At 40.7% G+C, this 56,441-nt stretch carries 57 protein-coding genes and 2 riboswitches (2 of these 59 cut by a window edge); of the genes, 34 read left to right on the forward strand and 23 right to left on the reverse strand.

Annotation, left to right across the window (positions count from 1 at the left end; translation table 11 throughout):
- The 4 genes from QLQ22_RS08745 to QLQ22_RS08760 all read left to right on the forward strand — a co-directional run.
- Positions 1-924: the 3' portion of a LacI family DNA-binding transcriptional regulator gene (locus QLQ22_RS08745; protein ID WP_284016467.1), read on the forward strand. 81 nt of this gene lie to the left of the window's left edge; 924 of the gene's 1,005 nt are visible here — the last part of the coding sequence; the start codon falls outside the window, past its left edge; its stop codon occupies positions 922-924.
- Between the two features lie 137 nt (positions 925-1,061).
- Positions 1,062-1,394 (forward strand): AbrB/MazE/SpoVT family DNA-binding domain-containing protein, encoded by a 333-nt coding sequence (locus tag QLQ22_RS08750; RefSeq protein WP_223441316.1) that lies wholly within the window; start codon positions 1,062-1,064, stop codon positions 1,392-1,394.
- Positions 1,395-1,442: 48 nt separating this feature from the next.
- Entirely contained in the window at positions 1,443-1,844 is a 402-nt protein-coding gene (locus tag QLQ22_RS08755) for a hypothetical protein (protein WP_252208507.1), read from the forward strand.
- A 488-nt stretch (positions 1,845-2,332) separates the two neighbouring features.
- On the forward strand, positions 2,333-2,698 hold the full coding sequence (locus QLQ22_RS08760; protein ID WP_284016469.1) for a hypothetical protein: 366 nt from the start codon (positions 2,333-2,335) through the stop codon (positions 2,696-2,698).
- Positions 2,699-2,939: 241 nt separating this feature from the next.
- On the opposite strand, the gene QLQ22_RS08765 is transcribed toward QLQ22_RS08760, so the two are convergent.
- The 4 genes from QLQ22_RS08765 to QLQ22_RS08780 all read right to left on the reverse strand — a co-directional run bounded on the left by QLQ22_RS08765 (position 2,940) and on the right by QLQ22_RS08780 (position 5,744).
- Complete coding sequence (locus QLQ22_RS08765) at positions 2,940-3,425, reverse strand: tetratricopeptide repeat protein (RefSeq protein WP_223441324.1); 486 nt, start codon at positions 3,423-3,425, stop codon at positions 2,940-2,942.
- A gap of 215 nt (positions 3,426-3,640) precedes the next feature.
- Positions 3,641-4,441, reverse strand: coding sequence for a nucleotidyltransferase domain-containing protein (locus QLQ22_RS08770; protein WP_223441326.1), 801 nt, complete (start codon positions 4,439-4,441; stop codon positions 3,641-3,643).
- Positions 4,442-5,024: 583 nt separating this feature from the next.
- Positions 5,025-5,228 (reverse strand): aspartyl-phosphate phosphatase Spo0E family protein, encoded by a 204-nt coding sequence (locus QLQ22_RS08775; RefSeq protein ID WP_223441329.1) that lies wholly within the window; start codon positions 5,226-5,228, stop codon positions 5,025-5,027.
- A gap of 75 nt (positions 5,229-5,303) precedes the next feature.
- Positions 5,304-5,744: a MarR family winged helix-turn-helix transcriptional regulator gene (locus tag QLQ22_RS08780; RefSeq protein WP_223441333.1), complete on the reverse strand. Its 441-nt coding sequence runs from the start codon at positions 5,742-5,744 to the stop codon at positions 5,304-5,306.
- 117 nt (positions 5,745-5,861) lie between these two features.
- On the opposite strand from QLQ22_RS08780, the gene QLQ22_RS08785 reads away from it, so the two are divergent.
- A complete protein-coding gene (locus QLQ22_RS08785) occupies positions 5,862-6,275 on the forward strand; it encodes an organic hydroperoxide resistance protein (RefSeq protein ID WP_223441335.1) in 414 nt (137 codons plus the stop codon).
- Positions 6,276-6,319: 44 nt separating this feature from the next.
- On the opposite strand, the gene QLQ22_RS08790 is transcribed toward QLQ22_RS08785, so the two are convergent.
- Positions 6,320-7,447 carry a S8 family peptidase gene (locus tag QLQ22_RS08790; protein ID WP_223441337.1) on the reverse strand — a complete coding sequence of 376 codons (1,128 nt, stop codon included), beginning with the start codon at positions 7,445-7,447 and terminating at the stop codon, positions 6,320-6,322.
- 300 nt (positions 7,448-7,747) lie between these two features.
- Here QLQ22_RS08790 and QLQ22_RS08795 point away from each other — a divergent pair, with 300 nt between their 5' ends.
- From QLQ22_RS08795 to QLQ22_RS08805, 3 genes are all read left to right on the forward strand, one after another.
- Positions 7,748-9,001 (forward strand): helix-turn-helix transcriptional regulator, encoded by a 1,254-nt coding sequence (locus QLQ22_RS08795; protein WP_223441340.1) that lies wholly within the window; start codon positions 7,748-7,750, stop codon positions 8,999-9,001.
- A gap of 20 nt (positions 9,002-9,021) precedes the next feature.
- Complete coding sequence (locus tag QLQ22_RS08800) at positions 9,022-9,177, forward strand: hypothetical protein (RefSeq protein WP_223441341.1); 156 nt, start codon at positions 9,022-9,024, stop codon at positions 9,175-9,177.
- Positions 9,178-9,569: 392 nt separating this feature from the next.
- Entirely contained in the window at positions 9,570-11,297 is a 1,728-nt protein-coding gene (locus QLQ22_RS08805; RefSeq protein ID WP_284016472.1) for a methyl-accepting chemotaxis protein, read from the forward strand.
- Between the two features lie 33 nt (positions 11,298-11,330).
- Here QLQ22_RS08805 and QLQ22_RS08810 read toward each other — a convergent pair whose 3' ends face one another.
- On the reverse strand, positions 11,331-11,660 hold the full coding sequence (locus QLQ22_RS08810; RefSeq protein WP_223443279.1) for a MerR family transcriptional regulator: 330 nt from the start codon (positions 11,658-11,660) through the stop codon (positions 11,331-11,333).
- Between the two features lie 191 nt (positions 11,661-11,851).
- Between QLQ22_RS08810 and QLQ22_RS08815 the strand changes: the two genes are divergently transcribed.
- Positions 11,852-12,007: a hypothetical protein gene (locus tag QLQ22_RS08815; protein WP_223441346.1), complete on the forward strand. Its 156-nt coding sequence runs from the start codon at positions 11,852-11,854 to the stop codon at positions 12,005-12,007.
- Here QLQ22_RS08815 and QLQ22_RS08820 read toward each other — a convergent pair.
- On the reverse strand, positions 11,999-12,265 hold the full coding sequence (locus QLQ22_RS08820; protein WP_223441348.1) for a hypothetical protein: 267 nt from the start codon (positions 12,263-12,265) through the stop codon (positions 11,999-12,001). The genes QLQ22_RS08815 and QLQ22_RS08820 overlap by 9 nt on opposite strands.
- A gap of 152 nt (positions 12,266-12,417) precedes the next feature.
- Between QLQ22_RS08820 and fbpA the strand changes: the two genes are divergently transcribed.
- From fbpA to QLQ22_RS08835, 3 genes are all read left to right on the forward strand, one after another.
- Positions 12,418-12,603 (forward strand): Fur-regulated basic protein FbpA, encoded by a 186-nt coding sequence (gene fbpA / locus QLQ22_RS08825; protein ID WP_223441351.1) that lies wholly within the window; start codon positions 12,418-12,420, stop codon positions 12,601-12,603.
- Positions 12,604-13,125: 522 nt separating this feature from the next.
- A complete protein-coding gene (gene mobA / locus QLQ22_RS08830; RefSeq protein ID WP_223441354.1) occupies positions 13,126-13,725 on the forward strand; it encodes a molybdenum cofactor guanylyltransferase in 600 nt (199 codons plus the stop codon).
- A 194-nt stretch (positions 13,726-13,919) separates the two neighbouring features.
- Positions 13,920-14,378 (forward strand): MarR family winged helix-turn-helix transcriptional regulator, encoded by a 459-nt coding sequence (locus tag QLQ22_RS08835; protein WP_420828839.1) that lies wholly within the window; start codon positions 13,920-13,922, stop codon positions 14,376-14,378.
- Positions 14,379-14,542: 164 nt separating this feature from the next.
- Here the strand turns inward: QLQ22_RS08835 and QLQ22_RS08840 are convergent, their stop codons facing one another.
- A complete protein-coding gene (locus QLQ22_RS08840; protein ID WP_223441360.1) occupies positions 14,543-15,388 on the reverse strand; it encodes a hypothetical protein in 846 nt (281 codons plus the stop codon).
- Between the two features lie 139 nt (positions 15,389-15,527).
- Between QLQ22_RS08840 and QLQ22_RS08845 the strand changes: the two genes are divergently transcribed.
- Complete coding sequence (locus tag QLQ22_RS08845) at positions 15,528-15,755, forward strand: hypothetical protein (RefSeq protein WP_284016475.1); 228 nt, start codon at positions 15,528-15,530, stop codon at positions 15,753-15,755.
- Here QLQ22_RS08845 and QLQ22_RS08850 read toward each other — a convergent pair.
- Positions 15,726-17,564 carry a DNA ligase D gene (locus tag QLQ22_RS08850; RefSeq protein ID WP_284016476.1) on the reverse strand — a complete coding sequence of 613 codons (1,839 nt, stop codon included), beginning with the start codon at positions 17,562-17,564 and terminating at the stop codon, positions 15,726-15,728. The two genes, QLQ22_RS08845 and QLQ22_RS08850, sit on opposite strands and share 30 nt — an antisense overlap.
- A gap of 76 nt (positions 17,565-17,640) precedes the next feature.
- Between QLQ22_RS08850 and QLQ22_RS08855 the strand changes: the two genes are divergently transcribed.
- Positions 17,641-18,174, forward strand: a complete 534-nt coding sequence (locus tag QLQ22_RS08855) for a D-glycero-alpha-D-manno-heptose-1,7-bisphosphate 7-phosphatase (protein WP_223441368.1) — start codon at positions 17,641-17,643, stop codon at positions 18,172-18,174.
- Positions 18,175-18,196: 22 nt separating this feature from the next.
- Here QLQ22_RS08855 and ku read toward each other — a convergent pair whose 3' ends face one another.
- Complete coding sequence (gene ku / locus QLQ22_RS08860) at positions 18,197-19,054, reverse strand: non-homologous end joining protein Ku (protein ID WP_223441371.1); 858 nt, start codon at positions 19,052-19,054, stop codon at positions 18,197-18,199.
- Positions 19,055-19,264: 210 nt separating this feature from the next.
- Between ku and QLQ22_RS08865 the strand changes: the two genes are divergently transcribed.
- Positions 19,265-20,779, forward strand: coding sequence for an aldehyde dehydrogenase family protein (locus QLQ22_RS08865; protein WP_284016477.1), 1,515 nt, complete (start codon positions 19,265-19,267; stop codon positions 20,777-20,779).
- A 23-nt stretch (positions 20,780-20,802) separates the two neighbouring features.
- On the opposite strand, the gene QLQ22_RS08870 is transcribed toward QLQ22_RS08865, so the two are convergent.
- Positions 20,803-21,573 (reverse strand): undecaprenyl-diphosphate phosphatase, encoded by a 771-nt coding sequence (locus QLQ22_RS08870; protein WP_223441378.1) that lies wholly within the window; start codon positions 21,571-21,573, stop codon positions 20,803-20,805.
- Between the two features lie 156 nt (positions 21,574-21,729).
- Here QLQ22_RS08870 and QLQ22_RS08875 point away from each other — a divergent pair, with 156 nt between their 5' ends.
- The 3 genes from QLQ22_RS08875 to QLQ22_RS08885 all read left to right on the forward strand — a co-directional run bounded on the left by QLQ22_RS08875 (position 21,730) and on the right by QLQ22_RS08885 (position 25,165).
- On the forward strand, positions 21,730-22,341 hold the full coding sequence (locus QLQ22_RS08875; RefSeq protein ID WP_223441381.1) for a DedA family protein: 612 nt from the start codon (positions 21,730-21,732) through the stop codon (positions 22,339-22,341).
- 941 nt (positions 22,342-23,282) lie between these two features.
- On the forward strand, positions 23,283-24,029 hold the full coding sequence (sigI, locus tag QLQ22_RS08880) for an RNA polymerase sigma factor SigI (RefSeq protein ID WP_223441384.1): 747 nt from the start codon (positions 23,283-23,285) through the stop codon (positions 24,027-24,029).
- A complete protein-coding gene (locus tag QLQ22_RS08885; protein WP_284016478.1) occupies positions 24,026-25,165 on the forward strand; it encodes an anti-sigma factor domain-containing protein in 1,140 nt (379 codons plus the stop codon). Before sigI ends, QLQ22_RS08885 begins: the two co-directional genes overlap by 4 nt.
- A 116-nt stretch (positions 25,166-25,281) precedes the next feature.
- On the opposite strand, the gene QLQ22_RS08890 is transcribed toward QLQ22_RS08885, so the two are convergent.
- Positions 25,282-25,488, reverse strand: a complete 207-nt coding sequence (locus QLQ22_RS08890; RefSeq protein ID WP_223441390.1) for an alpha/beta-type small acid-soluble spore protein — start codon at positions 25,486-25,488, stop codon at positions 25,282-25,284.
- Between the two features lie 173 nt (positions 25,489-25,661).
- On the opposite strand from QLQ22_RS08890, the gene QLQ22_RS08895 reads away from it, so the two are divergent.
- Complete coding sequence (locus QLQ22_RS08895; RefSeq protein WP_223441394.1) at positions 25,662-26,858, forward strand: NAD(P)/FAD-dependent oxidoreductase; 1,197 nt, start codon at positions 25,662-25,664, stop codon at positions 26,856-26,858.
- Positions 26,859-26,861: 3 nt separating this feature from the next.
- Here the strand turns inward: QLQ22_RS08895 and QLQ22_RS08900 are convergent, their stop codons facing one another.
- Positions 26,862-27,551, reverse strand: a complete 690-nt coding sequence (locus QLQ22_RS08900; protein ID WP_223441397.1) for a DUF1836 domain-containing protein — start codon at positions 27,549-27,551, stop codon at positions 26,862-26,864.
- A 153-nt stretch (positions 27,552-27,704) separates the two neighbouring features.
- Here QLQ22_RS08900 and htpX point away from each other — a divergent pair, with 153 nt between their 5' ends.
- From htpX to QLQ22_RS08915, 3 genes are all read left to right on the forward strand, one after another.
- A complete protein-coding gene (gene htpX / locus QLQ22_RS08905) occupies positions 27,705-28,583 on the forward strand; it encodes a protease HtpX (protein WP_223441399.1) in 879 nt (292 codons plus the stop codon).
- A gap of 373 nt (positions 28,584-28,956) precedes the next feature.
- Complete coding sequence (locus QLQ22_RS08910; protein ID WP_284016480.1) at positions 28,957-30,303, forward strand: TrkH family potassium uptake protein; 1,347 nt, start codon at positions 28,957-28,959, stop codon at positions 30,301-30,303.
- A gap of 129 nt (positions 30,304-30,432) precedes the next feature.
- A complete protein-coding gene (locus QLQ22_RS08915; protein WP_223441403.1) occupies positions 30,433-32,445 on the forward strand; it encodes a penicillin-binding transpeptidase domain-containing protein in 2,013 nt (670 codons plus the stop codon).
- 128 nt (positions 32,446-32,573) lie between these two features.
- On the opposite strand, the gene QLQ22_RS08920 is transcribed toward QLQ22_RS08915, so the two are convergent.
- Positions 32,574-33,509, reverse strand: coding sequence for an LCP family protein (locus tag QLQ22_RS08920; protein WP_223441406.1), 936 nt, complete (start codon positions 33,507-33,509; stop codon positions 32,574-32,576).
- Positions 33,510-33,785: 276 nt separating this feature from the next.
- Between QLQ22_RS08920 and QLQ22_RS08925 the strand changes: the two genes are divergently transcribed.
- Entirely contained in the window at positions 33,786-35,342 is a 1,557-nt protein-coding gene (locus tag QLQ22_RS08925; protein ID WP_284016482.1) for a bifunctional metallophosphatase/5'-nucleotidase, read from the forward strand.
- Between the two features lie 163 nt (positions 35,343-35,505).
- Here QLQ22_RS08925 and QLQ22_RS08930 read toward each other — a convergent pair whose 3' ends face one another.
- Positions 35,506-35,841 carry a DUF3905 domain-containing protein gene (locus QLQ22_RS08930; protein ID WP_284016483.1) on the reverse strand — a complete coding sequence of 112 codons (336 nt, stop codon included), beginning with the start codon at positions 35,839-35,841 and terminating at the stop codon, positions 35,506-35,508.
- Between the two features lie 96 nt (positions 35,842-35,937).
- On the opposite strand from QLQ22_RS08930, the gene QLQ22_RS08935 reads away from it, so the two are divergent.
- The 3 genes from QLQ22_RS08935 to QLQ22_RS08945 all read left to right on the forward strand — a co-directional run bounded on the left by QLQ22_RS08935 (position 35,938) and on the right by QLQ22_RS08945 (position 36,513).
- Positions 35,938-36,075, forward strand: coding sequence for a hypothetical protein (locus QLQ22_RS08935; RefSeq protein ID WP_284016484.1), 138 nt, complete (start codon positions 35,938-35,940; stop codon positions 36,073-36,075).
- Positions 36,076-36,160: 85 nt separating this feature from the next.
- A complete protein-coding gene (locus QLQ22_RS08940) occupies positions 36,161-36,337 on the forward strand; it encodes a hypothetical protein (RefSeq protein ID WP_223441415.1) in 177 nt (58 codons plus the stop codon).
- Positions 36,334-36,513, forward strand: a complete 180-nt coding sequence (locus QLQ22_RS08945; RefSeq protein ID WP_223441417.1) for a hypothetical protein — start codon at positions 36,334-36,336, stop codon at positions 36,511-36,513. The genes QLQ22_RS08940 and QLQ22_RS08945 overlap by 4 nt, the downstream gene beginning before the upstream one ends.
- Positions 36,514-36,535: 22 nt before the next feature.
- Here the strand turns inward: QLQ22_RS08945 and QLQ22_RS08950 are convergent, their stop codons facing one another.
- Both QLQ22_RS08950 and QLQ22_RS08955 read right to left on the reverse strand, forming a co-directional pair.
- Positions 36,536-38,302, reverse strand: coding sequence for a B12-binding domain-containing radical SAM protein (locus QLQ22_RS08950; protein ID WP_223441419.1), 1,767 nt, complete (start codon positions 38,300-38,302; stop codon positions 36,536-36,538).
- Between the two features lie 195 nt (positions 38,303-38,497).
- Positions 38,498-39,517: an acyltransferase family protein gene (locus tag QLQ22_RS08955; protein ID WP_223441421.1), complete on the reverse strand. Its 1,020-nt coding sequence runs from the start codon at positions 39,515-39,517 to the stop codon at positions 38,498-38,500.
- A 321-nt stretch (positions 39,518-39,838) separates the two neighbouring features.
- Between QLQ22_RS08955 and QLQ22_RS08960 the strand changes: the two genes are divergently transcribed.
- From QLQ22_RS08960 to QLQ22_RS08980, 5 genes are all read left to right on the forward strand, one after another.
- Entirely contained in the window at positions 39,839-42,025 is a 2,187-nt protein-coding gene (locus QLQ22_RS08960; protein WP_223441424.1) for a PAS domain-containing sensor histidine kinase, read from the forward strand.
- Positions 42,026-42,036: 11 nt separating this feature from the next.
- Positions 42,037-42,534, forward strand: coding sequence for a methylated-DNA--[protein]-cysteine S-methyltransferase (locus QLQ22_RS08965; protein WP_284016486.1), 498 nt, complete (start codon positions 42,037-42,039; stop codon positions 42,532-42,534).
- Positions 42,535-42,777: 243 nt separating this feature from the next.
- Positions 42,778-43,608 carry a tryptophan 2,3-dioxygenase gene (gene kynA, locus QLQ22_RS08970; protein WP_223441431.1) on the forward strand — a complete coding sequence of 277 codons (831 nt, stop codon included), beginning with the start codon at positions 42,778-42,780 and terminating at the stop codon, positions 43,606-43,608.
- 1,708 nt (positions 43,609-45,316) lie between these two features.
- Positions 45,317-45,898: a DUF2087 domain-containing protein gene (locus tag QLQ22_RS08975; protein WP_223441434.1), complete on the forward strand. Its 582-nt coding sequence runs from the start codon at positions 45,317-45,319 to the stop codon at positions 45,896-45,898.
- Between the two features lie 10 nt (positions 45,899-45,908).
- Positions 45,909-46,379 (forward strand): GNAT family N-acetyltransferase, encoded by a 471-nt coding sequence (locus QLQ22_RS08980; RefSeq protein ID WP_223441437.1) that lies wholly within the window; start codon positions 45,909-45,911, stop codon positions 46,377-46,379.
- A gap of 13 nt (positions 46,380-46,392) precedes the next feature.
- On the opposite strand, the gene QLQ22_RS08985 is transcribed toward QLQ22_RS08980, so the two are convergent.
- From QLQ22_RS08985 to QLQ22_RS09010, 6 genes are all read right to left on the reverse strand, one after another.
- Positions 46,393-47,400, reverse strand: a complete 1,008-nt coding sequence (locus QLQ22_RS08985; RefSeq protein WP_223441441.1) for an ABC transporter permease — start codon at positions 47,398-47,400, stop codon at positions 46,393-46,395.
- A complete protein-coding gene (locus tag QLQ22_RS08990; RefSeq protein ID WP_284016489.1) occupies positions 47,336-48,880 on the reverse strand; it encodes a sugar ABC transporter ATP-binding protein in 1,545 nt (514 codons plus the stop codon). The genes QLQ22_RS08985 and QLQ22_RS08990 overlap by 65 nt, the downstream gene beginning before the upstream one ends.
- Positions 48,881-48,882: 2 nt before the next feature.
- Positions 48,883-50,004, reverse strand: coding sequence for a sugar ABC transporter substrate-binding protein (locus QLQ22_RS08995; RefSeq protein ID WP_284016490.1), 1,122 nt, complete (start codon positions 50,002-50,004; stop codon positions 48,883-48,885).
- A 1-nt stretch (position 50,005) separates the two neighbouring features.
- Positions 50,006-51,064, reverse strand: a complete 1,059-nt coding sequence (mtnA, locus tag QLQ22_RS09000; protein WP_223441451.1) for an S-methyl-5-thioribose-1-phosphate isomerase — start codon at positions 51,062-51,064, stop codon at positions 50,006-50,008.
- Between the two features lie 12 nt (positions 51,065-51,076).
- A complete protein-coding gene (gene mtnK / locus QLQ22_RS09005; RefSeq protein WP_252208525.1) occupies positions 51,077-52,267 on the reverse strand; it encodes an S-methyl-5-thioribose kinase in 1,191 nt (396 codons plus the stop codon).
- Between the two features lie 96 nt (positions 52,268-52,363).
- Positions 52,364-52,524, reverse strand: a riboswitch (SAM riboswitch).
- A gap of 108 nt (positions 52,525-52,632) precedes the next feature.
- Positions 52,633-53,421, reverse strand: a complete 789-nt coding sequence (locus tag QLQ22_RS09010) for a carbon-nitrogen family hydrolase (protein WP_223441457.1) — start codon at positions 53,419-53,421, stop codon at positions 52,633-52,635.
- A gap of 101 nt (positions 53,422-53,522) precedes the next feature.
- On the opposite strand from QLQ22_RS09010, the gene QLQ22_RS09015 reads away from it, so the two are divergent.
- From QLQ22_RS09015 to QLQ22_RS09025, 3 genes are all read left to right on the forward strand, one after another.
- Positions 53,523-54,695, forward strand: coding sequence for a pyridoxal phosphate-dependent aminotransferase (locus QLQ22_RS09015; RefSeq protein WP_284016492.1), 1,173 nt, complete (start codon positions 53,523-53,525; stop codon positions 54,693-54,695).
- 81 nt (positions 54,696-54,776) lie between these two features.
- Positions 54,777-54,886, forward strand: a riboswitch (SAM riboswitch).
- A 220-nt stretch (positions 54,887-55,106) separates the two neighbouring features.
- Positions 55,107-56,345, forward strand: coding sequence for a 2,3-diketo-5-methylthiopentyl-1-phosphate enolase (gene mtnW / locus QLQ22_RS09020; protein ID WP_284016493.1), 1,239 nt, complete (start codon positions 55,107-55,109; stop codon positions 56,343-56,345).
- Positions 56,342-56,441, forward strand: partial view of a 2-hydroxy-3-keto-5-methylthiopentenyl-1-phosphate phosphatase gene (locus QLQ22_RS09025; RefSeq protein WP_284016495.1) — the start only. Its footprint extends 563 nt past the window's final position; only the first 100 of its 663 coding nucleotides appear in the window; its start codon is at positions 56,342-56,344; the stop codon falls past the right edge of the window. Before mtnW ends, QLQ22_RS09025 begins: the two co-directional genes overlap by 4 nt.

A 56,441-nucleotide genomic window follows, 5' to 3' on the forward strand; every position in this document is an offset into this window, starting at 1 on the left:
GTGAATGCAGAAACCGCTAAGCGTGTATTAGAAGCTGCAAAAACGTTAAACTACCAAAAGAACGGAATTGCGAGAGACTTAAAACGAAGCAAAACCGAAACAATCGGGATTATCGTTCAGGATCTTTCCGGCCCTTTTTATTCTGAATTGATGCGCGGTGTTCAGGATACCCTGCTTACTCATCAATATGGCCTTATCGCCTGCAGTTCCATTGGAGGCAATGTGACAACAGCTTCAAAGTTTTTGCAGGAACGCCGTGTTGATGGCGTCATTATATTAGCTGAAAGCCTTCCGGATGAATTGATTCTTCAATCAGTAAGAGAGGATTTTCCGATCATCGTCCTTGACCGAAAGCTTGACAGCGATTCGATTATCCATGTGCTTGTCGATAACTTCTCGGGAGGCTATCAGGCAACACAGCATTTAATTGACCTTGGCCACAAGGAGCTCGCATACATTGGAGGCCCCTCTCACAATCGGGATAATCAGCTTCGATTTGAAGGGTATAAACAGGCCCTTAAGGATTCCGGAATTACACTGCATCCAAGCTGGATCCTCCAGGGGCAATATACGAGGGAAGGCGGCTATTCCGCTGCTAAAATCCTCATGATGCAGGGAAATGCGCCGTCTGCTGTCTTTTGTGCAAATGATGAAATGGCTGTAGGGGCTTTAAAAGCCTTTAAAGAATCCGGTTTGCATATCCCGAATGATCTTTCCATCATCGGATTTGACGATATTGAAATATCCCAATATATTTCGCCTCCGCTCTCGACGGTAAAGCAATCGAATTATGAAATCGGATCTCTTGCAGCTCACCTGATCTATCAGGCTTTAAATGAAGGGATTGAAGGGAAGGATTACATTCTGCCGACAGAGCTTGTCCTAAGAAAATCGACCAGCGCGACCAAAAAGATGGAGGCATGAAAGCAATCAGAATGCTCTGATTGTTTTTTTGATTTTTGCACTGTTTGCCAAATGGCCTTATTAATGCGTCTAACAATGAAATTCCCGCCTTTCATGATATAATAGAAGGTATCTTTAGAAGGAATGGAGTGATATCTTTGAAAAAAGGTCCATTTTTCGTGAAAATCTGGTCAAATGGTCAAGTGATGATTCCTTCCTACATTCGAAAAAAACTAAACATACAAACAGGTGAGCGGGTCGTCGTTCAAACCGATGGGAAAACGATCGATTTGATCGTGGATGATAACAATGCCTTTGAAAACGAAACAACCTTAAGCAGCAAGGGAACTATAACGATACCGAGTGAAATAAGAAATATATGCGAAATTGATGTGGGAGAAAAATTGAAAATTGAATGGAATGAACAGGGGCAAAAAGTTACTTTTGTTCCTCCTGATGACATGAGAGGTTCAAATAAATTATCCAGCTGATCAGCCGGCCGAAACTGGGCCGGTTTCAGTTTGTACGGGGGGAAACCAGTGAAAAACATACATAAGATTTTCATTCTCTGTCTTTTTTCTCTTTTCCTGTCTGCATGCAAGGATGAAGACGAGGGGAGAGACAGGAGACTCGTTGTGGTAGAAGATATGCTTGAGGCAATTCTTGAGGAAGATAAAAGAGATATGAGAGGCATTTACTTAGAAGGAGCCTACCGCTCACCGCAAGAGCTGATCTCCTTAAAAAAAGAATGGAAGATAGATAACCTGGAACTCGAAGATTTTGAGATAAAGGAAGAAAGCTTTTATGTCTTCCGCGCCTATTATGATCAGGATGATCAAAAGAAAAGCAAAGCCATTGCCTTTCGTGTTAGGGAGACAGATGAAGATGAACTGATCGTGGATTATGTGGATCAGGTGGTTGAAGAAAAAAAGAATCAGTAAAAAGCTTTATGATTTCATAAATGTAATTCCATCTGATATTCGCTCTATGAGCAATACAGTTGAGTTTTCTATATGATGTTAAACATTTATACTTGTATACAAAGTGGATAGAAATCTATCCCTTTTTGTAATTTAGGTAGAATGCTAAATACTCTTTAATACCACAACATTTTATAATAAATGTTGTGGTAAAACTGACTTTTTAGTGGGGATTGTCAAATAAAGTGTGTAAGTTAGTTTGATAGTCCAAAATTAGAGATAGGATTATGACGCCAGACCCAGCACGTTTGAGAGAGAAATGCTAATCCTAGGTGTGCACTAGTGATTTTTTTCTTTTTGACAGCGGATAAAAACCTGGTCAATCCTTCTAAGTAACATAAAATGATATTCATGATTGAGGGGTTACAGAGCGAGTGAAATCAGGTTCTTAACGATTTTATCAAGTATCAAGCAAAATAATTCAGAGACGAAGAGAGGACAGCATGAACATGGAAAACGTATCAAATGCAGATAAATTGGAATCAATAAAATCCTTCCAATCGACAATCAGTAAATCCGAAAAGGCCTTGGCTCAGATGACTCAGAAAGGCGCAAATACTGCCTTATTAAAGAAACGGCTCAAAGCTCTTTACATTGGCTTAGCCATGCTAGAAAACGTTTGGAATCAAAGACCCCATCATTACACCCAGGAAGATTTAGCAGAAGCCCGCAATGTTCTTACCGGTTTATTCCCATCAATTGAGAACGTTTTTGCTAAGTCAAAGGCAGGTAGTCCTCAAAGAACGCTTTTAGAAAGAAGAATTAAAGCATTGGAACTAGCTGTTCAAGCGATTGACGATCTTTCCAATGAATAACTTATCTAACTGATACTTGTATTCATCATATTCCCACCGTTCGAGATATTCTTTAAGGTTTAATTTCGTACTATGTAGACTGCTCCCAAACCTTAAAGAAAGAGTGTTCACACTGTGCTGCAATCGCCACCGATTGTTTAGTAAATGCCTACATCACATAGTGAAGAGTGCAAAACATATTGCTCTCTCCCATCTTTTATGTCTTTATATTGAATAAATGCTTCCGTTTGCTTAGAACCATTTATCCCCAAACTTTTTCTAATTTATTGGAATAGAATTCGATTGCTCTTTTGTAATTTAATATTTCATTGTCTGATGTCGTATCTATCAAGCATTTTAAGAGTATTTCCATTGCATCATTATGCTTGTTTAAATTATATAAGGTCATTGAATAGAACACTTGGATCGCTCTATTATTTGGAAATGCTTCAATTCCCCTCTGAAATGTATTCTTTGATTTTTCATATTCTCCTAACGTTCTATATGTACTTCCCAACCCTAGTAATGCTCCTTCTAACTCTTTGGAAGACAATCCTAAATTGATTGCCTTTTCATAAAATGGAACTGCTTTTGATTCTTCACCTAATAAATCAAAACTCCACGCACATTGATAGTTAATTGAAGCTTCTTCGGGAAAATCTTGTGCAAGTTTTAGTAGTAATTGGTTAGATTCTTTGTTCTTTCCACTTTTTCGTAATTCAATTGCTTTATATAATTCTTCTTTCATTAATTTCATCCCCTTCGTTCAAAAGATTGTTCCACAATCCTGCCCTTTTACCTTAATAAGAAGAGGCGACACTTCGTTAAGCAATCGCCTCCGATAATGGAATAACTATGAAGCTTCTATTAGGTGCCTTTAAACTCAATCGATTCTCGGTTTTAACAGCCAGGTTTTTTTCTTTGTATTGATTATTTAAGGACTGGAACTTCAGCTGGATAAGGTTATGAGTTATTCTTTTTTAACAAATCATCTAAATTATCAACCAGATCATTTATATCGCTTAATAGTGTTATGGTATTGTTGCTAAGAATCATGATTATGTTTTCTTCCATCTTGTCTGGAAGATATTTGCATGTTTTTTGAGCGATTTTCATTAACTTCTTTTCTCCAGGGTGAGGCAGCTCGTTAATCGCAAATAAGATATCAAAGTAACTTGCAAGTAACGCAGCAACCCTATGATTGACACTTATGTAGTCTTTTCTTTTTAGGGCTTTCTCGATTTGACAATAGTAGGATGCAACACTGTCTCGTAATAAAGGGTAATTTTTATTAAGGATATTCTCTTTTAATTCTTTTGGAAAGGCTACGTTAATTTTATCCTGCAGCTTCTTTAATTGACCATTTTGATCATATAGTATTTTTGAATTTAAATAATTACTCCATAAGCATGTAGTGTAACCGACTTGAGCCTGGAAATTCACTACCGTTTTCATAAGTTCGTTTTCAATCCAAGCATAATTTCTATATATAATTTCTATACCAATATTGGGTTCAATTAGCGTTCCATCATCTTCTGTTTCCCAATACTGGTTATTAATCTCCATATAATCCGAAAATGGCTGTAACAATTTTTTGCGAGTGCCGGCAGGGATTTCTTGATCACTATAAATATACAAATCTATATCAGAATGTTCATCTTGGGTATTTGTTGAAAGAGAACCAGAGAGTACAACACCTTCCACTTCTTCTAACTGAGAAAATACAGATGAAATCTTCATAATCATGTCATTAATTGTATTCATTTTGGATTTCTTCCCATCTTTTTTTATTTTTCTTATTGCCCCAAATAAAGTGTATTTTTGGGATGTAAACCATTTTTATATTGGTAAATTGCTGGTCTTAAAACAAAAAATGAGGAGATTAAAATTGCATAACCCTTATTCAAGAATACTGCTCTTTAAGTGAATAACCGACATTTCCATTTTATCACAAAAAAATCGGTGAACTCGTTATTTAACAACAACAAAACACACCGATTAGGCTGCTAATCAGTGTGCTGAATGGTGTATTACTTACTATGCTGATTTTATACGATGGACCAGTAAAGGAAATTATTTATATGTTCAGGCAGCCAGCCTAACCTTAAGTCGTTTATTCAACTTAACGCAACATTACCATGTAGCGGTAATCGCTTTAGTTTGTTGCAGTAAAGTGTCTTTGTAAGTAGTCTTTTACATAAAGAAAATAGGGATAAATCCCTGTTAAAGATTCAACCCTATAGATATAATGTGGAACACCATATTTTAACCTATTCTTTTCGTATGTTAATTAGACTAAACAAGGATTAATGTTTACTGATTCATACAAGCTTTTTTACATATTCGATTAATTCAATACTTGATTCTTTCTTTCCAGCCACTTTGATGGTTCTGCTTGCATTCCGATATTCAGAATACGGTCCAGCTGCTGGCTTGCTTTTATGGTAGTGATGGAACTAAGTCCGTCTTTTTTTGCGCTTTCAAACATTTCCTGCCGATATTTCTCAATAAGAACATCCATCATGTTCAAGAGAATCACCTCGCATTTCATTGCAAAATATCCCTGAATCGTTTATATATCGTAATTTTTTTCTGTTTTAAACGCTTTGATCATTTAAAAAAACATTTATAGAGAAGTCAGTTTTTTAAGCAGACTTCGAAATTCTTGATTCAATCTCTCGAAATCTTCCCGTGAAAGCCCGCTTGTTTTCAGCATGAATTCTGGGACACGCTGCGCTTCTTCTTTCAGGTTTTGACCCTGGGCCGTTAAACTGATCTCTACTTTGCGCTCATCTGCTTTAGAACGAATGCGCTCAACCAAACCAGCTTCTTCAAGTCTTTTCAGCAAGGGGGTGAGTGTGCCTGAATCTAAAAAAAGTTCCTTGCCTAAATCCTTCACGTTCATTTTTTCATGCTCCCATAAAACGAGCATGACTAAATATTGCGGGTATGTCAGCTCAAGCTCCTGCAAAATGGGTCTGTACATTTTTGTCATTTCCCTGGAACACGCGTAAATGGAAAAACAAAGCTGCTGTTCCAGACTGAGAGGGTGTTTATCTGAAGGCATTGGTTATTTACTCCCGACATTTATTTATTGACAAACCCATTATACGCTTGCTATATTAGTTTTGCAAAAACAAATTGTGCACAATTTAATTTTATAAAATGAAATGGGGATGCTATCATGCAAAAACTTTACACAGCAACTGCAACAGCGACAGGCGGAAGAGAAGGAAGAGTCCAAACGAAAGACAAAGAACTAGATTTAGCTATTGATATGCCAAAAGCTCTTGGCGGAAGAGGCGGAGAAGGAACGAATCCAGAGCAATTGTTTGCAGCGGGTTATTCCGCTTGCTTTGATAGCGCATTAAATTTGGTGGCAAGAACAGAACGTGAAAAAATCGGCCAAACAATGGTTACATCACATGTATCAATTGGAAAGGATGATACAGGCTTCGGATTATCTGTTATCCTTGAAGTTCACATTCCGGATGTAACAAAAGAAAGAGCTGAAGAGCTTGTTCAAAAGGCTCATAACGTTTGTCCATATTCAAAAGCAACAAAAGGAAATATCGAGGTTGAATTGAAAGTTGTCTAATACATGGAAAAAGAGCTCATGTCCAAAAGGACTGAGCTCTTTTTTTATTGAATGGCAGCCTGAACATTGATGACTCCGGCACCATAATAAAATGGATCACCAAGTGGAACAGCTGTATTTTTTAAGCGGTTAATCACTTCGATATTTGACATGCCCGGATATTTACTAAGAATTAAAGCGGCTGCACCGGCTACGTGCGGCGATGCCATGGAAGTACCATTAAAAGCAGCATATTTATTGCCCGGAACGGTGCTTAATGTATTGACACCCGGAGCCATGACGTCAAGCTCTGAGCCGACACTTGAAAAAGATGCCCGATTGTTCGAGGAATCAACTGCACCTACCGCAATAACAGAACTGTATTTGGCCGGATAGCCGATTGTGTTCCGCTTGCCTTTTGACCCGCTGTTGCCTGCAGCTGCTACAACAACAATGCCTTTATTATAAGCTTGATCGACAGCCTGCTGGAGGGCGGTAGAACCCTGGCTGCCGCCAAGACTCATATTAATAACATCCATTCCATTGTCAACAGCCCACTCAATGCCTTGAGCAATTCCGCTATAGGTGCCGCTTCCTGAGGAATCAAGTACTTTTACAGCATAAAGAGTGACATCCGGAGCAACTCCCAGAACACCGATGGTATTATTTAATGCAGCAACAGTCCCGGCTACGTGAGTTCCATGGCTGTTACCATCTATGAATGGATTCGGTTCAGCCGCCACGAAGCTTGCTCCTCCTGTCACATTCAAATCTTCATGAGAGGAGTCAATTCCTGAATCAAGTACAGCAACTTTTACACCGTTCCCTCTAATGCCTGAGGATTGAACAGCATCTGCTTTAATTTGAGGAATACCGTATGGAACGGTCTGGCTGGTGGCTTTCGCTTCGAAATCTTCTTCAATAAATGTGACATTCGGATTTTTTTGAAGAGCCGCTGCTGCATGATCCGGCAGAGAGGCGTGCACCACGTTCATATATTTATATTGATGCTTGACCTTACCGCCGGCACTCGAGATTAGATTCGCTTTCACTTTAAAATCTTTGACAGATGCTTTAATCCCTATTAAATAATCTTTCTTTCCCGAAATAGCCTCAGCAGACGGAGAGGTGAAAATCATGGAGAAAAACAGGACAAAAGCAAATAAAATACTCAGAGCCTTCCACTTTTTCATGAATAAACCCCCTAAAATAGTATAGAATAATCATAGAGTCAAAAAGTTTGACTATTCTATCAATTATGCTACCATTTTAATAGAGTCATTGGTATTGGGAAAGATGGGGCCTTTTTTCCGAATAATAGGGAGAAATAGGAGGGATGTTTCCTGGGGATTTTTGCAGATTGGGAAATATGGGTCTTTATTTTATGTATTATTCAGAAAAATTGAGGCTATTTTCCCAATACGAACGCAAAAGGATTCGGCATAATAAAGAGAGAACTAAACATACAGATTAGTATAGATGAGGTGCTGCATATGGAAATAGGAAGTCGAATAAGGTTCTATCGCATTCAGCAAAATAAGACGCAGGAGGAACTTTCACGAGGCATCATTTCCACTTCTTACTTATCGAAAATCGAAAACAATCAGACGACTGCAAGCATCGAAGTCCTTGATTACTTATGCAACAGGCTTGATATCAACCTCATCGAAGAAGAAGAAATTCCTCTGATGAAATCCTTATTTGACTGGTATCATGATATCGTTCACCGCAAGCACGATCATCTGAAAAAAAGGTACATTGACCTGCAGAAAGAAATCCTTTCATCAAGCGATACAACGGCCATGATCTACTTTGTTCTGTTTGAATTCAGGTATTTGCTGACAGAAAGAGAGTTTGCAGAAGCGGATTCGAAGCTTAAAAAAATCAATTTGTACAAAGACATCTTTGAAGAAAAGATGACCTACTATTACGAGAAATTTGTCGGCCTTCATCACTATCTTCAAAGCAAATATTCTACAGCGCTTCTGCACCTCAAAGGAGCGGAGCGGTTTTTGACAAAACACCTCCCATTTGAAAAGTGGGAAGAAGCGGATCTCTATTATTCAATTGCCCTGACTCTGAGTCAATTAAGAAAAGCGGCACTGGTTATCCAGTACACTCACTTTGCTTTAAATATATATCAATCAAGATACGATTTAATGAGATGCGCAGAGTGTCAGATTCTGCTTGGGATTAATTATTTGCGGTGTGAGGAGCATACCCGGTCAGAAGAAAGCTATTTGCTGGCAAGGAAGATTGCTGAGCAGCTGAATGATAAAAGTCTGCTTGGAATGATCTATCATAATATGGGGTACCTCAGTTCAATTACAAAAAAATATGAACAGGCAATCGATCGATACAATGAGGCTCTGCAATTTAAAGATAAGAATGAATCGTTAAGCACTATTTTTTCTATCCTGTATGCCTATTATCAATTAGAAAATAAAGAAGAAGCTGGGAAGTGGATAATAGAAGGCAAACACATTTTAGAAAATAACCCTAATCAGGAATATCATTATCATTTTAAAATCTATGAATATTTGCTGCAGGATAATCTATCATCTGAATTTGAATATTTTATGATGGAGGTCGTTATCCCTTACTTTATCGAGCACGAAAAACAGCAGTATATTATCGAGTATTCAGAACTTATGGCATCATACTTCGAAGATCGCCACAAATACAAATCAGCCGTTCAATATTATCAAATCGTTTGTAGCGCTTTGAAAAAAACATATGCAAATTAATTAACAAGGGAGAGCTAGTCATGAAAAAAATAGTTATGGGCATCACTGCAGGGATTTTTTCATTAGCATTTGCAGCGGGAGTTGGATTGTTTTCTGAGCCGGATCATCCGAAGATTGTATCAGAGCCAGACCATCCGAAAATCGTTTCAGAACCAGATCATCCGAAAATTGTATAAATAAAATTTTGAAGGCAGTGCATCTGACAAGGTGCATTGCTTTTTTTTGCAGATGTTTTGCAAGATAATTCCGAAACATTCCGGATTAATTCCGGTACTTTGCAAGATAATTCCGAGACATTCCGGATTAATTCCGATACTTTGAACAATAATTCCGAGACATTCCGGATTAATTCCGGGACTTTGAACAATAATTCCGAGACTTTCAAAATTATTTCCGCACAACTGTGAACAAAACACTTTTCCTCTTTGGGTAAACAGTCGATTCAACTTTTCGCTAAATATTCAGTCAAAATAGCCGATGAACAATATATGAGCCTTATTTCACATTGGAAATCAGGCTGTGTGAGGAATATTGTCTATTTTTCATATAAGGAGGGGGCACTTAAAAGATGAAGCGATTAAAAAAAAGGAAGCCTAGAGAAAAAAAGCGCTTTGCATCATTTTCTTTAAAAGGGAAGCTGCTGGGCAGTTTTTCGGTTATTATTGTGCTCAGTCTTTTGATGGCGGCGTTTAGTATGATCGGTTTCAGCATGGTTAACAGCCAGACGAAGCAGATTGTGCAAAAGGACATGCAGTCGCTTCTAGCGGAAGGAAAGCTCAGTGATAATATTACACAGCGCGTATCTTTAATCAGAGCATATTTTATTTATGGGAAAGATGAATATAAAGATCAGTATTATGAGCTGACAAAAGAAAGTCAGGCACTTCAGAAAAAACTGCTTGCTCAAAGTGATAACCCGAAGAGCCGCGAATTAATGAAAAAAAGTGCTGAATGGGAAGAAATCGTAGAAGATGAAGTCATTAAAAGCTTTGATTCTGGAATGAGGGTAACAGCGAACCAGACGCTCCGCGGAGATGTGCAGAATCTTGCGGATGAGCTTACAGAGGGATTTGATTCTCTCGCCAGCGAGCGTGAAAAATCAATTATGCAAGATGGAGATGCGATTATTAATCAAGGACGGTTTATCAATATGCTTGGTATTGTCCTTTCAGTGGTGATAGTCGCAATCGGTGTTTTCTTGGCCATCCGGATTTCAAACGCTTTCACTAAGCCGATTCTGACGATTGTCAGCAGAATGAGAGCCATTTCAAATGGCCAGCTGAATCATAAGCCTCTTTTATCGGCATCACAGGATGAAATAGGCGAGCTTGTTCATTCTGTAAATGAAATGAATCAGCAGCTGAAAGCCATTGTGAAGGATATTTCCGGGGCTTCCTTGTCAGTGGCAGAGCAGAGTGAACAGCTGCAGTCTTCTTCGAAAGAGCTGAAAGCAGGAAGCGAGCAGATTGCCTCAACTATGCAGGAGCTGTCTTCAGGAGCAGAAACCCAGGCAAATTCAGCTTCCGATCTGGCTGAAACAATGGGCAAGCTGATGGACTCCATTTATATTGCCAACCAAAATGGACAGGCTGTTGCCGAGGCTTCTGCGGAAGTGCTGAATCAATCACAAACAGGTTATACATTAATGAGCGAATCGGTCAGTCAAATGAACCGCATCAATGATTTAATGGAAAATACCGTGCTGAAGGTGAAGCGTCTTGATGAACAGTCGGGACAGATTTCCACTTTAGTGGACGTGATTCAAAGCATCGCAGATCAAACCAATCTTCTGGCGCTGAATGCAGCAATCGAAGCTGCACGTGCCGGAGAACATGGAAGGGGATTTGCGGTTGTGGCAGATGAAGTCCGAAAGCTTGCAGAACAGGTATCAAGGTCGATTGTGGATATTAATAAAATTGTAGGCAATGTCAGAAAAGAAACGGAAGAAGTAGCTGAAAACCTGGAACACGGCTATGAGCAGATTGTAAAAGGTGCAAAATCCATCCATCAAACAGGGAAAAGCTTTACTGAAATTAAAGGTTTTATTGAAGAAATGTCAACAAGAATTGTAACCATTCAGACAGATTTAACTCAGATTATGAAAAATAGTGAAGTGATGAACGACTCGATTTCAAGCATTGCGTCTGTATCAGAAGAAGCAGCTGCAGGAATTGAACAAACAGCAGCATCCGCAGAGCAGTCCAGTCAGTCTATGGAAGAAATCTCAAGCAATGCGGATTCCTTGCTTGACTTGTCCGGAAAACTGAGCAGGCTCGTCAATCGTTTTCAATTTTAAACACCAATAAAATGAGGGGCTGACAATCGCCCCTCATTTTTTATTGCGAAAATGAAATTGTGCATTTAGCTGGCCTTCGAGCATTTTTTTGCGGTAATCGGGATTGCTGCGCATTTCTTTTTTTCTCATTTCTTTTAAGATTTCATTTGTTTGTACGCCATCTTCCCGTTTATTTGCAATCTCCATGAGCCTTTCCACATCAGAAAATGAATATTTTCTTGTACCCCTTGTTGTTCTTTGAGGCGAAATTAAACGTCTTTCCTCATAATAACGGATCTGTCTTAAAGATAAGCCTGTTAGTTCGCTGACAATTCCAATTGAAATGACTTTTTTGTCTTTATATGAGTGGTCGTGCTGTTCCATTTTTCCACCCCGCACATTAGATTCTTTTTCCAATTATACCTCACCCACACCGGAAAAAGTGAAGTTTTGTGAGAAAATCTAACATGGTTTGTAAGAAAAAGAAAATAACGTGTAAGGTTTATTGACAAAAGTACTGATATTTCATTTGATTCTTATTAAACTAACAGTAAGAGTTTGAAGGAGGAGACAGCATGGACATGAAGAAGGCAGCTGAAATTGCCAAAAAAATTGTGGAATTAGATGTAAGGAGGGATGAGATGCTTGAGGATCTCCAGACTGTTATCGGGAAAGATGCTCAGGAATTTCTGCGTTTTGTGCAAAACGGCTTCTTGAAAAAATCATCCTGATTGACTGCTGAGTGGATAGGAGGAATAGCCTGCCAAAAATTGATTCAGCTCATTGATATACTCCTCTGTGAATAAAGAGGTCACATCACCGAAGCGATCCTGATTTGTTTCATAAGCACATATAAAAAGAAGCTTTTTATCAGGAATTGAAAGGCGTGCGAAAAAGAGCTGTTCATGCTTTGGTTCAAGTGTATTTAGGAAGTAAATGTCTTGATTATGCTGATTTCTTCGGAATGCTGCCGGCCGAATGTGTTTCACTGTTTCATCATCTCCCAGAGCGTTTTAGAAACTAGTGTCGACCATTTACAGATTTTTAACACATGTTAGTGAAATTTTACACGGTCTTAATTGAAGAACAACATTTAACGGGTAGAGTGAAGTGAGGACAAATGGAAAGGGGAAATGAGAAAATGAGTAAATTATTTCAAAAAGCATTGGAAGATCAAAGAGCCTTTTACTGCAAGAAACTATTATCTCTTGGCATCTATAATCAAGAAGTTTTGAGCAGCATGACGCTGTCAGAATTAAAAAAGGAATATCATTATTTTTTTAACAATATCCCTTTAATCAAGCTTTCACATAAAAAGTCTGTATAAGCCTGAGTTCAAAGTGCTTATAAAGATAGCCGTTCAGTCTGCATGTGACCTTGTCTTTATTGGGGCTAGGAGGAACTTTTTCGGAGGCAGATTAATCTCGTGCCTGCTGTTTTCGATAAATTCAATAAATAGGTAAGCCTCGGTTCAAAGTCGAGTTCTTCTCCGGCTTTTTTTCTTGCGGGAAAAAGGCATCACTATATTCTGCACTGCGAATATGATCTAGGCAGCTTCAGCGTATCCTATCCTTGCTGTTTATTGTAAATCCATCTTTATTCCCCTCAATAAAATGCCTTCACTAATCTGCAAAAATCAATTTTTCCTTCATATTTAAATAAAGCGAACAATACAGTCGTTATAATTGGGGTGACTTTCCAAGGCAGCAACCCATGAATTATTCTTTATCATCATTATCGAATTATTTCTTCCACATTCTTCTGCGTCATTTCGCTTGAAGAAAATAGCCTCCCTTTATCATTGTGTGTTAAGATAATGAAAAGATATGAAGGCAGGAGCTAAATGGGTATGAAACTTGCAGGTATCGTTTTAGCCGGCGGGCAATCACGCCGGTTTGGGTCAGATAAAGCCCTGGAACCTTATAAAAACAGCACTTTTTTAGAGCTTGCACTAAATAATTTGAAAGCGGTAACAGACGTTGTGGCAGTCATCGGACGAACGGATTATTCTGCTGAAAACGTTCAATTTATCAGAGATCATGCAAAATACAGGGGAATGGGCCCTCTCGCTGGACTCTATACAGCAATGAAAGAGGTTCAGGCAGAATGGTATCTTGTACTGGCATGCGATATGCCGCTTATTGATCAGGATATTCTGTCAGCTCTGCTATCTGGCATAAATGAAAAACAGCCTGCTGTTATTCCTGTCATTGATGGAAAATATCATCCTCTCTGTGCCTTGTATCATTGCACTGTTTTACCTGAAATTGAGAGATTATTAGATCTCAGAGAATTAAAAATGATGACTCTGATGGACCAGTTAAATCCCGTCTATTTAAATGAATCGAATTTTAAGAATTCCGGCCGTTTTGCCAATATGAATCGAAGAGAAGATTTAATGATTTTAGGAGAGCAGTCACATAAAAAGTCAAATCCAGGAATGGGGTAATCTTGGGACTGAATGAATCCTCAGGTCAGTCCAAATTTAGAAATTCAGTAATTATAGGCCCTGTTGAATCCTATGAATCTGGTAAATCAATTAAGAAACTACTTCAAAAAACACAGGATTGATAGTAGAATAAACAGTATAACTGTGTGAATATTAAGACATTTTAAGAATGTTAAAGTAAGAGGGCGATGAGAATGATGTCTTATACAGATGAAGAACTTGAACTTGCACTGAATTTATTTAAAACGTTTGCAAGAGCTTTTAAAAGCGTGTCAGAGCACTCCATTCGCGACAGCAAAGAACATGGCTTTAATCCGACGGAGTTTTCAGTGCTTGAACTGCTTTACACGAAGGGCCCGCAAAAGCTTCAGCAAATCGGTTCAAGACTGCTGCTTGTAAGCGGCAATGTCACCTACGTGATTGATAAGCTTGAAAAAAATGAATTTATTTACCGTGAACAAGACCCTAAAGATAAACGGTCTGTCTATGCTAAGCTGACTGAAAAAGGACAAACCTACCTGGACGAAATCTATCCGATTCACACGCTAAGAATGGCTCGCGCATTTTCTGGACTATCAACAGAGGAACAGCACCAGCTCATGGCCTTGCTGAAAAAAGCAGGCGTTCATAGCCAGCATTTATTATTTCGTTAAAATCCCGCTGATGACGGGATTTTTTTTGGATTTTATTAGAATGCATATTCGGGTTCGGGGAGTTCATTGTGTTTTCAGTTGATCAATAAATTCATGCTATAAAAACGCCTTGCAGCAGAGGATGCCAGGTGTTGAAAATTGGTCATAAGTTAAAAGAATGCCGATTAATCATGGCAGTCTTTTTTATTTTTTCTATTCTTTTTTTGCAAGAAAGAAATCCATACAAGACTGCTTACTCCCGCAAAAAATAAGTGAAGCGCTGCAAATGAAAAAAAACCTTGAAACGATATAATAAAGTCTTCCTGAAGCAGGAGAAGCTGAACAATCAGCAAGCCTCCGAATAAGAAGGCTTTATATGATTTTTTTTTCAAGATTGTTATAAATGAATAAATTAAGCTTGCAAAGCTAAAAAAGAGGGAGTTGCCTGCGATATGATCCCTTGCTGCATCCGAAAACCAGCCAGGCTGAAAATGATACATGGAGAGAGGAACGGTTGCTGCCCATGTCAGGGAAAGGGAAATAGATACATTTATTAAGTAGAGGGATACCATTTTTTCAAGGAGGTTCCCTTTTTTTAACAATCTGTACCACACGGAAGAAATATAAAAAGCAACCGGAAGGAAAAAGGTTGTAAAATAAGTTTTCCACCAGTGGTGCTCGTATATTTCTAATTGTAAAAACAGGACTTCTATAGCGGATATGCAAAAACTGGCCAGCAGCATGACCGGAACACTTAATCTGTAAAAGGCGATGACGACAGCGGTCATCGGCACAATCATAAATTGGCTGAAAAGCGAGCCAAATGTGCTGTCGAAGAAGGGGTCTGCGAAAACCTCAGGCTTATACATGTATGAATGTAAAAAAACAAAAATGAGAATTTCAAACAGGTATGCAAGACCTGCATTGAATAACCATAAAGGAATCAGCATGTTCCGGTCTTTTTTTGCGGCTGCAGCGGCAAGGAACAGGCTTATAATAAACAGCAGGAAAAACCAAGTGAAATTAGTCATAGGTGGGCTCCAAATATGTAAGGGTATGGTTTATTTTTGACCGCTGCCTCCCGAATTATGCCTTGGGCTTTTTTCTGCTTGGCTGTCTTCCGAATACAAAAGAATGATTCATCACAATGGAGGTTGAGTTTTTGAAATTTTGATTTTACCCGACGATGCCATACAAGAAACGGTCGTTCTGGTGAAACAGATTACAAAGCTTGTAAAAGAGATAGATGACAATAAATATGTTCAGGGTGTTCCGAATTGGATCACCCTTACGTATTTGGTTTGCCCTGGTTACTTGCCGGAGCAAGTTTGCTGTCTTGTTTCCTTTGATCGCCAAATAAAAGAGGTGTTACTGCTTATTTTTCTCTATAAAATCTAACACCTGCTGAATCACTTCGTCCTGAGGTGAAGAGAAGTAATCTTGAAATGGGCAGCCCTTTTTAATCCGCTCTGCTACATAATCCATAGTAAACTGATTAACCTTCAAATCTTGCACCACTTCATCCCAGAATAAAGGGGCCGCTGCATATGCATCTTCGGGATTCCCTCTGACAGAATAGGGCGCAATGATTGTTTTTCCTTCAGCATGTTGAATGTAGTCGACATACAGCCGGTTTCCGCGGTTCTTTTTGAGCCGTTCGATCGTATACATTTCTGGGTATGCATTCACTAAATATGCAGCAATAAAGGATGTAAACTTTTTTGTCTGGTCATATGAAAACCGATTATTGGTAATGGGAATATGAATTTGAATTCCTTTTCCGCCTGATAATTTTGGGAATGAAGCAAGTCCGAATGAGTCAAAGAGTTTGCGCATTTCGAGCGCTGCTGAGACAGCCATGTGAAAATCAGCCCTCGATGGCGGATCTAAATCAAAGACAATTTCATTCGGACAGGAAGAATCATAAGTCTGGAAAGGAATATGAAATTCCAGGGAAAGCTGATTTCCAAGCCAGATCAAAGTTGAGATGTCGTTGCACAAGATATAGTCAATTCCATCCTGCTTTGTGGTTTCCACAAACTCAGGCGCATAATCCGGACAATTTTTTTGATAAAAGGCTTCATCAGAGGTTCCGTGCGGATATCGAATAACCGTGAGAGATTTATTTTTCAAGAAAGGAAGCATATAGTCAGAAACCTCCACTAAATAAGCAAGATAGTCAGTTTTTGTCCGCAGTGGATTTTCCCACAGCGGTTTATCAGGGTGTGTGATCTGAACTTCTTCGTGAAATGAAACAGCCTTCAGCTTCAGCTGCTCCCAGGTGCATTCATGCGGGGACAGGTCGAACCTGAAAGCAGAAAAAGAGGGCTCACGCAGCTGATTTTTATAGAGCTCCAAAAATTGCAGCTCTACGCAGATCGCAGGGGAAATCGTGATCCATTGTGAATCCTCGCTCTCCTTATTTTCCTTTAGAATCCTAATTAAAGAGTCTCGGTCAGATCCCTCCAGCCCATGAGAAAAAACACCCGTGTCTATCACATTCTCTCCTTTGAAAACACCCGCTTTAAAATACCCATTCTTCTTGTCATATCCTATAATGAAAAACAAAGCATATTTGTAATTTTTTATTTTCAGCCAGGATTTCGTGCGCACTCCGGCCTCCCACTTGCTTTTATTTTCTTTTGCAATCATGCCTTCCGCGTCAAATGCTCGAATGCCGCTCCATAAAGCCTCATGGCCCGCAAAGGAAGGAACGTATTGGATGAGCTGATTGCTTTTACGTGGTTCAAGAGGCAGTCCGCATGATGAAGCGATGTTAGACAAGAGCGTTTTTCGTGAAAGATAGTCAAGAAAAGCTGTTTTTTCCTGTTTGCATTCAAGAAGGTCAAAGATTAAATACTGACATGGATTTGTTTCTGCCTCTTGATTGATCTTGTCTTTTGCCCTCAGCCTTCCGCGCTGCTGAATGACTTCAAAGGATGCTTTATATGGATTTTTTAATGAGACAAGCTCGCCGTCAAATATGCACGGCATAAAATCTTTCAGCCTGTCAAAGATAGATTGGACAGCGTTCATGATTTCGGGGAAAAGAGCACCTAAATCTTTCCCATTTCGGCTTGTAAACGTGATGCCTTCTTCTGAAATGGACAAAATTGCCCTGAATCCATCATATTTGACTTCATAGCTCCACTTTTCTCCTTCAGGTATTCCGGCTGAAAGTGTTGGAAGCATTGGTTTAACATACATGGCAATCGTCCTTTTTCATTCTTTTTTACTTACTATTTCTCATACCGATTCTATTTATGAAAGGAAGCGTTTCAACTTGAATAAAGCAGTTTTTCTAGACCGCGACGGCGTCATAAATGAAGTTTTGTCTGACCGTGTCAAATTCGTCAATCATCCATCTCAGCTATATCTTTTAGAAGGGGCAGCAAAGGCTGTAAGCCTTCTCTATAATAAAGGGTTTACTATTTTTGTTGTGACGAATCAGGGAGGTGTGGGGCTTGGATATATGAAGGAGGAGATGCTGCAGAGGATTCATCAAAAGATGATGAAGGAAATTGAACAAGAAGGCGGCCGCATACATGAGGTTGCTTATTGCGCTCATGCTCCGTACGCCGGCTGCAGCTGCAGAAAACCCGAGCCTGGCATGATTACAACACTTGCTGAGAAATATGAGATCAATTTAGAACACTGTTACATGATCGGCGACCGTGATGTCGATATCCTCGCAGGGAAAAGCGCTGGTGCAAAAACAATTTTAATCGGTTCAGCTGATCACGGTGCGGATTATTGTTTTGATACGCTTCTTGAAGCGGCTTGTTGGATCATAAAGAAAGAAGAAAACCCCGTTTGACCTGACGAGGGTTTCTTTATGACTACGCTTTTTTGCGGGCGGTTTTCGTTTTTTTCTGCGCTTTGGCAGTCTCAGTTTTTTTGGGAGCAGTCTCTTTTTTTGCAGGCTTTTCTTTTGAGCGGTCAATGCTTGCCTGCAGAGCACTCATTAAGTCAACGACATTTTCACGCGGCGCATCAGCCGGTGTTTTCCCTTCGTTTTGGCCTGCTTTCTTTTGAATGAGGCCAAGAAGTGCTTCCCGGTAGTCATCTTTGTAAGTTTCAGGGTTAAAGGTTGTTGTTAGTTGATCAATCAGCATAATCGCTGTTTCAAGCTCTTTTTCACCAAGCACTGTTTTTTCAGGAACACTTGGAACATCAGAAGTATTCCGGACTTCATCCGGATAATGAATGGTTTCCATTACAATTGTGTTTTGATACACACGGAGAACAGCCAGCTGCTGCTTAGAGCGGATGGTCATTTCGGCAACTCCGATTTTTCCTGATTTTAAAAGGGCTTCACGAAGCAGCGAATAGGCTTTTCCTCCATTTTCTCCAGGGCCGACAAAATATGATCGGTTAAAATAGATGGGATCGATTTCTTCCAAGTTTACAAAATCGATAATTTCGACTGCTTTATCTTCATGCTCTTGTTTAAGCTGTTTCAATTCTTCCTCATCTAAAATGACAAACTTCCCCTTCACATATTCATAGCCTTTGACAATATCGTCATTCCCGACTGTTTCATCACAGTTGGGACATTTTTTTTCATATTGAATGGGGGTATGACATTTACTGTGCAAATTTCTGAGCTTTACATCTTTATCTTCAGTTGCTGCATATAATTTGATTGGGATATTCACCAGTCCGAAGCTGATGGAGCCTTTCCACATTGTGTGCATGATTTTTTTTTCCTGCTTTCCTTTTTTTCTTAGTTTCTGCTTTTACGCAGGGATGATGTACAGAAAAAAATGGTTTTAGCTAAAACTTTGTTAATTTTTTCAGTAAAAAACGATCGTATATTTAGATGCGTTTTTTAAGGTGAAAAGTTTATGATCTTTTTTTGTGGGAATATCTTTAGAAAATAGCGATGGCAAAAAGGAGGGGCTGCAATGTCTCGAAATCAGTCTATGACCGTCCTGAACCCAGCTACATTAAACAGTGATGAAAATATTGATGAAACGCCCATATATCAAATTCAGCAAATATATGAGCTTTCAAAATCAGCCTTTGACACATGGAAAGAAAAAAGTGTAAAGGAGCGGCTTTCCTTCATCCGGAAATTAAAAAACGTGATGTTCGACCGAATGGATGAAATCATTGAAGTGATAGCAAATGATACGGGTAAAGTGAAAGTAGAAGCTGTCACAGCGGATGTTATGCCGGTTTTGGATGCGATTGCTTTTTTAGAAAAGACGGCGGAAAATAGTCTTGCTGCGCGCCGGGTGCAGACGCCGGCCACTTTCTGGGGAAAGAAAAGCTACATAGAATATATGGCAAGAGGCACTGTACTTGTCATTTCACCATGGAACTATCCGCTTCAGCTGGCGATGGTCCCGGTGCTGAATGCTCTTATTGCCGGCAATTCTGTTATCCTGAAACCATCCGAAGTTACGCCGTTAGTAGGGAAATACATTGAACATTTGTTTATGTTAGCTGAGTTTCCAAAAGGGCTTGTACAAGTCGCCCATGGAGGCAAAGACGTAGGAGCTGCGCTTACTAGAGAAAAACCTGATTATATTTTTTTTACTGGATCTGCTGCGACGGGAAAAAAAATTCAGGAAGAAGCATCAAAAGCACTAATACCTACGACGCTTGAACTTGGAGGGAAAGATCCAATCCTTATTTTCGCAGATGCCAATCTGGACCGGGCTGCAAAAGGTGCAGCTTGGGGAGCTTTTACTAACAGCGGTCAAGTGTGCATGAGCTCTGAGCGAATTTACGTAGAACAAAGTATTTATGAAGAATTTCTTGAAAAACTTCAAAGTGAAACGCTAATGCTCAAACAGGGTACAGACTTAAATGATGATATTGGATCCATGACTTACCGGGGCCAGATAGACGTTATGAAAGAACAACTGGAAGAGGCAATTGCAGGAGGCGCCAGGTTAATTACCGGTTCAATTCCGCGTGATTGGGATTTGTCTCAGGGCCTTTTCATTCCGCCAACCATTGTCGTTGATGTTCACCAAAAAATGAAGCTAGTACAGGAAGAAACATTTGGTCCTGTTGTAACAGTCATGCCCTTTCAATCTGAGGAAGAGGCAATAGAACTTGCAAATGACTCCATCTACGGATTAAATGCCAGCGTTTGGAGCAAAGACTTAAAGAAAGCGAAACGTGTTGTTTCAAAGCTTGTTACCGGAAATGCGGTTATCAATGATGTGATGATATCAGTTGTCAACCATCATCTTCCATTCGGCGGAGTGAAGCACAGCGGAATAGGAAAGTACCACGGTAAGCAGGGTATACGTGTGTTTTGTCATGAAAAATCTGTTTTTCTTGATCGGGGAAAGAAAAATACAGAGATTCAATGGTATCCCTATCAGAATAAATATCCTAAAATCCGATCATTTCTAAAACTGCTGTTCAGGAAAAAATCAAAAAAAAGTAGCCGTACCTCTTGAGGCGGCTAATTTTTATGTTGAATTTAAATAGATTGAATGACTATGACTAACACACCAAGCGCCCAAACATAAACGGCAAATCCTTTTAAAGAGTGCTTTTTTACATAGCCGATCATCCATCTTACTGCGATGTAGCCGGTAAATGCAGCGCTTAAAGTTGCTAGGAGCAAAGGGATAAAGCCGATTGCCGCTGCATGCCCTGAGAATAGATCAGCTGATTGAAACACGATAGCCCCAAATATGGCCGGAATGGAGAGCAAAAATGAAAAGTAAGCTGCGGTTTCTTTATCGATTTTTCGCATCAATGCTCCTACAATCGTCATCCCTGACCTTGAAATCGCGGGAAATATAGCAAGAGCCTGAAAACAGCCGATAAACAAAGCGTCGCCTGCAGTTAAATCATCCAGTTTTTTTGAACCCTTCTTTATGGAATCGGCAAACCATAAAAACACTCCAGTAATTAAAAATTCCCACCCGATGGTAACACCGGATTTTGAAATACCATCAAAAAAATCACTGATAAACACCCCTGCGAAAACAGCAGGCAGTGTTCCGATAAATAATAAAAATGTCAGCTTGGTAAAAGGATTTTTTATTAGCTTAAGTAAAATATCTCTGTAAAACACGATGAGCGCGATAAAGGTTCCGATGTGCAGCATCGTATCAAGAAAGATTCCGCCGTCCTGCATTCCGAACAGCTTTCTTCCCAGGTAGAGATGTCCTGTTGAACTAATCGGCAGAAATTCAGTCAGACCTTGTATGAATCCTAATATTATTGCCTGCAGCCAATCCATTTCTTCACCTCAATTTAAGAATAGGCTCTTTTCGTGACTTCCCTCTCATCATCAGACCGAAAAAAGCCAAGAATTAAAAATCTGTAAAGTTGTCCCTTTTTAATCGTATGTGTAGTATGATAGCTTGTAGAACTGAAAAGGAGTTTGGTACTGAACATGGAACATTACATTCTAGCTTTTATTGAATACTTTAAAGACCTTTCGTACTTTGGCGTGCTCCTTGCACTGTGCTTTGAGTTTGTGCCTGCTGAATTGGTGCTGCCGCTTGCAGGGTACTGGGTTTATCAGGGAGATATGACTTTATGGGGGACGGTTCTTGCCGGAACGGTCGGCGGAACAATCGGTCCGCTTACGCTTTATGCGCTTGGCCGCTACGGGGGAAGACCATTTCTCATAAAGTATGGAAAATATATATTTATCAACGAAGAAAACCTTTCAAAGGCAGATGCTTTCTTTGAAAAAAACGGAGCGATGGTGGCATTTACCGCCCGTTTCCTGCCTGGAGTCAGAACGCTGATCTCCATACCGTGCGGAATGGCTAAAATGAACGTCTGGATTTTTTCCATTTATACGTTTGCTGCAATGCTTCCCATTACGTTTTTATACGTATTTCTTGGGTTTAAACTTGGTGACAAATGGGAGGAAGTAGGCGGAATGGCGAACGACTATTTGCTTCCGGCAGGTGTTGTTATTGTCATTGTTTTTCTTTTGTACAAGTTTATGACAAGGAAAGCAATCAAGCCTTCAACATTTACTCATAAGAATTAAATAAAAACACCTTTGCCCGGATAAGGCAAAGGTGTTTTTTGGATAGAAGTGAAATGATATTGGGTATATAGATTAAATACCCGATTAGGAGGTGTGAAAGAATGAATAGATAAACATTTTATAGAATCAGCTAATTGGAAGCTGATCTTCTGGATTGTCCTTGCAGGCATGGCCATAGCAGGATGGTTCCTGTCAAAAGCTGAAAGCAACATGCCGGAATCAGAAGAAGAGCGCATGATTGAAGAGCGGAACACAGATAAAAAAGGCAGCATCCGAAATTTACGGGTGTTTTTTTTGTTGGGAAATTGAGCATTTTGCCGGCATTTTTTTATATGGCGTACGCACCTCATTTAAGCAACAGATAGGTAAAACATGATTTGTGGTAGTGAAACCGGATTTGCGGATAGTTACAAGACTCCAGCGGTTTTGAACACCGGTTTCGGATAGGCAGATCACAGGGGCAAAATGTGTATTTTTGGACTGCTAAACGGATCAATATGCCAACCATTTTTGTGGTTTCACACCTCATATGAAAAGCCAGTTGGATTTCAAATTTGCAAGTGATTTAGGGCATTTGATTTTGCAAAGAAATAAATGAATTCCACCAATTATTTGAAATTACTTGCTTTTAATAGATAGGATTTTTTAAATTACGGCCAAATTCCCTATATTTTTTCACATACTTTGTAATCTTTTTGTAAAAATAGAGTTTTCACACCCTCAAAATCCGATTTCATTTCGTAGCTGTTTAGTGAGAAAAAAATAAATGAGAGGAGTAAAACCGCCGGTTTAAAATCAACTAACAGCTTCCAACCTTTTTCCGTCTCCCAATTCCATTTATCCGACGGGCAAGCATAATTCCAATTTTCTTCCTTTGCGCTCTCCTTGCAAATTAGCTATGATTATACGAAGTAATATGGGAGAAACTGAGGTGAGAACCGGTGCTTAGCCTACTGTTTAAACTTGGCAAAAAGAAACCAACTTTAGAAGATACCGTCTTGCAGATACAAGATGGGGATCAGCAAATGCAGAACACACTAATTGACCAATATAAACCTTTCGTGGCAAAAACCGTTTCTTCGGTTTGTAAAAGGTACATTGATGAGAGAGACGATGAATTCAGTATAGGGCTTATTGCTTTTAATGAGGCCATTGAAAAGTATTCAACTGAGAAAGGAAGCTCGCTTCTTGCATTCGCCGAATTGATTATAAAAAGAAAAGTGATCGATTATATCCGGAAAGAGGCGAGAAATGCGCAGACAGTGAACATTGACCTTCAGGAGCATGAAGAAGGCGAGGCCTCGCAAAGCAAGATCGAGGCGGATCTGTCGATTGAAGAGCATCAGAAACTGATTGAACAAGAACAGCGCAGAGAAGAGATTATATACTTTCAGAAAGTCCTGCAGGAATTTGGCTTGTCTTTTTCAGAACTGATGGAGCAATCTCCAAAGCATATGGACGCAAGACAAAATGCAATTAAGGTGGCGCAAATACTTATTGAACATGATGAACTCAAGCGCATCCTGTTCACAAAAAAACAGCTGCCGGTCAAACAGCTTGAGACGCTTGTATCTGTCAGTCGCAAAACAATAGAGAGAAATAGAAAATATATTATTGCAATGACAATTATTTTATCTGGGGATTACATTTATCTGAAAGACTATATAAGAGGGGTGCTTCAATCATGAAAAAAGGGATCGTCGTTGATCGAAATGATGATTACGTCACATTACTTACCCCCGATGGACAATTTTTGAAAGCAAATAAACAAAAACGTTCATACGAGCTGGGTGAGGAAATTACTTTTTTTCAACTTTCAGATACAAGCGAAAGGGCAAAGTCGTTAAGCATCTTTAAATTGCGCGGAATTAGAAACGGGTTATTGGCAGGTATGGCTCTTATTCTTCTTTTTTTTACAGTGCTGCCCGTTTTTAAAGATGACAAAGTGTATGCTTACATGACAATTGATATCAATCCAAGCTTTGAACTTAGATTGAATGAGAAGCTTCAGGTCGTGCAGATAGAGCCGATGAATGAAGATGGGAAAAAAATGCTTGGTGATATAAAAGACTGGAAAAACCGCAAGATCTCAGACGTCTTTTCCAAGATTGTCGACAAAAGCAAAGATTTAGGCTACTTAAAGAGAGAAAAAGAAATATTCATAACGACCGTCACCACAGATGACAAACATGAATCTGTCAAAAAGAAAATGCGGGCTGACGTTGCCCAGTTAAAGGATTCATATAAAAACGAAAATGTAAAAGTCAGTGCAGTTGAATCTGATGTTGAGACAAGAAATAAAGCAGCAGATCAAGGCATTTCAACCGGCAAGTATATGCAATTAAATCCTGCAAAACAGCCTGCAGAAACTGCTCCTTCAAACGAAAATAATGGCGAGGCAGAAGAAGGAAAGCAAGAGACACCCATTCAGGGTAATGAAGAAAACAGCGAGAAAACGCCTCCAGCTGTAAAGCCTCCTGAGGAAGAAAAAGAAAAACAACCGCCTTCTGAAATACCGGAAAAAAAAGAAAAGCCTGAAAACAAAGAGGAAGAGCTGAAAGAGACTATTCCGGAGAAGAATAAAATTACCCCTGAGCCAAAAGATAAGGTATCGATAAAAAATACCAATAAAGAAACTGAAAAAGCAAAAAAAGAAGCTGAGAAAAAACGGCGTGAAGAGGAAAAGGGCAAATGGCAGCGTGAGGAAGACAGAGACGATGACGACGATGACAGGCGACATAGGGACAATGATCAATATAATAGAGACAGAGACAGATATGATGATGAAGATAACGACGAGGGGTCAAGATTTGATCGTGATTAATTCTTAAAGTGCCAAAATAAGAGTATGACTTGGATCGGATTGGCGCTTTTTAGTATTTTTACATAGCTGATAACAGGAGAACCGCCGGGTGGATGCACCCGGCGGTTTTTGCCATGTTATTCAGTTTTAGAGGGTTGTCCGCCGAGTCCTGCTTGTGCTTGAGCGACTAAGCGCTTTGTAATTTCTCCGCCTACAGATCCGTTTGATCGTGCTGCAGTGTCAGATCCAAGCGAAACTCCAAATTCCTGGGCAATTTCATATTTGATTTGATCCAGTGCCTGTTCAATTCCTGGAACAAGTAATTTGTTGCTGCTGCGTGCCATTGTTTTCAACTCCTTTTTTAATTGGTCAGCCCGATATGGCTGTTCCTATAGTGTTGATTCAGGCAGAAATAATATACTGGCAATTGTCACCGTATGACGGCATGAATATGCCTGAATGAAAGGATTTGGAATTACAAAAACTACCTTTATGCTTTATAAGAGGCGGTGAAGTGATGGAGATTAGAAGCGGCACGTTTTTTTGGCCTGAAACAGTTACTCATAAACCGTACCCACCATTGGATATGGATATTTGCTGTGACGTATTAATTATCGGAGGCGGCGAGTCGGGCGCCCACTGTGCTTATTTTCTGAGCGAAACAGATCTGAATGTTGTGTTAGTTGAAATGGATCGGGCCGGCTGCGGAAGTTCCAGTACAAATACCGGACTGCTGCAATATTCGAATGATAAAATGCTTACAGCCTGCTCAAACTCCTTTGGCCGGGAGACTGCTGTCAGGCATTACCGGCTTTGTGAACAGGCACTGAAAGGGTTAGATAAGCTGGTTCCATCCTTATCAATCAATCCTGACTTTAAAATAAGAGAGACTCTCTATTATGCATCTGAGGAGGCAGACGCAGATGCATTGAGAAAGGAATATGACATGCTGAAGAAGCATTCCTTTCAGGCAGAGTGGCTGAGCGCTTCCGATATCAAAAGAATGTATGGATTTAACAAGCCTGCAGCAATTTTGTCGGGAGGTGACGCAGAAGTTAACCCTTATAAGCTTGCACTTTCTCTAATTGAAGCTGCGGCAGCTCGGGGTGTGCGTGTTTTTGAAAAGACTGAGATCAACGGGAGAAAATTTGAGGAAAGCCATGCCATCATGTATACCGCAGGCGGGGCAAGTATTAAAGCCAAGAAGGTAATCATGGCAGCCGGATACCGCAATCAGGAAATCAGATGCGAAAAGAATGCTGTTTTGTCCAGTACATATGCAATCGCCACAAACAGGCTTAAAGAGAAAGAAATATGGCACGGTCAAACGCTTATATGGGAAACAGCAAGACCTTATTTATATCTAAGAACAACTGCCGATAACCGAATTATAGCAGGAGGGCTTGATGAAAAAACAATAGAAGCAGAGAAAATAGAAGCGAAGCTGATCCATAAAAAAGATCAGCTTCTGATGGAAGTAAAAAAGCTCTTTCCTGAACTGAAGCTTGAGGCTGAATACTTCTGGGGAGGTGTGTTTGGAAGTACTCATGACGGGCTTCCGATGATTAAAGAATATCCTGAGCTGCCGCACTGCCTGTTTTTACTGGGCTATGGCGGAAATGGCACCATCTACAGCTACATGCTCGCAAGCCTCATCCGGGACCTTTTAACAGGGAAGCAGAATGATGACTTGCAGATGTATATGCAGAGGTAATCTTTATTTCTGTTCAAGATGCTGATGAAAAAAAAGCTCTGTTCTTCTCTGAAGATAAGAGGCAAGCACAGACAGAACGGTAACCGTTAATATGCTTTTTACCTGTATCCATAATTCATTCGAAAGATCTTGAAAAACATCCCTGGATGCTTCGATCTTTTTTAAGATTTCCTCCTCCATTTCGTGCTCAGATAAGGAGAAAACTGTAATGGACTCCATTCTTTCGAGAATCTCTCCATATGCGGCATAATAAGTCAAAGGAGAGATTAAGTCATCGCTTCGGTCTGATATCGTATTAAATAAGCTCATTAAGAGCTGCCTGATTGTATCAAAATCAAAAACCGATTTTAAATCTCTGACAATCAGCAGTATGGCAGCCTGTTCAATCGAATACTTTTTGCCAAGTTCAGGTGCGCCGATCAACTCTTTTATATCCCGCTTAATCCAGTTCTGAATGGATGTTGACTTCAGAGACGTCAATTCACACAGCTTTGCAAGTGCGACAATTTCATTTGTTGATAGGCCTCTTGGAAATGGTTTATGATTTTTTATAAAATCAGGCAATACGTCGTCTGGTCCGTCTTTTCGGATGCCTAACTGGTTTAGCAGTTCAAGCGGCGTATGTCCGCTTTCCCCTTTTAAAGCAAGCAGCAGTCTGGCCATGTCAGATCGCTTTAACTGAATTGTATTCACCCTCACACCTCTTTTCTTATCATTTAGTTCCCTTTGAGAAGTCCGCTTTTCCTGAGTTTTCCAAAGTGTTTTTATTTGCTTTTTCTTATGTATTTTAATTATAATATGATTATAATACAAGTTCACTTGAACTCAAAATAATGGAGGTGCAAGATGGCTAAACGTATTTTCCTATTTATTTTAACAAATATTCTTGTGCTTATTACAATTGGCGTTGTTCTCTCGCTTTTAGGAGTTGGATCATATGTAAATGCTTCTGGTGGAATCGATCTCATAAGCTTGCTTGTTTTCAGTGCAGTCGTAGGTTTTACTGGGTCATTTATTTCACTGCTGATGTCTAAATGGATGGCAAAAATGATGATGGGGGTCAAGGTTTTAAAGCCTGATCAATCACTTTCAGTTTATGAAAGAAATCTCGTAGACCGTGTCCATCGATTATCAAGAGCTGCGGGAATAACGAAGATGCCGGAAGTGGGAGTTTATCAATCCCGCGAGGTAAATGCCTTTGCAACAGGTCCTTCAAAAAACAATTCACTTGTAGCCGTATCTACCGGACTCCTTGAGGAAATGGATGATGCTGCGGTTGAAGGTGTGCTTGCCCATGAGGTTGCGCACATTTCAAACGGTGATATGGTGACAATGACATTGCTTCAAGGTGTTGTAAATACATTTGTTGTGTTCCTTGCAAGAATTGCAGCATGGGCAGCATCGAGATTTGTCAGAGAAGATATGGCTCCAATTGTTCACTTCATAGCGATCCTTATCTTCCAGCTGCTGTTCTCTATTCTTGGCAGTCTTGTGGTTTTTGCTTATTCACGCCACCGTGAATTCCATGCAGATAATGGCGGAGCGGATCTTGCCGGCAAGGACAAAATGGTTCATGCGCTTCGTGCTCTAAAAGGATATACACAGCGGGTTAACAACGAACAATCCTCCGTTGCGACGCTAAAAATCAACGGTAAACGCGGACTGGCTCTATTTTCAACACATCCTGACTTAGATGAGAGAATTCGCCGTTTAGAAGCCAAATAAACAGGGAAAAGCAGATGAGACTATGATCTCATCTGCTTTTTTTGTTGTTTAGAACATAAAGTCAAATTATGGATAATGAAAAAGTATCTGTGTCCAGCTACGTCGCCTAAATCCTAGTTCAGAACGAACCAGCAATAAAAGTCAAACCCGAAATTTTCTGTCGGATTCTAATCTGCCTGTCCGATCTGACCAAGGCGCCTGCACTTTTGCTCTTGAAATTCAGTCAGGTATGATTTATTCAGTTCATGTTGAAAATGAACTTAGGCCGAATCTTTCTGCGTAAAATTTCCGTATACCCCTTTTCAGATGCCCTGCTTTTCATTATGATAGAGAACATGCAGTTAACCCCACTATTTAAGGAATGAACCAACCAATGAAACGATTTAAATTATTCTTGCAAAAATTAACTCCGTTTCAGCTGATTGCAGCCTATTACATTATCGCAGTCAGCGTTTCGGTAGCCTTGCTGAGCCTTCCTGTCGCCCATCAGGAAGGGGTGAAATGGGGATTTATGGACGGTCTTTTTACAGCTGTAAGCGCAGTAAGCGTGACTGGATTAAGTGTTGTTAATATATCAGATACTTTAACCGTACCAGGTATATTTATCCTCATGTTTGTTCTTCAGTTCGGAGGAATTGGAGTCATGACGCTCGGTACCTTTATCTGGCTGATAGTCGGGAAACGAATTGGCCTCAGAGAGAGAAGATTGATCATGGCGGATCAAAATCAATATGCACTTTCGGGAATTGTAAATTTGATGAAGCAAATATTGCTTTTAATCCTGCTTATCGAGTTCAGCGGCGGCATGATTCTCGGCATCTATTTTCTGAAATACTATCCAACATGGCAGGAAGCTTTCCTGCACGGCTTTTTTAATTCTGTAAGTGCAACAACAAATGGAGGCTTTGACATTACGGGTGCTTCGATGATTCCATATGCTGATGATTATTTCATACAATTTGTCATTATTCTTTTGATTACATTAGGCGCTATCGGCTTCCCTGTTTTAATAGAGGTGAAAACCTTTTTATTCAGCAAAAAGGGAAAATACCGTTTTACGCTTTTTACGAAACTTACAACGGTTACATATAGTTTGCTGGTTATTGGCGGCACAATAATGATTGCTTTACTCGAATTTCAATTTTTCTTTCAGGACAAATCATGGCATGAAACCCTTTTCTACTCGCTGTTTCAGTCAACCGCAACAAGAAGCGGCGGGCTGGCAACCATGGATGTCAGCCTGTTTTCAGAGGCAACTCTGCTGATTTTATGTGTTTTGATGTTTATCGGTGCTTCCCCGAGCTCAGTCGGCGGAGGAATCCGGACTACTACATTTGCGCTGAATTTACTGGCGCTTTATCACTTTGCAAAAGGAAACAAGACGATCAAAATCTTCAAAAGAGAGCTGCACGAGGATGATGTGAAAAAGTCACTGGTTGTTACTTTGATGGCTTTCGTTCTTTGCTTTACATCCGTGTTCATCTTATCCATTACGGAAAGGTTCACCTTCATCGAAATCCTGTTTGAAGTATGCTCTGCATTCGGGACAACAGGGCTTTCAATGGGAATTACACCTGATTTGAGCATTATTGGAAAATGCATCATTATGATCCTCATGTTTATCGGCAGAATTGGAATTGTAACCTTTATCTACATTATCGGTTCAAAAGAAGTAAAACCAAATTATCATTATCCGAAAGAACGTGTCATTATAGGATAAATAAAAGAAGCGGGCGTGTATTATGTGCCTGCTTTTTTATGGGCTGTGGAGTAAGAAACATCTATAAGGAAAATAATCCCTTGTCTGTGCTATACTTATACTATCAACAAATGGGAGAGATCAGATATTGTGAAAAAGAGTTGTATTTTAGCAGCAATTGTCTTGCTGATCATCGTTTTAGGCGCCTGTTCTAAAGGGCCAACGCCCGAAGAGAGATTTCAGGAATATGTGAGCCTCTGGAATGAGCAAAAGTTTAACGAAATGTATGATTTCTTATCAGCAGACGCAAAAAACAAAATGACAGAAAAAGAGTTTACAGAACGATACAAAAAAATCTATCAATCCATAGAAGTCAGCAATTTGAAAGTTACATATGACAAACCGGAAGAGGAAGCAGACAGGGGAGATGAGAAAAAAGCTTCTCTGCCATATGCTTTAAAGATGGAAACACTTGCTGGTCCCGTTGAATTTAAACAGGATGCTGTTTTTGTTCAGGAAGAGGCGGATAAAGAAGAAAATTGGTTTTTAGCGTGGAATCCATCGATGATTTTTCCGCAGCTGAAAGAAGGAGATGCTGTCCGTGTTTCTGAAATCAAGCCCCTGCGGGGAAGCATCTTTGATAAATACGGAAATGGAATTGCCATTCAGGCGAAAGTTCCTGAAATTCAAGTGGTTCCCGGTCAGCTTGGCGACAATCCTGAAAAAGTAAAGGCTGAAGCTGCGAAACTGCTGAATCTTTCTGTTGAAGATATAGACTCAAAGCTTTCAGCCAACTGGGTAAAGCCGAATGTCTCTGTACCGATCATGAAAGTTGATCCAGCGAATAAAGAGCTGCTTAAAAAAGTAACCTCACTTCCGGGCTTTCAAAAAGCAGATGTTGACAGCAGATATTATCCGCAGGGAGAGAGTTCTGCCCATCTATCCGGATATGTCGGCAGCATTTCAGCGGAGCAGCTTGAGGACTTAAAGGATAAAGGGTATACAAGCACCTCGCAAATCGGTAAAGCCGGGCTTGAATATGTTTATGAGGAACGCCTGAGAGGAAAATCGGGCTATAGAATTTTTATTGATTCTTCAAATGAAACAATTGCTGAAACGCCTGCGAAAAATGGGGAAGACATTACGGTGACAATTGATTCAGATCTGCAAAAGCAGCTGTATAATCAGCTGAAAGGGGACTCAGGCACAGCGGTGGCTCTTCATCCTAAAACAGGAGAAACCCTCGCAATGGTCAGCAGTCCGTCCTATAATCCGAATCAATTTGTATTTGGCATGTCAAGTGCTGCGTACAGTGCATTGGCTGAGAATCCGCAAAAACCTCTCAGTGCCAAATTTAATAAAACCTTTTCACCGGGTTCTACATTTAAGGCAATAACAGCAGCAGTCGGTTTAAAGACCGGGGCCATTGAGCCTGAAGCTGTTAAGAAAATTAATGGTCCAACATGGCAAAAAGGACCTGAATGGGGCAAATATACGATTACGAGAGTTTCGGAAACCTATTCATCTGTTAATCTCGAACGTGCGCTTGTCTCATCAGATAATATTTATTTTGCTCAGGCAGCTTTAGATATCGGACCTGAAGCCTTTAAAAAGGGCCTGGAGGAATTTGGATTCAGTGAAGAGATTGATTATCCATTTCCAATTGCGACTTCCTCCATTTCAACTTCAGATTTAGCAGCTGAAGAAATTCTGCTTGCTGACTCAGGCTATGGACAAGGTGAAGTGCAAATGAGCCCTATGCATCTGGCTGCAGCCTATACTGTCTTTTTGAACGAAGGAAGCATGTTGAAGCCTTATCTTGAGAAAAAAGATCAGCCTGCGCCTGAGATTTGGAAAGAAGCGATTGTCAGCCCAGAGAATACCTCCATTATTTTGTCTGATTTAATCAAAGTCGTTGAAGATCCAACCGGAACAGCACATGAGCCGAAATTACCAAATATTATGCTGGCCGGCAAAACAGGAACCGCTGAACTGAAAACGACTAAGGAAGAAATCGGGAAGGAAAATGGCTGGTTTGTCGGGATGAACATGGAAAATCCTGAACTTTTGATAACGATGATGGTTGAGGACGTGAAAGACCGTGGAGGCAGTCACTATGTCGTACCGAAGGTTAAACAAGTATTTTCAAGCTATCTGAAATAAAAGTAAACTAGAAGGAGTTTATTGCCAAGCAGTGCCGAAAAAATTGGCGATTGCCTATGGTACCTTGAAACAAGCAAAACTCTCTTTTGTGCTAAAAAAGAAGCTATTGCCGCCGGCAATAGCTTTTTTTATGAATTCATAAATGTTTTGATCGCTTCTCTATTTTCTTCAATATTTAAATCTAAAACAGATCCGGCTCCATTGTATCTGGCATTTTCAAAGCTGCCGTCAACCGGGATGCGCATGGTTTCCAAATCGGATTTATTCGTGATAATGTCTTTTGCAATGAAAATGCCTGTAGACGTATCCACATTTGTATTGATATAAGGTGTGATAACTCCTGCAAGTTTAGGCAATTTGGTTACACCCTCTATAGTGAGCATATCTTTCATTAAAAGATTCATGACTTCCTGCTGGCGTCTTACTCTGCCGAAATCACTGTCGGCTCCGCCGCGGTAGCGCACGTACCCTAATAGATGCTCACCATCAAGCTTCTGAAGACCAGGTTCGATCGTTACACCAATTTTTTCTGACATTTGACTCTCAACATTTATTTCCACACCTTCTGGGAATGCTGTGTCAATCATGCTTTCAAACCCCTTGAAGTCAATGATTGCATAGTGCTGGATATCGATATCAAAGTTATGCTTAATTGTTTCGCGCAGCAGATCGGGACCGCCTATTGCAAATGCGGCATTTATTTTGTTCTGACCGTGTCCCGGAATTTCCACATAGGAATCACGCATAATGGAAAGCAGCTTTGGTTTATTTGTGTTTTCATTATACTGAGCAATCATGATTGTATCTGTGCGGGCATGCTTTTCTCCTCTTGAGTCACTGCCAAGCACCAGAACATTTGTGTTTCCATTTTCATCTTTTTGGCCATTAAATGTATATTCAGTTTTTTTAATGTTTGCTTCTGCTGCTGTTTGATTTATGCCTGATACAAATTGATCGTAGGCGAACCATGCAAACCCTGCAAACAGAAGAGTCAGGATAGAGAAAAAGACCAATATATTCTTTTTGCGGCTCTTTTTCTTTTGGAGATGATTATCTGAACGCATGTATTACCCTCATTTCTTTAAATCATTGGAACTGACTAAAGTATACTTCTTTTTTACGATTAAAGGGGATGTTAGATTGTGGTAATGTTATGAATTGCAGCCTCAATATCCTATTGTAAAGGATTTCATGTTTTCTGAAAAGAGAAAGATGAATCAGGAGCCTCTGTTAAGGGATAAATGTTTTTCTTAACAAAACTTAACAATCCTTTACCTGTACTTTAGATGCGCTTCATTCTGGCGTGCTACGTTAGAAGCATCAAAAGGAGGGAAGCCGATTTGAAACATACTGTGAAAATTGCATCCATGTTTTTTTTATTCGTTTTTATCCTTTTTCTTGCTTCTGTCTATGGCGGGAGCCAGGGCCGGGCTGGTACAGATGAAAATCAGCTGTCAGAGATTCATTTGCTTGGTATGAATGATTTGCACGGACAGCTGAATACGCATTCCGTGCTTTCAGGAAAAAAAGTCGGCGGGGCAGAGTATCTTTCTGCTCATATTAACAGACTGAGACAGGAGCACGAACACACGATGCTTGTTCATGCGGGTGATATGACAGGCGGAAGTCCCCCTATTTCTTCTCTTTATCAAGATGAACCGACCGTTCAATTTTTAAATCAGCTGCGTGTTGATGTCGGTACTCCCGGAAATCATGAATTCGACCAGGGAGCAAACGAACTTACGCGGCTGATAGACGGCGGATTCCATCCAAAAACAGGTTTCTTCAAAGGCACTCATTCGGATTATATTTCAGCAAATGTCATCAATAAAGCAACAGGAAAACCGATGTTTCCCGCATATTCCATAAAAGAAATTGATGGTATCAAAATTGGATTTATAGGTGTTGTTACAACAGAGACCAATCAATTTTTGCTGCCGGAAAATCAGGATCAAATTGAAATCACCGATGAAGCAGCAGCCATTAATCAGACAGTTGAACAACTCAACAAAGAAGGGATCAAAGCAATCGTTGTACTGGCGCATGTTGCAGCGAAGTCAGATAAAAACGGGGAGAACGCTAGTGAAGATTTAACAGAGATGGCGGCATATATAAGTGATGAAGTCGATGTAATCTTTGGAGCGCACAGTCATCAGCATGCCAACACGGTCGTAGATAATAAGCTGATTGTTCAAAGCTACTCCTACGGAAAAGCTGTCTCAGACGTGAAAGTAACGATTGACCGAAAAAAGAAGGAAATTGTTCAAAAAGAGGCTGAGATCGTTTTAACTGAACACAAATCCGTCAAGCCTGATCAAGCAGCCCTTGATTTAATTAAGAAATATCAGGATAGGCTTGGAGAGGAATACAGCACATCCATTGGAAACCTGACTCAAAATTTATCAAGAAAAAAGAATGATCAAGGTGAATCACCATTAGCAGGCTTCATAGCAAGCGCTCTGAACGAGGAAATGAACACAGAAATATCTATGGTACACCATGGCGGAATACGTGAAAGCTTAAAAGAGGGAACTATTACGAAGCAGCAGTTAATTGCCGCTCTTCCTTTTCATCATTACGCCGTTAAGGTTTCGATGACAGGAAAAGAATTAAAGAGCATCCTGGAACAGCAGTGGGCTTTAAAGGCAGAGAATTTGCTTCAGACAGAAGGAATTACTTATTCCATCAATAGAAATGCGCCAGCAGGCGAAAGAATCAGTGATTTAAAGACCGCTCAGGGAGAATTAATTCAGGATAACCGCACCTATACAGCTGCAACAAGCAACTATCTTGCATCAGGCGGTGACGGATTTAAAGAGTTTAAACAGACAGAATGGATCAAAAAGGGCCCTGAACTATCAGAACTACTCTCAGATTATCTGAATGATAATCAATAAATAGATGTTTTTTCAGAAGCAGCGTTAAGCAGCTTCTTTTTTGACAAAAAATAATGAAAAGAACCATTTTTCGCAATTCAAATGAAAACGACCATTTTCTTTTGAGAATATTTTTCCCCAATTCGAACAGCTTGGGGAAAAATGGTAAACTCCGATTCGTATACTAGTCCTGTCCATAGCCTGCATCTTTATCAGGATGCATAAATGGGAAGCCCCCGGGCTTTTTTTTGCTTTCAATCAGCTCACGGTTCTCACTCGTATTCCAGCCGATGTCGTTTGTTGGATGAACCCATTGATCGCCGGACATGACGGCAGGATCGACCTCATCACTCCACTGATTCAAAGGAGATTGTCTGGATTCATAAAAACTGTCGCCAATTACGACGCCATGCTCATTTATAAACGGCTTTTGCATACTGATGCCTGTACCTTTCCACGATGGGGCGCCTGCCTGATGGGGAAGGGTTTCATCTAAAGAATACTCATCCTTTTTGCTCATCCTGTTCACCTCCATTTTTAGTATGTTCTTATAAAGTGCTTGATATGAAAGAATTGATCAGGAATTGGTTATCCTACTAAAAAAGGAGTGATCAGCATGAATCAGGAATTTCCAGTAGCAATGCTTCAGGATGAATACTTGGAAAAAGTGAAGAAAATGGAAAATGAGCTGCGCGCCGTAACAGGCGAAGAGATCGTTCTCATTGCTTATCAGCATAAACAAGAACACAATTGACTCGTTTTCCCTCTCATAAGATGAAGAGAAAGACTCACACTAAAAACAGTGAGAAATTCTCACACTTCTGATGAGGGGGATTTTCATGAAAAGAAAAGCTGCAAGAGATCAAGCGCTGAAAAACAATTTTACTCCGAAAGAAAGCCTGCCTGATACCGAGTTCGCAGCGGAATCTGCATATAGTCAGGAAAATCCGGCAAAGGGCGCAAACCGCAACAGCAAAAACGGAAGCAAAGGGCGCTCTGGAGGATCATTCAGATGACAAAAAACACACACAAAAGCGCACACAGCGAGCAGCATAAAAAGCCGATGGAGCCAAGTCTTCTTGAAGAAGAGTTTGGAACAGAAATGGGCGATTACAATTCAGCCAAATTTATCGATGCTTATGCGGAGAAAAAGGCGAAGAAATCTAAAAAAAGCGAAAAGCGAGAGTGTTAACTCTCGCTTTTCGCTTTCCGTTTTAACTTACTTTATCTTCAAGCACTTGCTCAGTAACTGCATACGGCGTTGTTATAAGCGTAATTGGATCATAGTGCACAAGCACAATGCTCTCTCCCATGATCAGCTCGCCTGTTTTTAAATAGGTATCCAGCTGAAACGGCACTTTATCAAGGACAGTGTGCTTGTATAAATCTTTTTCAGCAAATGCTTTCTTTTCAAACTCTTCACCAAGAATGCCTGGATTAGAGAGAATGGTTTGATACAGCTTGCTTCTCTCTGTTTTTGACAGCATATCATCCCACCACGGCTTTCGCGGTTTATGCTTTTGAGAAGACAGGTAATCAAACTTCATAAAGCCTTCTGCTATAGCTGCCTGCTCTCTATAATGAGAGGACAGGAAGGTGAAAAGGCGTTTAAATAAGTCTTCAAGCTGATGTCCGATGCGGACCCAGCCCTGTTCGTCCCAATACGTTCCAAATGCCTGGAAGAAGTCAAACGGTGTATCAAAGACGTCTTTAATTAAATATTCAATTGTTGCATCCATACGATGGTCGTTCCAATACTTCTCTAATACATCCTCAACTTGCTTAATCTTCACAATGTCCTCAAACGGAAGCACATTGTTTTTCAAAATCTCATATGGAGAGTGATCCATATAGACGTAATCATGATCAGCAGCCCTCAGGCGCAAACCTGTTCCCCTCAGCATTTTCAGGAAACCAAGCTGCATTTCTTCAGGACGCATTTCAAAAACGTCATTAAAGGTTTTGCGGAAAGAAGTATAATCTTCCTCGGGAAGACCAGCAATTAAATCAAGATGCTGGTCAATTTTTCCGCCTTCTTTCACCATTGTGACCGTACGTGTCAGCTTGCTGAAATTCTGGCGTCTCATGACAAGATCATTTGTTGCATCATTTGTAGACTGAACGCCGATTTCAAAACGGAACAAACCTTTAGGGGCGTTATCGTTTAAAAATTGAATGACCTCAGGACGCATGATGTCCGCGGTAATTTCAAACTGAAACACGGTTCCGGGCAGATGCTCATCAATTAAAAATTGGAACATTTCCATCGCATAGCTTCTGCTGATATTAAATGTGCGATCCACAAATTTAATCGTTTTAGCTCCATTTTTCATCAAGTAGCGAATGTCATCTTTTACTTTTTCGCGATCAAAATAACGGACGCCTACTTCAATCGATGAAAGACAGAATTGGCAGCTGAACGGACAGCCTCTGCTCGTTTCAATATAAGTAACGCGCTTTGAGAGGTGAGGAATATCTTCTTCGAAACGGAAAGGAGAGGGAAGTTCTGCAAGATTGATTTTATTTCGCTGCGGATTAATGATAATGCTGCCGTTCTCTCTATAGGCAATCCCGCTAACGTTTTTGAAGTTTTTTTCTTCCATCAGCTCCTGTAGGAACTGTTTAAATGTTTCTTCTCCTTCACCAATAACGATGTGATCGACCTCTGGAATCTGTTCCATCCATTCTCTTGTATCGTACGTTACTTCCGGACCGCCAAGAAGAATAATGAGAGATGGATTTATTTTTTTCATCATTTTAATAATCTTGATTGTTTCTTCTATGTTCCATATATAACAGCTGAAACCGACGACATCAGGCTGCATGCGGAAAAGATCTGTTACGACATTCATCGCAGGATCCTTAATCGTATACTCAGCAAGAGTAACATCGAATTCAGGCTGTGCATGTGCTTTTAAACAGCGGAGGGCAAGACTTGTATGGATATATTTTGCATTTAATGTACTCAGTACAACTTTCATTTAAAACACCACTTCTACCTTAATTTTTGAATCAATCTATTTTATCATATTTTACCCATAAAAAAAGGAGGTTAAAAACATGGAAAAACCATCACCTGATACAGGTGATGGTTTTTTCACATTGATGTCCAGCTCCTCATCTATAACGGCGGAGCCTTATCTGTCTGCCTGCGCTGAACAGCCGGTTCCTTTTTTCTAACGGTATTGAACCTTCTCTTCTCTGTTCTTAAAGTATTTCTTCAAGTTTGTTGCTTTCAGCTCAATGATCGGCTGAGTCACAGTTTTGACAAAATTTGTTGATAAGATAAACGTTAACAGAATGGACAGAAGAATAATCAGTGTGATGCTCTGATAATCCTTTAGCCATTCGAGAGCTTCGCTGTTTCTGAACGATCTTACTATGAAACCGTGCAGCAAATAGACATAGAATGTTCTTGTTCCCCACTGAGTGAAGAAAAAGTTTCTCTTCGGAATCAGGGAAAGAAAGCTAAAAGAAAGAACAAACGTCAAACTGTAAAACCCTAAACGAATGAATGCATTTGCGGCGTCAACATCACCAAAAGCAGAATATGGTTTAGAGCCAAACAGCCATTCGTAATCAAAGTCAAGATAGAAATAAGCAATAAACGTAACAAGCAATAAGGCAATAGATGCTAAACGAACCTTTATGGCTGTTAATTTCCTGAAATGTGACTTATTCAGGTAAAATCCTGCTAAAAAGAGCGGGAAGAACACAAATGTTCTTGATACACTTAAATAATTGCTTGCTGAGTCAATATAGCCGATTGCTATGCCGAGACCGATCGCAATCACCATCGCAAGTCTCTTATCGAGCTTTGTATAGGCGAATAAGAACAGATTCCAAAAGAACAAACTCATCAGGAACCACAATGACCAATGAGGATCTAATGGATCAACTGCAAGCGTATTTTCCGATTCTACTAAGAAGTAATACACTGAGTAAATTCCCTGGAAAATCAAATAAGGAATGATCAGCTTTTTAAAGATTTTCTGCACATAGCCCTTTTTGTTATATCCTTTCGCAAAGAACCCGGAAATTAAGATAAAAGCCGGCATATGAAAGGTATAAACTAATTTATATACATTCAGCATAAATTCATTATCATCGATAAACGAGCGAATGACATGACCAAACACCACAAGTATGATCAGTATAAACTTCGCATTATCGAAATAGCTCTCACGATTTTTCATACAATCACCCATTTTCACAGAAGTCATAAGAGGCTTCCGAGTTTAGTTTCCCCCACAAGCTATCTCAATTACCCTTTTACCCATCTTATATAGAGTTTAAAACAGCCAAAATGGAATATAAGCCATTTTAATGGGATTGTAAAGAACATGTAAGGATTATGTAAAATGTTAAAATATTTGCATTTTTTATCTGATCGTTCTTTTTGAATAGGTCCTTAGGAGTAAAAATGACACTTAATTGAAAATGATGAAGGACAATTCATTTTTATGTTGAATTTAGAAAGGATGAAATTTTGCCCGGAGGCAAGGAGCGAAAAAAGCATGAGCCAAGTTATTAATAAATGTGAAATAACATCTTTGCAGGAGCAGATCAGGCTGCTGGAAATGGAAAATAAACGCCTTCTGGAAAACAGCCGTCAACATGAAATAGTCTTTGAAAGCGCAATGGAAGCCATCATCATTATTAATGAGACATTCCATTTTATAGATTGCAACAAATCAGCCTGTCATCTTTTTCAGCTGACAAAAAAAGAAATGCAGAAGCGGAAAATGTGTGATTTTTTATCTCTTGTTCCTCATCAGCAGCTTCATAAACAAGTGGATGAACTGAGAGATCATGATCAGACATCAGATGAACTGATTATCAAGCTCGACAATGGACAAGTGAAATTCATCGAGATTTCCATCAAGAAAAACGCACTCGGAACGAAACATTTAGCATTAATGCGTGATATATCCTCAAACAAAATGCTTGAGCGGGAACGGACGATTAATGAGCAGCTCTTTAAAGATCTTTTTCACAGGGCTGTAGACGGCATCGTCATTTTTGATGGCAGCGGCCAGTTTATTGATGCCAACGGATCATTCTGTTCAAACTTTGAAATCGATAAAAGCATGCTGAGTTCGTTTAAGCTGGATGATTTTATTGAAGGGGAAAATCAATTTAAACTCGATAAACTATGGTCGATCCTGAATGAAGGCGGCCGCGCTAAAGGGGAAATGCCTGTTCTCCTTCAGTCGGGAAGAAAAAAAGTATTTGAATTCACCTCAACATCAAATGTGCTGAGCGGATTCAATATGGCGATTATGAGAGATATTACCGATAAACGGAATATGGAAATGAAGCTCTTTAAAAGTGAGGAACGCTTCAGGGAGATCTTTGAAAATGCGATCGATGCCATCATCATCTGGAACAATGACGGCAGAATCATCAGTGCCAATCAGTCAGCCTGCCGAACTTTTGAATTGTCCATCGGGAATTTAATCAGCAGCAGTATTTACGACTTTATTGACTTACGCGATCTGAAGTTCAGATCTGCAAAAAAAGAATATTTGCGAAAAGGCGCCATCCGGGAGGAATTATTGTTTTACATGCCAAACGGCCAATGCAAACAGCTTGAATTCACTTCAAAAATGGACGTGACAGATGGCCATCATTTAACCATTCTAAGGAATGTAAGCGACCGTAAACGCATGGAAAAAGAGCTTCGAGAAAGCGAGCAGAAGTTCAGAAAGATTTTTAACGGTGCAATGGACGGCATTGTGCTGATTAATGACAGCTACACGATTATCGACGCGAATCCGACAGCAAGCCATATCCTTGAAATTCCGCTTGACCAAATTCACAAATATAACCTGCATGAACTGATTTCCTACGATAAAATAGAAGGGAATTCGATGTATTTTCTCGATGAAACGACAGAAGAAATCCCGTTTAAGCTTCAAAATAATAAAGAAAAAATCCTGGAATTTTCATTAAAGCGTAATATTATTGAAAACATGAATCTCGCGATCTTCCGGGATATCACGGAAAAGAAAGAACTGGAAGAACGTTTGCGCAAATCAGACACACTGAGTGTAGTCGGGGAGCTCGCAGCGGGGATTGCGCATGAAATCCGCAATCCAATGACTGCTTTAAAGGGGTTTATTCAGCTTCTTGAAGCGAATGTCAAAGAAGATTTCTCAATGTACTTCAATGTCATTACCTCTGAACTGAGCAGAATTGAATCCATTATTACTGAATTCCTGATCCTGGCCAAGCCCCAGGCAATTTCCTATCAGGAAAAAGATGTGGTCACCATCATGAAGGAAACGATTGAGCTCCTTAATGCACAGGCCATCCTGGTAAATGTCCAGATTCAATTGAACCATAATGGTTCTGTTCCGCTTGTTTATTGTGAGCCAAACCAGCTAAAACAAGTATTTATTAATATTTTGAAAAATGCGATTGAAGTCATGCCAAGCGGAGGCACCATACAAGTAGATATCATGCTTAAAAATGAAAATGAACTTAAAATCTCCATTATCGATGAAGGATCCGGGATTCCTGAAGATAAAATCAAGCGGCTGGGGGAACCATTCTATACTACAAAAGACAGAGGGACCGGGCTTGGTTTAATGGTCAGCTATAAAATTATTGAAGAGCACTGCGGCAAAGTGGAGGTTGAAAGCAAAGTTGGGAATGGGACGGCGTTTCACATCACACTGCCGATCAAACAAACCATGTGAAAGGAAGCCTTATGCACTCATATACAGCAGTTCACACACCTATTGGCAAGGTGATCATTTCTGCAGATGATCACTTCATTACAAGGCTGTTTCTCTCTGAGGAACAATTCGAAGATTATGTGCAGAATCACCCGATGCGGAAAGCAGATGATGATCATCTTTTATTAAAGGATGCAATAAAACAATTAACCGAATATTTCGAAGGAAAAAGAACTTCTTTTCAGCTGCCATTCAAGCAGACAGGAACAGCTTTTCAAGAACATGTTTGGTCTGCACTTGAAGAGATTCCATATGGAGAGTCCCGTACGTACCTCGATATTGCCGTCAGAATCGGCAAACCAAAAGCAGTCCGTGCAGTCGGACAGGCAAACAAGAAAAATTCGCTGCCAATTTTCATCCCATGTCACCGGGTGATTGGCGCTAAAGGAATGCTGACAGGCTATGCAGGCACACAAACAGATCTAAAGGCAGTCCTTCTTGATCTTGAAAAAATTTCTTACCAAGCGTAATTTGCTTGTCACATACTTACCCGCGCGACATATTATTTAGTATAGTTAAAAAAGTTGCCTCGGCGCAAAAAGGGTGAGTATGATGAGAATGTGGAAACGTCCGAATAAACTCGCATTCTATGCTGATTTATTTCAAAAAATGAATGTCATTACAGAGGATCAAAAAAAGACGATTTTGACCAAAAAGTAAAGGAGTTAAAGCAATAGCTTAAGCTCCTTTACTTTTGAAAAAGGGGAGTTTAAATGAAAGATCCAAAAGACGAAAAGGGGATTCACACCGATTTTATCAATCGGATGACATACGGGGAGTATCTTCATTTAGATCCGCTGCTCAGCAGCCAGAACCGGTTATCTGGCCATCATGATGAAATGCTGTTCATTATCATCCATCAAGTAAGCGAGCTGTGGATGAAGCTGATCCTTCATGAATTGAACGCAAGCATTGAAGCCATTGAAAAAGGGGAATTGTCTATGGCTTTTAAAATGCTTGCACGCGTATCAAAAATTCAATCCCAAATTATTGAAGCCTGGGATGTTCTTTCTACCTTAACACCATCAGAATACGTCCAGTTCCGCGACAAGCTTGGACAGGCATCAGGCTTCCAGTCTTATCAATACCGGATGATTGAATTTGCATTGGGGTACAAAACCACACATGTCCTGGAAATTTATAAAAAAGATCCAGACCTGCACCGCAAGCTGACAGAAGCTCTCCATAAACCAAGCATCTATGACGTTTCCATTAAAGCACTGTCAGCAGCAGGCCTGCCCATACCTAATGAAACACTGAACAGGGATGTAACCGTAACTTACAAAGGTGATGCTGCGGTTGAGACTGCCTGGCTTGAGGTGTACCGGAGCCCAGAGGCATACTGGGACCTATACGAACTTGCAGAAAAACTGATTGATATCGAAGACTGGCTGCAGCAATGGCGCTTCAGGCATATGAAAACAGTAGAACGCATTATTGGCTTCAAAAAAGGAACAGGCGGGTCATCCGGAGTCACCTATTTAAAGAAAGTGCTCGATCACCGATTCTTTCCGGAACTTTGGGATATACGGACGAAGCTTTAAAGGTTGAAGATGATTAAAAAATGCCCATTTCCAGCTGGATTTGGGCATTTTTTAATAAGCGGGGCGGAATTTTTCATTAAGTAAACGTTTCACAGTCAGGGAGTATCCGACTCGCATCTGCCGATGTTTAAACACGGGGCTCCAATTCGCAGAAATCATGGTTCAATTCACAAAAACCGTGTTCCAATTCGTAAAAATGAGCCTCCAACTCGCAGAAATTATGATCCTATTCGCAAAAATCGGCAATTAACTCACAAGTCTGCATTTTGAACAGAAAAGCCATGAAAAATGCCTCATTTTTATCTGCCTTTGGCCATTTAATTATTATATGCATGTTAAATAAGGGTGAACGTCTTGTAATTTATAAGGACCAACTCTTATACAGTGGTTCAATTAGCAAAAACCGTGTTCCAATTCGTAAAAAAGAGTCCCCAACTCGCAGAAAATATGATCCTATTCGCAAAAATCGGCAATTAACTCAAGCCTGCATTTGGAACAGAAATGCCATGAAAAATGCCTCATTTCTATCTGCCTTTGGCCATTTAATTATTATATGCATGTTAAATAAGGGCGAACGACTTGTAATTTATAAGGACCAACCCTTATACAGTGGTTCAATTTGCAAAAACCGCGTTCCAATTCATAAAAATGAGTCTCCAACTCGCAGAAAATAGGCCATTTAATTATTATATGCAGGTTAAATAAGGGTGAACGACTTGTAATTTATAAGGACCAACCCTTATACAGTGGTTCAATTATCAAAAACCGTGTTCCAATTCGTAAAAAAGAGTCTCCAACTCGCAGAAATTATGATCCTATTCGCAAAAATCGGCAATTAATTCACAAGCCTGCATTTTGAACATAAAAGCCATGAAGAATGCCTCATTTCTATCTGCCTTTGGCCATTTAATTATTATATGCAGGTTAAATAAGGGTGAACGACTTGTAATTTATAAGGACCAACCCTTATACAGTGGTTCAATTAGCAAAAACCGTGTTCCAATTCGTAAAAATGATCCTCCAATTCGCAGAAAATATGATCCTATTCGCAAAAATCAGCAATTAACTCACAAGCCTGCATTTTGAACAGAAAAGCCATGAAAAATGCCTCATTTCTATCTGCCTTTGGCCATTTAATTATTATATGCAGGTCAAATAAGGCTGAACGTCTTGTAATTTATAAGGACCAACCCTTATACAGTGGTTCAATTAGCAAAAACCGTGTTCCAATTCGTAAAAAAGAGTCCCCAACTCGCAGAAAATATGATCCTATTCGCAAAAATCGGCAATTAACTCACAAGCCTGCATTTTGAACAGAAAAGCCATGAAAAATGCCTCATTTCTATCTGCCTTTGGCCATTTAATTATTTAATTCAGTTTAAATGATTGTTAACGACTTGTAATTTATAAGGACCAGCACGTATACAGTGGTTCAATTTGCAAAAACCGCGTTCCAATTCGTAAAAATGAGTCTCCAACTCGCAGAAAATATGATCCTATTCGCAAAAATCGGCAATTAACTCACAAGCCTGCATTTGGAACATAAAAGCCATGAAGAATGCCTCATTTACTGCTGCCTTTTTGCTCAGCACAACTGTGCCATTTAATCCGTCTGAAAAAATATAAAAAATGCCACTTATTTGATTGACTTCTAATTAACAATTAGATTATCATCTAATTAGATAAACATCTAATCGGAGGGAAATCAATGCAGCTGAACAAACTTGTCACTTTTCACAAAGTCATGGGAGATGCGACCAGAATCCGAATTCTTGCCCTTTTATCCAAGGGTCCTAAAAATGGTCAGGCACTTGCGGGTATTCTTGGGCTGACACCGCCGACCATTACACATCATTTGACAAAGCTAAGAGAAATAAGCCTGATATCTGAAAAAAGGGTCAAGAATACCATATATTTTCAAGTGAATGAAAAACTGCTGCAGCAGCTGTCACTCGGCATGATGGAAATCGTAACAGGCAAAGGGGAGCTTGAAATGAATCAAGAAAAAACAGGGGAGCATACAAAGATACTCGGGAATTATTTAACAAAGGATGGCAAGCTGAAAACCATTCCGCCTCAGCGGAAAAGAAGGCTTATTGTTCTTTATCATTTAGCAAAAGGTTTTGAAGCTGGCAAAAAATATCCTGAAAAAGAGATCAATGAATACATCAAAAGATTTCATGAGGATTTTGCAACACTTCGAAGGGAATTTATCATCAATCACATCATGTACCGGGAAGATGGAATTTATGAACTTAATCCTAAAGAATTATGGGCGAAAATTGAATAGGAGGGGGAATATGATCAAACTGGAGCCAAGAGGCAAAGAACATCTTCAATATGAGCTTGAAATCATGAATTCCAATCCGGATTTTAATATTATTTCAAGCGGAAAACCGGATGTAACGGAAGAAGACTTGGAGAAAGAACGTGAAGAAGGAAAAGCAGTAAACGCAAAGCGATTTATGATAAAACATGATCAGCAAACCATCGGCCTTATTGAATATTGTCCGCTGAATCCGAATGACGGCAAACCATGGATTGGTTTGTTTATCATTCATGGTGATTTTCAGGGCAAGGGACTTGCGAAGCTTGCATATGAAGCGGCAGAAGAAGTTCTTGCTGAGGAGGGTTTCAGTGAAATCAGACTCGGGGTGCTCACAAATAATGAACGAGGGAATTCATTCTGGAAGAGGATGGGTTTTACAGCTTTTAAAGAAGGATTGCATGAGAATAGGCCGATCTATCATTATAAGAAAAAAATAAAGTAGAGCGGTTTTCGCTCTACTTTTTTTGTAAATGTGACAATGCCAGCGCACCGACTAAAATTGCTCCTTTAATGATGTCCTGAGCATAATAGGGAACGTTCAGCATGGTTAACCCGTTCAGCAATATGCCGATTAGGATGGCACCAAAGAACGTGCCAATGACATTTGGTTTGCCTGCTCCGAAGACGGAAATGCCGATGAACGCAGCAGCTACTCCGTCCATTAAAAGCGGGGCACCGGCAGAAACCTGTCCGGTCCCAATACGTGATGCAAGGATAATTCCTGCAATCGCTGCAAAAACGCCGCTCAGCACATAGGCATATGTACGATATCGGTTAACAGGTATACCTGACAGTCTTGCAGCTTCCCGGTTTCCGCCTGTCATATAAAATAGCCGGCCGGGCTTCGTATACTGCAAAAACAGGTGAACAAGAATGACAGTTATGATCATCAGCAGAGCTGAAAATGGGATGGAAAATAAACTGCCTTGTCCGATGAACAGAAAGGACGGAATAAATTTCCCAGTTGCAGTACCGCCGCCTTCAAGAGGCATGCTGTTATAAATGGAATACCCCTTTGTGTACGTCAAGTGAATACCGTTTACTATATACATGACTGCAAGTGTTGCAAGCAGATCCGGAAGCTTTACTTTTACGACTAAAAAAGAATTGATTAATCCAACTGCGATACCGATCACGATTGGGATAATCAGCGCAACCAGCAATTCCTGTCTGAATAATACGAGAGCAGCCGCACTTCCAATTGTGGCAAGACTGACAGTGGAGCCCACAGATAAATCAAAACCATCAACAATCAGAGAAAAGGTAATGCCGATTGCAACAAACGTTACGATTGAAATGGACCGCAGGATGTCACTGAAATTCGAATAGGTTAAAAATTCGTCCACCGCGATGCTGAAGTAGATGGTAACTGCTAAAATGACGAGCATCGTGCCGTGTTTATACAAAAAGGGCAGAATGCTCCTTTGTTTTTTTGTCTTGATGACGACGGCTTCCTCCATCATCTTCACCTCCTGATGCATAATAAATGAGCTTTTCAATCGTTGCTTCCTCGTGTGTGAGGACTTTGGCCACTTTTCCTTTATTTAAAATAATGATGCGGTCGGCAACCTCCAGCAGTTCCTCCCACTCACCGGAAAAATAGACAATTCCTTTTCCTTCAGCCGCAAGCTTGTGAATCAGCTGAAATACTTCTTTTTTTGCACCTACATCAATCCCTTTTGTCGGTTCATCGAAAAGAAAGAGAGAAGAATCAGTGTTAAGCCATTTTCCAATTACGACCTTCTGCTGGTTTCCTCCGCTCAGCAGACTTGTGGAAATAGAAGGGGATGCTGCAGAAATGTTTAACCTGCTGATCAGCCGGTTGGCTAAGGCATGTTCCTTTTGCTTTGAAATCCACAGGCTGCTTGCGATGGAGCGAAGCGACTGGATCGACAAATTCACCGATACAGGTTCATGAACAAACAATCCCTGTTTTCTTCTCTCTTCAGGAATCAGGCAAATGCCTGATTTAATGGCGGCTGCAGGGGAGGTGATTTTAACCCGTTTTCCGCTGAGCTCAATCAAAGCTTTAGTGGAGCTTAGGCCATATAAAGCCTCAGCAAGCTCTGTTTTTCCAGCTCCTGCAAGACCTGCTACTCCTACAATTTCTCCTTCATGAACATTGAAGCTTAGTTTGCTGCCGAACTTTTCAACCACTATATTTTCTGCATGGAATAAAGGTTTATCGAATGTTTTTCTAGTTTTTTTCTTCTCAATTTGAAAAGCGGTGCCAATCATATGCTTTACGATCTCTGCAATTTCGATATCAGCGGTATCACCGCTGTGTACAACGCTGCCATCCCGTAAAATTGTCACTCTGTCGCAGATCTCTTTTACTTCTGAGAGCTTATGAGAGATATAGATAATCGCTGCACCTTCTGCGCGCAGCTGCCTGATGATTTTAAAGAGAATCTTGGTTTCGGTATCGCTGAGAGGAGCTGTCGGCTCATCTAAAATGATGTAAGCAGCAGATGCAGAAAGGGTTTTTGCAAGTAAGATCAGCTGCTTTTCCTGCAGAGTGCACTCCTGAACGAGCTTGCTGACATTAATGCTGAGGCCAACCCTCTGCAGCAGGTTTTCTGCGTCAGCTTTAAGCTTTCTGTAAGAAATGGCAGCTGACTTCTGATCAGGGATGTTTGCCACGTTTTCATAGACTGTGAGAGTTGGGAAGAGGGCAGTGTCCACTTCCTGAACAACAAACCCAATTCCAGCTTTTTTAGCATCAGAAGGATGATGAAAGACAGAAGCTTTGCCGTTTATGTGAATGGTTCCATGATCGGGCTTGCAGTCACCGGACAGGATTTTCATCAGCGTGCTTTTGCCTGCGCCATTCATTCCGAGAAGCGCATGAACCTCGCCTTTTTTGGCAGTAAAGGAAACGCCTTTTAAGACAGTTGCTTCGCCAAAAGATTTGTATATGTCATCCATGATGAGGGAGCTCATGTTTATTCCCCCTTCGTTTCAAGTGTTTTCATCCATGGTGAAGTGGCTACCGCTGAAGTGCCCCAGCCTGGAACATATTCTGAGAGAGAGTCCATTTTAATAGATTGATCCGGAAGAGCTGATCCTTCAACAAGATGCGGTTCCAAGGAATAAATGTTAGGTGTTTCTTCACCGGCGATCTTTTGATAAGCAAAGCGAACCTGTACGCGGCCGACTTCGGCAGGATCCGTGGCAGCAGTCGCTGCCCATGGGCTGTTTTCCTGCTGCATCAGCTCTAGGTCTTCATCACTTAAGTCAATTCCGTATACTTTAATTTCATCACGGCCGGCTTGCTTGATCGCCCGCGTTGCTCCTTTTGCAAATTCATCCCATGCTGCAAAGACGGCATCAATATCGCCTTTATTAGGATGTTTTTTCAAAATGGCTTCCATCTGTGTTTGAGTATCTAAAGCGGTATTGGCGCTTGCAGTACCAAATTTAGCCACTTCTTTAATGTTTGGATAACGCTGTTTGAACGCTTCATAGATGGTGTGGCGTCTTTCCATTGGCGTAAAGCCGGCGACCCAAACCGTAACGATTTCACCTTCGCCGTTTAAGTCTTCAGCTAATGTTTTAAGTGATTTCCAGGCAAGGCTGTAATCGTCCTGGTCAATGACAGTTACGCCGTCTACATCGATGTCACTGTCAAAGGCTACTACAGGGATTCCATTGGCTGCAGCTTTTTCTACAGGGCCTTGGAGGGCATCTGCACGGCCGTGGTCAATTAAAATAGCATCAACGTTTTGCGTGATGGCTGTTTCTACATATGTAGCCATTTTTGATAAGTCGTTATCGGCGTTGTAAATTTGGACAGATCCGCCGAACTTTTTGACCTGCTCCTGAACACCGGAGATGTATTGAGAAGAAAATGTTCCAATTGACATCTGCATGATCGCTGCAATTTTCAGCGGTTTTTGCACGGCTTCAGGTACTTCGGTGCTGCCGGAAGCCGCAGCCGTTTCTTCTTTTTTCTCTTCTGCAGCTTTTGGTTCTGTATCGGATGCAGCATCCTGTTCACTTGTGCACCCGGTTAAAAGAAAGACAAACAATGTAAGTAAAATAAATGCCTGCTTAAACCCTTTCACTTTAGAATTCCCCCTTAAATACTTTCTGAATTTCTGAGCTGTAATCACCGGATAAAACGCCTTTTTCTGTAATGATTCCCGTGATCAAATGATGGGGAGTTACGTCAAAAGCAGGGTTGAACACTTTAACGTGATCCGGGGCAATCTGCTGCCCGCCAAAATGCGTAATTTCCTTGGGATCCCGTTCCTCAATTGGAATTTCTGCACCGCTTTTCGTTTCAGTATCAAAAGTAGAAAGAGGTGCGGCTACGTAAAACGGGATTTGAAAGGCGCCAGCTAAAAGAGCCAGGTTATACGTCCCGATTTTATTGGCAGTATCCCCATTTGCCGCAATGCGGTCTGCCCCTACAATGATGGCGGAAATGCCTTTTGAAAAAATCGTGTGTGCAGCCATATTGTCCGTAATCAGCGTCACATCGACATCTGCCTGCAGGAGCTCCCATGTGGTCAGACGCGCCCCTTGCAAAACAGGGCGGGTTTCACATGCATAAACGGATAGACTGATGTTTTTTTCTTTAGCAAGATAGAAGGGAGCGAGAGCCGTGCCGTAACGTGCAGTAGCAATTGATCCAGCATTGCAGATCGTCATGACGGAATCGCCGTTTTTAAAAAGCGGGAGGGCATGCTCGCCAATTCTGCGGCACGTTGCTTCGTCTTCTACTTGGATTTGAATGGCCTCATGAAGCAGGTCGGTTTTCGCTTCGTTAACGGAAACGGCACCCTGCACGCTTTTTACAAGCCTGCCAAGGGCCCAGAATAAATTAACAGCAGTAGGTCTTGAGCTTGCAAGATAATCATGATCGCGGTCAAGCAGCAGGTGAAATTCCTCTAAATTCTCGGTTTCATACTGTTTAGCAGCGAGCGCAAGCCCAAAAGCTGCGGTTATTCCGATTGCAGGAGCACCGCGCACTTTTAATGCCTTAATCGCTTCCCAAACGTCTGAAATCGTCTGAAGTTTGATATACTCTGTCACAGCAGGCAGTTTTTGCTGATCAAGCAGGCGGATATACGTTTCTTTCCATTCGACAGAACGGGGAATAATTGTATTTGTAAATGACATGATGAATTCTCCTTATCTGACAGGTACTTGTTTAAAAGATTCTGCAAGGTCGGCAGTCGTTTTAATCGATTGACGATTTTTCACAAGCTTGCTTCCTAAATCAAGCGCACGCTGTTTTGCTTCAATTTTGCGCTCATAAGGCTCGATGGAATCAAGATCCGCTACATGAGCGAGACCGATCGTGCGTCTGATGATTTCAATGCCGGCAAAACCAATTGCATCTTCAAATGCTTTCTCCAGGATAAAAGAAAGATAGCCGTCAACTTTTGCGAAAGCTTCCAGACTGTCATTCTTCCATGCTTTTGAAAATTCTTCTTCAAAAACGGCCCATGCGGTCTCGATATGATCTAAAAGAACCTGCTGATTTGCTTCATCTCTGGAAATGGCGTTCATTAAAAGATTGGCGAAAAAATGTCCAAGATCAAATCCAATCGGACCATAGTAGGCAAATTCAGGGTCAATTACCTTCGTTTCCGTTTCACTTGCAAAAATACTTCCTGTATGAAGATCTCCGTGAACAAGCGTTTCAGCTTCTGTGAGAAATTTATGCTTTAATTTAGCCACTTCAAGCTTTAAATGACTATCATTCCAAATGTTTTCAGCATCCTGCCTCAGCTCTTCTTCAAAGCTGTTTGAATCATAGTCGAAAAACGGGTCGGTAAAGACGAAATCTTCAGTTATTTTGCAAAGGTCGGGATTCGAAAATTGTTTGACCAGCTGCTTTTTTGCCTGCGGATTCAGTGCAAAATCAGAATTATAGAATAATGTCTTTCCTAAAAATTCGCCGATATGTCTTCCTAATAGCGGGAATTCTCTGCCTTCTATCAATCCGGCTCTAGCAATCTGCAAATGTGAGAGATCCTCCATTGCTGTGATCGCTAAAGTTTCATCCGTGTAGTAAATCTTTGGCACATATGCACTTGCCACTTCAGCCTGCTTCAGCAGGGCGCTGCTTTCGATTCTGGCGCGGTCAAGAGTAAGCGGCCAGCTCTCGCCGATTACTTTTGCATACGGAAGGGCTTGTTTGATGATGATTCCATTTTGATTCTGATTTACAATGTGAAAAACAAGGTTCAAGTTGCCGTCGCCAATTTCCCTGCATGACAGGACACTTTTTTCTTCAAACAACCCCAGTCTGGTGACAAGAGCTACAGCGGCGCTTTCAGTTAACGGTTCATAAGCAGATGATCGATAGTTTGACATGGTTTATAACCCTCCAGTTTTATAATTAGAGGCTTTTCGGGCAATAAGAAAAGCCTCTTCCACAGTGAAAGAGGCTTGAAGGCATAGGCTTCGCACCTCTTATCTGCCAGAAAGAACTTCTTTCTGTTGGAATTAGCACCGTGCCTTGTAGGAGTAATCTCCCCGCGCATAAAAAACTGCGCCCCATTTTACAATGGTTTTACGGTCGGTTGCTGGGCGTCATCGGGCCAAATCCCTCAGCCTACTCTTGATAAGAGATAGTATGAAATTAAAGGTTGGTGATAAAAAAATGTATTCGCACAATTTGGAATTTATCACTTGTTCTGAATGTTAACAGGTATGACGAAAAACTGTCAATACTTTTTTTAAGAGTAAAAATCAGGAAGTCTGTCTTTGAAAATAGGAATTTGTTTCCTGATTTCTTTAACTTTCTCCATCTGAAGGACTGCCGTAAGCGAGGTTTGCTCTGTCCCGGCTTCAGCTAAAATTTCTCCCCACGGATCGATTATCATCGAGTGACCGGCGAATTCATTATTCGGATCACTGCCTGAGCGGTTGCAGGCTACAACAAAACATTGATTTTCAATTGCACGGCTGATCAGCATGGATCTCCAGTGATGCAGTCTTGGGAGCGGCCATTCTGCCACAACGTAAAGGATTTCTGCTCCTTGTGCTGTATGAACGCGGATCCATTCAGGGAATCGAATGTCATAGCAAATCACTCCGGCACTTTGCAGACCGTCAAGCTGAAACAGGCCTTTTTCGGTTCCGCCGTTTAGATAAAGGTGCTCATCCATCAGTTTGAAAAGATGCAGCTTGCTGTATTCATGGTTAAGCTCGCCTTGGCGATTAAAAACATACATTGTGTTCGTGACGCCTGCCTCTGTTTTTTTCGCAACAGAACCTGCCACAATATTAACTTCATATGTTTTAGCCAGACTGCTGACCAGAGCGATTGTTTTGCTGCCGTTTGGGTCTGCGATCTCGTCGAGCCTAGTAAGATCATAGCCTGTTGTCCACAGTTCAGGCAGAACAATTACGTCAGGTTTTTCAGATGCTGCTATTTTTTCTATTTCTTTTTTTACCGTTTCAATATTTGCTTCAGGGTCACCAAAAACAAGGTCTATTTGCAGGCATGCCACTTTTGGATTCATCAATCTTCATCTCCGCCTCGAAAATTTTTCTTTACAAGCTGACTCTAACAATATATGATTTTTCACTAGAATTTCAAGAATTTTTTGAGAAGGTGTAAAACATGAAAAACTTCAATCAATCACAGTTATTAAATAAGCTTCCAAAGCAGTTTTTTGCAAGTCTCGTAGCAAGAGTGAATGCAAGTATCGAAGCGGGACATGACGTTATTAATCTTGGACAGGGGAATCCTGATCAGCCGACACCGCCCCACATTGTTAAGGCTCTTCAGGAGGCAGCGGAAAATCCGGACTATCACAAATATTCCCCGTTCCGCGGACAGAAATTTCTTAAAGAAGCAATTGCGGAATTTTACAAGCGGGAGTATGGTGTAACACTTAATGCTGACAAAGAAGTGGCCATTTTGTTTGGCGGAAAAGCGGGGCTTGTTGAAATTCCGCAATGTTTACTGGACCCGGATGATTTAGTTCTCGTGCCGGATCCCGGATATCCTGACTATTGGTCTGGGGTAGAGCTTGCCCGGGCCAGGATGGAATTTATGCCGCTGGTAAAAGATAATCAGTTTTTGCCGGATTATGGGCAACTTTCTGAAGAAGCGAAGAAACAGGCAAAGCTAATGTTTCTGAATTACCCGAACAATCCGACCGGTGCTGTTGCCTCAAAAGAATTCTTTGAAGAAACAGTCGCGTTTGCAAAAGAAAATGAAATTTGTGTGATTCATGATTTTGCCTATGGCGCCATTGGGTTCGACGGAAAAAAACCTGTCAGCTTTTTGGAAGTTGAAGGAGCGAAAGAAACTGGGATAGAAATCTATACACTCTCGAAGACGTATAATATGGCGGGCTGGAGGATTGGCTTTGCGATTGGCAATGAAAGTGTCATTGAAGCGATTAATCTGCTGCAGGATCACATGTTTGTCAGTGTGTTCAGTGCTGTCCAAGAAGCTGCTGCAGCTGCCCTGCTTGAATCACAGAGCTGTGTGGATGAATTGGTGGAGCGGTATGAAAGCAGACGCCATGCATTCATAACTGCTCTTAACGAAATTGGCTGGCAGGTTGAAGCGCCGCCAGGGTCGTTTTTTGCCTGGCTGCCTGTTCCGGAAGGCTATACGTCAGAATCCTTTGCCGAATATCTCCTCCTTCATGCACATGTCTGTGTGGCGCCGGGTGTCGGTTTTGGGAAATTCGGAGAAGGCTATGTAAGGGCAGGACTTTTAACCTCAGAAGAAAGACTGAGAGAAGCAGCAGCACGGATAAAATCTTTGAATTTATTTTAAAATGGCGGTTGACAGTCTTTTGAAAAAATGTTATAATCCAAATTAATTTCAGGTTATTCAGAACATAAAATAAATAAGCCATTCTTATCAAGAGCAGGTGGAGGGACTAGCCCGATGAAGCCCGGCAACCGACTTAAACCAAGGTTTAAGCACGGTGCTAAATCTTGCAGCATTTCGCTGATAGATAAGGATCTTAGCCAAGTCAGATAAGGTCTCTTTTCGATTAGCGGAAAGGGGCCTTTTTTATTTATTTAGAATGTATAAAATTTTGCGCATTGATGGCAAACTGAGTCGTCCAGCTCCTCGGCCAGAACAAAAAAGTCAAAACCGGACTTTTCTGCTGGTTTTGCCATGCCTGAGCTAAACTGGCGCTTGCGCATTTCTAAAACTGTTATGGAAGGCGGTACAAACATGAGCGGCATTACAGCAACCTATCTCATCCATGATGAAAAAAACTTAGAAAAAAAAGCAGAAGGGATTGCCCTTGGGTTAACCGTTGGGTCCTGGACGGATCTTCCGGAACTGACTCAGATACAATTGAAGCAGCACAAAGGGAAGGTCATCTCTGTAGAAGAATTTGAGGCTGATGATAAGGTTTCAGCTTTTTTAAACAAACGCGTTAAAAAAGGCATCGTTAAAATTTTTTACCCTGGCGTAAATTTCAGCCATGATTTGCCGGCGATTCTTGCGACTGTGTTTGGAAAACTGTCTCTTGACGGCGAAGTAAAGCTTCAGGACCTGGATTTTTCAGAAGATATTCTTGCTGAGTTTCAAGGTCCTAAATTCGGCATCAGCGGCATCCGTGAAAAACTTGGTGTATATGACAGACCTTTGCTTATGAGTATTTTTAAAGGTGTCATCGGACGTGATCTCGCTTTTTTAAAGAATCAGCTTAAAGATCAGGTGCTTGGCGGGGTTGATTTGGTGAAAGACGATGAAATTCTTTTTGAAAATCCGCTGACACCTTTTGACCAGCGGATTACTGCCGGAAAAGAAGTGTTAAACAAGGTTTATGAGGAGACCGGTCATAAGGCGATGTACGCGGTTCATTTATCAGGCAAAACGTATGATTTAAAAGAAAAAGCAAAGCGTGCGGCAGAGCTTGGAGCAGATGCCCTATTGCTTAATGTTTTTGCCTACGGCCTTGACGTGCTTCAAAGCCTGGCAGAGGACAAAGACATCAACATTCCGCTTATGGCTCATCCAGCTGTCAGCGGTGCATTGGCATCATCCTCACTATATGGAATCTCGCATTCTCTTTTACTCGGAAAATTGCTGAGATACAGCGGAGCCGATTTTTCTCTGTTTCCATCCCCTTATGGAAGTGTTGCGCTTGAGCGGGAAGCGGCCCTTTCCATAGGTGCAGCTTGTAAAGAAAACGTGCTCCTGAAGGAAACATTCCCTGTGCCTTCAGCAGGGATTCATCCAGGACTCGTCCCTATCTTAATCCAGGATTTCGGGTTAGATAGCGTGATTAACGCAGGCGGAGGTGTCCACGGACATCCAAACGGCGCTGCTGCAGGCGGAAAAGCTTTCCGTGCAGCGATCGATGCGGCATTACAAGGCATCTCCTTGACTGAAAAAGCAAATGAAAATGCGGATTTGAGAATCGCGCTGGATCTTTGGGGGCAGGTGGAAGTGAGCAAATGAGCAAGCCGATTATCATCTGTGATTTCGACGGAACAATAACAAACAATGACAACATTATTGCCATCATGAAGAAGTTTGCACCGCCAGAATGGAATG

Source organism: Metabacillus hrfriensis, assembly GCF_030127205.1.
GTDB classification, from domain to species: domain Bacteria; phylum Bacillota; class Bacilli; order Bacillales; family Bacillaceae; genus Bacillus_P; species Bacillus_P dongyingensis.

Bases quoted from the DNA above. Each gene is read 5' to 3' on its own strand.
- QLQ22_RS08760 (WP_284016469.1), top strand. From the start codon at position 2,333: ATGGAAAACGTATCAAATGCAGATAAATTGGAATCAATAAAATCCTTC.
- QLQ22_RS08765 (WP_223441324.1), bottom strand. From the start codon at position 3,425: ATGAAAGAAGAATTATATAAAGCAATTGAATTACGAAAAAGTGGAAAG.
- QLQ22_RS08770 (WP_223441326.1), bottom strand. From the start codon at position 4,441: ATGAATACAATTAATGACATGATTATGAAGATTTCATCTGTATTTTCT.
- QLQ22_RS08775 (WP_223441329.1), bottom strand. From the start codon at position 5,228: ATGAAATGCGAGGTGATTCTCTTGAACATGATGGATGTTCTTATTGAG.
- QLQ22_RS08780 (WP_223441333.1), bottom strand. From the start codon at position 5,744: ATGCCTTCAGATAAACACCCTCTCAGTCTGGAACAGCAGCTTTGTTTT.
- QLQ22_RS08785 (WP_223441335.1), top strand. From the start codon at position 5,862: ATGCAAAAACTTTACACAGCAACTGCAACAGCGACAGGCGGAAGAGAA.
- QLQ22_RS08790 (WP_223441337.1), bottom strand. From the start codon at position 7,447: ATGAAAAAGTGGAAGGCTCTGAGTATTTTATTTGCTTTTGTCCTGTTT.
- QLQ22_RS08795 (WP_223441340.1), top strand. From the start codon at position 7,748: ATGGAAATAGGAAGTCGAATAAGGTTCTATCGCATTCAGCAAAATAAG.
- QLQ22_RS08800 (WP_223441341.1), top strand. From the start codon at position 9,022: ATGAAAAAAATAGTTATGGGCATCACTGCAGGGATTTTTTCATTAGCA.
- QLQ22_RS08805 (WP_284016472.1), top strand. From the start codon at position 9,570: ATGAAGCGATTAAAAAAAAGGAAGCCTAGAGAAAAAAAGCGCTTTGCA.
- QLQ22_RS08810 (WP_223443279.1), bottom strand. From the start codon at position 11,660: ATGGAACAGCACGACCACTCATATAAAGACAAAAAAGTCATTTCAATT.
- QLQ22_RS08815 (WP_223441346.1), top strand. From the start codon at position 11,852: ATGGACATGAAGAAGGCAGCTGAAATTGCCAAAAAAATTGTGGAATTA.
- fbpA (WP_223441351.1), top strand. From the start codon at position 12,418: ATGAGTAAATTATTTCAAAAAGCATTGGAAGATCAAAGAGCCTTTTAC.
- mobA (WP_223441354.1), top strand. From the start codon at position 13,126: ATGAAACTTGCAGGTATCGTTTTAGCCGGCGGGCAATCACGCCGGTTT.
- QLQ22_RS08835 (WP_420828839.1), top strand. From the start codon at position 13,920: ATGATGTCTTATACAGATGAAGAACTTGAACTTGCACTGAATTTATTT.
- QLQ22_RS08840 (WP_223441360.1), bottom strand. From the start codon at position 15,388: ATGACTAATTTCACTTGGTTTTTCCTGCTGTTTATTATAAGCCTGTTC.
- QLQ22_RS08850 (WP_284016476.1), bottom strand. From the start codon at position 17,564: ATGTATGTTAAACCAATGCTTCCAACACTTTCAGCCGGAATACCTGAA.
- ku (WP_223441371.1), bottom strand. From the start codon at position 19,054: ATGCACACAATGTGGAAAGGCTCCATCAGCTTCGGACTGGTGAATATC.
- QLQ22_RS08865 (WP_284016477.1), top strand. From the start codon at position 19,265: ATGTCTCGAAATCAGTCTATGACCGTCCTGAACCCAGCTACATTAAAC.
- QLQ22_RS08870 (WP_223441378.1), bottom strand. From the start codon at position 21,573: ATGGATTGGCTGCAGGCAATAATATTAGGATTCATACAAGGTCTGACT.
- QLQ22_RS08875 (WP_223441381.1), top strand. From the start codon at position 21,730: ATGGAACATTACATTCTAGCTTTTATTGAATACTTTAAAGACCTTTCG.
- QLQ22_RS08885 (WP_284016478.1), top strand. From the start codon at position 24,026: ATGAAAAAAGGGATCGTCGTTGATCGAAATGATGATTACGTCACATTA.
- QLQ22_RS08890 (WP_223441390.1), bottom strand. From the start codon at position 25,488: ATGGCACGCAGCAGCAACAAATTACTTGTTCCAGGAATTGAACAGGCA.
- QLQ22_RS08895 (WP_223441394.1), top strand. From the start codon at position 25,662: ATGGAGATTAGAAGCGGCACGTTTTTTTGGCCTGAAACAGTTACTCAT.
- htpX (WP_223441399.1), top strand. From the start codon at position 27,705: ATGGCTAAACGTATTTTCCTATTTATTTTAACAAATATTCTTGTGCTT.
- QLQ22_RS08910 (WP_284016480.1), top strand. From the start codon at position 28,957: ATGAAACGATTTAAATTATTCTTGCAAAAATTAACTCCGTTTCAGCTG.
- QLQ22_RS08920 (WP_223441406.1), bottom strand. From the start codon at position 33,509: ATGCGTTCAGATAATCATCTCCAAAAGAAAAAGAGCCGCAAAAAGAAT.
- QLQ22_RS08930 (WP_284016483.1), bottom strand. From the start codon at position 35,841: ATGAGCAAAAAGGATGAGTATTCTTTAGATGAAACCCTTCCCCATCAG.
- QLQ22_RS08935 (WP_284016484.1), top strand. From the start codon at position 35,938: ATGAATCAGGAATTTCCAGTAGCAATGCTTCAGGATGAATACTTGGAA.
- QLQ22_RS08940 (WP_223441415.1), top strand. From the start codon at position 36,161: ATGAAAAGAAAAGCTGCAAGAGATCAAGCGCTGAAAAACAATTTTACT.
- QLQ22_RS08945 (WP_223441417.1), top strand. From the start codon at position 36,334: ATGACAAAAAACACACACAAAAGCGCACACAGCGAGCAGCATAAAAAG.
- QLQ22_RS08950 (WP_223441419.1), bottom strand. From the start codon at position 38,302: ATGAAAGTTGTACTGAGTACATTAAATGCAAAATATATCCATACAAGT.
- QLQ22_RS08955 (WP_223441421.1), bottom strand. From the start codon at position 39,517: ATGAAAAATCGTGAGAGCTATTTCGATAATGCGAAGTTTATACTGATC.
- QLQ22_RS08960 (WP_223441424.1), top strand. From the start codon at position 39,839: ATGAGCCAAGTTATTAATAAATGTGAAATAACATCTTTGCAGGAGCAG.
- QLQ22_RS08965 (WP_284016486.1), top strand. From the start codon at position 42,037: ATGCACTCATATACAGCAGTTCACACACCTATTGGCAAGGTGATCATT.
- kynA (WP_223441431.1), top strand. From the start codon at position 42,778: ATGAAAGATCCAAAAGACGAAAAGGGGATTCACACCGATTTTATCAAT.
- QLQ22_RS08975 (WP_223441434.1), top strand. From the start codon at position 45,317: ATGCAGCTGAACAAACTTGTCACTTTTCACAAAGTCATGGGAGATGCG.
- QLQ22_RS08980 (WP_223441437.1), top strand. From the start codon at position 45,909: ATGATCAAACTGGAGCCAAGAGGCAAAGAACATCTTCAATATGAGCTT.
- QLQ22_RS08985 (WP_223441441.1), bottom strand. From the start codon at position 47,400: ATGATGGAGGAAGCCGTCGTCATCAAGACAAAAAAACAAAGGAGCATT.
- QLQ22_RS08990 (WP_284016489.1), bottom strand. From the start codon at position 48,880: ATGAGCTCCCTCATCATGGATGACATATACAAATCTTTTGGCGAAGCA.
- mtnA (WP_223441451.1), bottom strand. From the start codon at position 51,064: ATGTCATTTACAAATACAATTATTCCCCGTTCTGTCGAATGGAAAGAA.
- mtnK (WP_252208525.1), bottom strand. From the start codon at position 52,267: ATGTCAAACTATCGATCATCTGCTTATGAACCGTTAACTGAAAGCGCC.
- QLQ22_RS09010 (WP_223441457.1), bottom strand. From the start codon at position 53,421: ATGAATCCAAAAGTGGCATGCCTGCAAATAGACCTTGTTTTTGGTGAC.
- QLQ22_RS09015 (WP_284016492.1), top strand. From the start codon at position 53,523: ATGAAAAACTTCAATCAATCACAGTTATTAAATAAGCTTCCAAAGCAG.
- mtnW (WP_284016493.1), top strand. From the start codon at position 55,107: ATGAGCGGCATTACAGCAACCTATCTCATCCATGATGAAAAAAACTTA.